We start from the raw sequence: 56,638 nt of genomic DNA on the forward strand, positions 1-56,638 counted from the left end.
CGACGATCTTCATGACGAGCCTTTCGGGCCGGGCGCCCGGCCGGTCCGGGCACCTCTGTCGCACACCAAGACCGGACAGCCCTCCCCGTTGTGACGGAGGTCGGCCGCCGCCGACGTGGAGGGGTACCTTCGGCAACGGCGGATCGGCACGAACAGGTGTGGAGGCGGCGGTTGACTGAGTCCGAACCGGGGGGCGCGGACGACCTGGCACAGGCCGCCGCGGTCTTCACGACCGTGCGGCCACGCCTGTTCGGGATCGCCTACCGCATGCTCAGCAGCGTCGCCGAGGCCGAGGACCTGGTGCAGGACGTCTGGGTGCGGTGGCAGACGTGCGACCGCGGCCAGGTGGTCAACCCGGAGGCGTTCCTGGCCACGACGACGACCAGGCTCGCCATCAACGTGCTGCAGTCGGCGCGGGTGCGGCGCGAGACGTACGTCGGACCGTGGCTGCCCGAGCCCGTCGACACGAGCGCCGACCCGTACCTGGGCGCCGAACGCGGTGAGGCTTTGGAGCTCGCGGCCCTGGTGCTGATGGAGAGGCTCACCCCCGGTGAACGCGCCGCGTACGTGCTGCGGGAGGCCTTCGACTACGCCTACGCCGAGATCGCCGACATCCTCCAGTCGACCGAATCCGCGGTGCGCCAGCTGGTCAGCCGAGCGCGCAAGCACGTGGCCGGTGAACGGCGCAGGGACGTGCCACCCGACGCGCGGCGGGACCTGCTGGCCGCCTTCATCGCCGCCGCCCGCGCCGGCGACATGGCCTCGTTGGAGCGGCTCTTCGCGCCGGACGTGACCAGCCTGTCCGACGGCAACGGCAGGCTTGGCGTCGCGCGCAAGCCGGTCATGGGCGTGCCCGCCATGCAGCGGTACCTGGGCTCGATCACCAGCTGGTTCTGGGACGACCTCGACGTGAGGTGGGCGAGCGCGAACGGGCAGCCGTGCGCCGTGCTGCTGCGCAACGGCGCCGAGTTCGGCGTGGTCGCGATCAGCGCCACGGACGAGGGCATCGACCACGTGCTGTGGCTGCTCAACCCCGAGAAGATCACGGCCGTGTCCGACGCGATCTCCTCGCCCCCGGCGAAGATCACCGCGGTGCCCGGTCACGGCAGGCGACTGCGGCAGGGCTGACCGTGCCGCGGTCCGGGATGCCCTGGCCGCGTCGACGAGCTCGAAGAAGCACGCCGAGCTGCTCGTGCGGGCATCGACAGCGTGCGGCGACCGGACAGCGGCGACCGGTCTCGCGCCGGTGTCGTGGACCACTTCGCCGACCGACCCGGAACAGGCACGCCGACTTGCCTGTTCGGACAGGTAACTGGCTGAGGTGCAGGTCTGCGGAGGAGCGGTTCGATGAGCATGGTGTACCTGGCACAACCCGGGCAACAGCAGCAACTGGAGTGGATCGGCGGCAGCACGTTCTCCGTCCTGCTCGACAGCGCGGCCACCGAGGGACAGCTCACAGTGGGTCGGTTCGCCGCCGAGAAGGGGGAAGCGCCACCGCTCCACCTGCACACCAGGGAAGACGAGGTCTTCATGCTGATCTCCGGCACCGCACTGGTGTGGTCGGGCGACGACGAAGCGGTGGAGCTGGAGGAGGGCGGCATCATCTACCTGCCCCGCAACGTGCCCCACGGCTACCGCATCACCTCCGACCACGCCGACCTGTTGATGATCGCCACCCCCGGTGGTCTCGAAGGCATGTTCCGCATGGCCGGTCGGGACCTGTCCACCCCGAGGCCGGAAGGCTTCCGACTGTCACCCGAACTGATGGCCGAGGCGGCCGACGAGTTCGGCCAGGTCGTCCTCGGCCCACCGCGCTGAGCGCACGAACGTCGTGGGGACGAACGCGGTGCCGCCATCTCCGTTGTGGACAGCTCCCCGCAGCGGGGTCTGCTCCGGCGAGGCCGCTTCAACGATCGCGAACCCGGCGACCGGACGGCATGGCGCTTCCTCCCCGGCTGATGCGGACCGCTCGACGGTACCGGCCTCACGTCGCCGGACGCGTGCTGCCACCTGGTCACCGGGTTTCGGTGCGCAGGTCGAGCACGCCGTCCCGCAGGTCGACCCGTGACCCGAACGGGTGGTTGACCCGATCGAGGATCGAACGCAGGTGTTCGGTGTCCGTGCGGTCGGTGTGGTGCAGGCGCATCCGGTGGACGCGCATCGGAGCCATCCGCAGCCCGACCAGGTGGCCCGTGCCCGGCTGGACCGCGGCGAAGTACAGCAGGCGCAGGTCGTCGCGGTACTCCTCGTGGCCGGTGATGCCTTCGTAGTCGTTGATGAGGTCGCCGCAGCCGTACAGGATCAGCTTGCCGTGGTGCACCTCGATCGGGCGCGGGTGGTGTGAGGAGTGACCGTGCACGACGTCCACCCCACCGTCGACGAGCGCGTGCGCGAAGGCGACGTGCGAGTCGGGAACGTCGTAGCCCCAGTTGGATCCCCAGTGCAGCGAGGCCACGACGACGTCACCGGGGCGCTTGGTCAGCCGCACGCGCGCGGTGACCTCGAACGCCACCTCGTCGGTCACGTCCGGCAGCAGGTCGACCCCGGGCCGGTTCGGGGTGGCAGCCCAACTGCCGGGGATCCCGCTGGATCGCGCCCCGAGCGAGAAGAAGACGACCCGGCTCCCGCGACCGGCGGGGAGGACTGTCGGCTGCTCCGCCTCGCTCGCGGTGCGTCCCGCGCCCGCCACCGCGATCCCCGCGCCGGTCAGCGCGTCGAGCGTGTCGACCAGTCCCCGCCGACCGAAGTCGAGCACGTGGTTGTTGGCGAGCGCGCAGGCGTCGGGCCGGGCCGCGGTCAGGCACGGCACGTTCCCCGGACTCATCCGGTAGTGCAGCCGCTTCGCGACGTCCCTCTCGCCGTCGCCGGTGACGCTGGTCTCCAGGTTGATCAACCGCACGTCCGGCGACTCCTGGTCCAGCACGTGCAAGGCGTCTCCCCACGGCCACGCGAAGTCGACCGGGTGAGGGATCGGACCGTTCTCCCGCTCCGCCAACGCCACGTAGGTCCGCGCGTCCCGGACGTACGGCTCGTGCAGCCGGGGGTCGCCCGCGTGCGGCAGGATCTGGTCGACCCCGCGACCGGTCATCACGTCACCGCACAGGAACACCGTCACCATCGGGTCGATGGTCCGCCTGGATCCGGAAGATCACCATTTCCGACGCCCCGGACAGGCACGGGGGACGCCCGCGCGGCACCCGTGTGCGGGGCGCCGGAAACGGGTAACCGACCGAGCGTGCCGGAGGAGGCCGGGTGGCAGCCGGCCGAACGGAGGTGATCCGGCCATGCGACGACATCATCGGTTCACCCTCGCGGCAACGGCCGCGGTCCTCACCGCGGCGGCATGTGGGGCGCCTCCTCCCGACGACGTCCGACCACCCGTGCCGCCTTCCGCGCCGACCACCGAACCGACCTCTACGCCGACCCGGACGCCGGCCCGTGGCGACGTGACCGTGAACGGCGTCGTCCGGACCGGTGTGGAGGCCGGATGTCTGGTGCTGGACACCGACACCGAGGACTACCTGCTCCTCGCCGGCGACCGCGCCCTGCTGCGGCCCGGCGTCACGGTCCAGGTGCGCGGAACGCCCAAGCCGGGCATGCCGACGACCTGCCAGCAGGGCGTTCCCCTCGAAGTGCACGAGGTCCGACCGACCTGAGGCGACGCGCGCCCGCTCACCAGTCGTCGGACGTGTCGACACCGAGCAGGTGGGGGCGCCGAAGGCTCAGCCGCGGCGACCCGTCAGACCACGATCGGCGCCCGTGCCGCCGCGACGGCCTCGCGCACGCCGGCCCGCAGGACGACGAGGTCGGCGATACCCGTTTCGGTCATCGGCTTGAGCACCGCGCGCTGGTCGGCGGCCACGGCGAACCGGACGCCACGCCGTTCGGCGCGGTGACGCGCCTCGATGAGCATCGACAGGCCGATCGTGCCGAAGAACGTCACGGCGGCGAGGTCGAGCACCAACACCCCGGAGGGCTCCTCGAGGCAGGCGATGATCTCGGTGCGCACGTCGTCGCAGGTCACCATGTCCACCACGCCGTCGACACGGCTCACCGTCGCGCCGTCCCGCCGGAAGGTCCCCACGACGACGTGTGGAGCGACCTCGACCTGCTCGCCCATCGGACTGCGCCTCCTGGGAACTCGTCGGACAACACCGCGTCCCGCCGCGGCAACCCGCCGACCGGCCGCCCCCATCGTTGCCCAAGCCCGCGCCTGCTGTCACCGCCGAACGTGGGTGTGCGGTGGCCCGCCGACGGCGGCAGATGGCCGCTACGGCAGGTGATGCCCGTTCGTGTCGAACATTCCCCCGGAGGCTCGACACGGTCCGTTCAGGGTTATCCCATGCTGGAGGTCGGCTGAGGAGGGATGTGCCATGCGGGCAAGCGTCGGTGACGAGCTGTTGGTGCACGGCAAGGTCGTCGGGCAGCACGACCGCACCGCCGAGATCCTCGAAGTGCTGGGCAAGGACGGCGCGCCGCCTTACCGGGTGCGGTTCGAGGACGGGCACGAAACGGTCATCTTGCCCAGTCCCGACGCCGTCGTGCGGCACGTGAAGGGCGGAGCGTGAGGCTGCCTGTGGCGTGCCGCACCGGCGAGCGACAGTCGACGCCAGCGTGACGCCGGTGAGGTGCATGTCGAGCAGGGGCAGCTCGCCGGGGCGGAAGTGGTTGCCGGCGCTCTCGCAGAACCCCTCCGGGGTCGGGCTCCTCAGCGCGAGGGCGAGTTGATCGACCCGGCTGGTGGCCTCGATGGCCACCCGGTGCCGGCCGCGTCGGTCGAGGAGCCGGCCGACGGCACGACCGCCCTGGTCGCGGCACCGCCCCCTGGACCGCGTGGCGGCGCGCTTGGAGGCGGTCGTCGCGGAAGCCGTGACCCGGGGGTTGACGGGCACCGAGCCGGCCGCGAATCACCTCGAATCCGGAGTGGACTGTCCACAACAGACTTCCCTCACTACGCGGATCGGCCGCTCCGCGCTGCTCCACAGGGGTGAACCCGATCACACCCGACGCTAATGAGACGCGCAGATCGTTCTGGGGCTTGCCGGTTCGAACTGTTTCGCTCAATACTGCGTAACGTTTCACCTCCCCCGACACTGGCGTCGGGAGGCGGGCAGCGTCCAGCGGACCCCGTCTCCTGCTTACCTGGCGAGGAAACGGTCCGATGAACCTGAAGAAGTTGGCGCCCGGCGCGATCCTGGCGGTCGCAGGGGCGATGGTCGCGGCGTTGTTGGCGTTAGCCGCACCGCAGGCGTCGGCGGCGACCCTGACCCAGGTGACGAACTTCGGCGCCAACCCGACCAACCTGCAGATGCACCTGTACGTGCCGGACCGGGTGGCGGCCAAACCCGGGATCCTGCTGGCGATCCACTACTGCGGCGGGTCCGGGCCCGGCTTCCACTCCCAGACCCAGTACGCGTCCCTGGCCGACCGGTACGGCTTCGTCGTGATCTACCCGACGGTGACCCGCAGCAGCAAGTGCTGGGACGTGTCCTCGGCGGCGGCGTTGCGTCGGGGCGGTGGCAGCGACCCGGTCGGGCTGATGGCGATGGTCGACTACGTCAAGCAGCGCCACAACGCCGACCCCGGCCGGATCTTCGCCACCGGCACCTCCTCCGGCGCGATGATGACCAACGTCCTGCTCGGCGTCTACCCCGACGTGTTCAACGCGGGCGCCTCGTTCGCGGGCGTGCCGTTCGCGTGCTTCGCCACCACCAACGGCTCGGAGTGGAACAGCCAGTGCTCCAGCGGCCAGTCGATCAAGACACCGCAGCAGTGGGGCGACCTGGTGCGCGCCGCCTACCCCGGCTACACCGGACCCAGGCCCAGGATGCAGATCTGGCACGGCACCAACGACGACACCCTGCGCTACCCCAACTTCGGCGAACAGATCAAGCAGTGGACCAACGTCCACGGCCTGAGCCAGACGCCGACGTACACGGACACACCGCAGTCCGGCTACACCCGCACCCGCTACGGCAGCACCGGGGGCATGGCGCCGGTCGAGGCCATCAGCATGCAGGGCGTCACCCACAACATCCCGGTCGACGCGGCCCAGGTCATCCGCTTCTTCGGCCTCGACGGCACCCCGCCCACCAGCACCAGCACCACGACCACGACCACGACCACGACCACAACGACCATGACCACAACGACGACGACCACGACGCCGCAGCCCGGTGACGAGTGCCGGGTCGCCTACACCGTGAGCGCCTGGAACACCGGCCTGACCGCGTCGATCACCATCACCAACACCGGCAGCACGGCGGTCAACGGCTGGAGCCTCGCCTTCACCCTCCCCGGCGGGCAGACCATCACCAGCGGATGGAGCGCCACCTACGCGCCGATTACCGGCGCGGTGACCGCCCGCAACGTCTCGTACAACGCCGCCATCGCACCCGGCACGTCGGCGACCCTCGGCTTCCAGGCCAACCACACCGGCAACACCGGCGAACCGTCCTCGTTCACCCTCAACGGGGCGGCCTGCGCCGTCGCCTGACCCTGCGGGATCCCCGTCCGCCGCCCCGGTACAGCGGGGAGCCTCGGGTGGACGGCTCCACCCCCTCCGCGCGACGGAGGTCGGCGTTGGTCGGTCTCGTGCTGACCCTGGCGGTGATCGCCTCCGGCGTCGTGGCCATCGGCCAGCCGGGCGCGGTCACCGCCAACGGCCGCTCGCGCCGAACGGCAGCACGACGTTCGGGGTCATCGGCAGCGGCAGCCCTTCGACACCGGCCTCCACGTGCACGAGCCCTCGACCCGCACCGGCAACCGGCCTCGGATCACATTCCGGGCGGGTCCGGTCGTGCGCGCCGGGCTCGCGGCCGGCGACGGGATCGTCGCGGGTGTGCTCGCCGGCGCCCAGACCCGGGCGGAGCGCGGAGCCGAGCACCCCGCCCACGAGTACGCCGTGCGCCGCGCCCGGCTCGACGCGCTGATGCGCCGTGCGGACGGCCGTGGAGCGGCGTAGGACCGGAGACGACGTGGCCGGGCCGCCGTACCCGATCGAGCGACACCGTCCACCTTTACCGGGTCTTTACTCGCTGACCGTGCTGTCTGATACTGGGCGTCGAGGGGAGTACTTCCCAAGCGCCTACCCGGTCAGTACGGACACCTCGATCGATGTCCCCGGGAGGCCGCCCCGCCGGGGTGAAGGAGACCTCGAACACCGACTGTTCGGGGAGGTCCGGTGCCCCTGTCAGCAGCGGTTCCGGCGAGCCCGGCGGACGTCGTCGGCTCACCGGGTCTGTGGTTGGTCAGCATCGCCGTCCTGGTCGCGCTGCTGATCGCCGACTTCGCGGTCACCCACCGCCCGCACGAGGTCTCGATGCGCGAAGCCGTCGGGTGGTCGGCGTTCTACCTGACCCTGCCGGTGGTGTTCGCGGCCTGGCTGTGGAGCGCCGCGGGCAGCGACCGCGCCCTGGAGTTCATGACCGGGTTCGTGGTCGAGAAGTCCCTGTCGGTCGACAACCTGTTCGTGTTCATGCTGCTGCTCGCCGTCTTCGCCGTCCCCTCCGACGTGCAGCAGCGCGTGCTGCTCTTCGGCATCGTCGGCGCGTTGGTGCTGCGCGGCGTGTTCATCGCGGCCGGCGCGGCCATGCTGGCTGCCGGGACCTGGGCGTTCGTGGTGTTCGGCCTCATCCTGTTCGCCTCGGCGGTGAAGATCCTCCACGAGGCGCTCACCGGCAGCGTCGTCGTGCACGACGTCTCCGGGATGCGGTCGGTCCGGCTGTTGCGGCGGCTGATGCCCGTCACCGACGACTACCGCGGCACCCGCCTGACCGTGCGCGAGCACGGCCGACGCGCGCTCACCCCGCTGGCCGTCGTGGTGGTCGCCGTCTTCGCCACCGACATGGTCTTCGCCGTCGACTCGGTGCCCGCGGTCTACGGCATCACCGACGACCCCTACCTGGTGTTCGCCACGAACGCGTTCGCCCTGCTCGGCCTGCGCGCCCTGTACTTCGTGCTGCACACCGCCCTGGCCAAGCTCGTCCACCTCAACCACGGGCTGGCCGTCATCCTCGCGTTCATCGGGACGAAGCTCGTGCTGCACTGGGCGCACGGCATCTGGCCGGGCGTGCCCGAGATCCCCACCCCGGTGTCCCTGGCGGTGATCATCGCCGTGCTGGCGACCGTCGTCCTGACCAGCCTGCGCTCCCGACGCCGTGCCGAGCCCTCCGCTCACCAGCCGAGCGCGAAGGCCACCACACCACAGGACTGACCATGCTCTTCGAGTGGCTCTTCGATGTGCTGATCACCATTCTGATCACGGTGCTCGTCCTCGCCTCACTGGTGATCACGTGCGCCGCCCTGAACCCACCACGCGGACCGCACCCGCCGCCCCGGCCCCGCTGACCGCGGTCCGCCCGCCGACGAGGCGCCGGGTCAGGTGCAGTCCTCGATCCGCCACTCGTCGTGCCAGTCGAGGACCGGCAGGTCGCCGTCGAACCGGACGGGCAGCCAGACGTAGTCGGCGACGGACGTGTCGAAGTCCGTCCCGCTGAAGGCGGCGTCGGACTCGACCGGTTCGCCTGCGAAGAGCCGCCGGAACACGTCGGGAGCCCGCTGGGCCACCTCGGCGGGGACGTCGGGCAACCACCGGTCGGCGAGGGCGATGTACAGGTCCTCCTTGGCCGGGTGCTTGAAGACCGAACTGATCTGCGACCGGAACGACGTCGCCGTGGGGTCGGCGGGGTGCGGGTCGCCGAGCACGGTCCACGGCCCGTGGTAGGTGTCCGCCACCGCGACTTCCGAGCGGTTCGGGTAGTAGCCGGTGGTCCCCGAGGTGAACAGGTAGTGCCTCCCGTCGCGCTCGAAGTGCGCCGGCGCTTCCCGGACCTCGGGCGGCCGGCGCCGCGGGAAGTGGGTCGAGTAGTACCCCGTCACGTCGGTGAGGTCCTCGGTGAGGTCCGCGCAGACGAGTTCGCTGTGCACCCGCTCGAAGTAGTAGTAGCCCTTGCCGTCGGGCGCGACGACGAGGTCGAAGTCGCCCGCGCTCATCCCCAGCGGTCGCAGGCCGGTGCGCACGATCTCGTAGGGGCCCAGGAGGTGGTCGGCGACGAGCACCGTCGACGTCTGGACGGCGCCCATGATCTTCAGCCAGCACACGAACTTGCCGGTGCGCTCGTCGCGGACGATGTGCGGCCGGTCCACCAACCGCGCCGGGTGCAGCGGCGACCCGGGGTCGTCCTCGACCGGCGGGATGACGAGGCCCTCGTCCGTCCAGTTGTAGAGGTCCGTCGACGAGTAGCACCGGACGCCCCAGTGCCAGACGCCGTTCCCGGGCTTGGTCCTCTCCTTGTTCTCGCCGTACCAGTAGAAGGTGCCGTCGAGGTGCAGGACCGAGCCGCCGTGGGCCTGGATCCGGTTGCTGTCGGTGTCCAGCCAGACCTGACCGGGTCTGATCGAGGTGTAGGCCATCTGCCGCCCTCCGTCGGGGGGTGACGGGTCCCGTGGCGCCGTCGTCCTCCGGTCTACGGAATCAAGGGGCTCGTCGTCAACGGCGGCCGACGAGTCCGAGCCGATGCGGGAGGATCTGCACCCATGACCATGCCGATGCCCGACGACCACCCACTCGGCCCGCCCCCGGACGAGCAGTCGTGGGTCCGGGTCGCCGCAGACCTGGCCACCGGTTTCGCCGCCACCACCGACGAGTTCGACCGGACCGCGCAACTGCCGGTCGCGAACCTGCGGGCACTGCACGCCGGCGGTCTCGACCAGGCGACCCTGCCGCGAGAGTGGGGCGGGCAGTCGCTGAGCTACCGCACGGTCGGCGCGATCCTGCGGGTCCTCAGCGCCGCGGACCCGTCCACCGCCTGCCTGTGGCTCATGCACATCGGCGCCGCCGAAGGCCTGGTGCGCCACTCCACCCCCGACGTGGCCCGGTACTACGCCGACGAGCTCATCGCGGGACGCCGCTTCGCCAACGCCCTGTCCGAACCCTCGGGCGGCAACCAGTTCCTCTCACCCCAGCAGGTCGCCGAACCCGTCGACGGCGGGTACCGGCTCACCGGCGCGAAGCGCTTCGTGTCCGGCTGCGAGATCGCCGACCACTTCCTCGTCAACGCGCTCGTGGACGGGCAACCCACCCTGTTCGGGCTCGAACCCGACCACACCGTGACCTTCGAACCGCAGGACACCCTGGGACTGCGCGCCACGCGCAGCCAGCTCGTGGGGCTGAACGGCACCGTGCTCCGCGCCGACCGGCGGTGCCCGCCGTCCCCCCAGCCCAAGCCCAACCACATCGCCGCAGGTCTGGCGTGGCTCTCACTCGGCATCGCCGACACCGCGCTGGACACGCTCATCCGCTACGCACGCACCCGGACCCTGCCTTCCACCGGCCAGCCCCTGGCGGCCGAGCAGCGCCTCCAGTTCGAGGTCGCCGACGCCGTGCTCCGACTCGAAGCCGCCGCGCTGGTCGCCCACCACACCGCCTGGCTCGCCGACCAGGACTCGCCCCTTTTCCTGTCCGCCGCGACGCGCGCGAAGCCCACGGCGAACCAGGTCGCCCGCGACGTCGCGCAACTGTGCCTGCAGGTCGGTGGCGGATCCGGCTTCGTCGCCACCTCGCCGATCCAACGGATCTTCCGCGACGCGCAGGCCGGCTGGCTGATGGCCCACTCCGTGGAGTTCTGCCTCAACCACATCGGAGCCGACGTCATGCTCACGCCGCGTGACCAGCCCGACTCCCCCGACTAGGCCCTCACCCGATCCCGCGCCGGCGACGTCGGCTCCCGGCCGGGGTCGGTGGGTTCACTCGTGGTTGAGCGCGCCCGACCGGAACACCGCCAGTTCGACGCCGTCGAACCCCGCCGCTCGCACGACCTCGGTGAGCGCGGGGCCGATGCCCGGCCGGTCGACCAGGTCCGGGTCGAGTTCGACCCTCCCGACGTCACCGAGGTCGCGCACGCGCAGGTCCCAGCTCGGTGTCCCCGCACTCGCCAGCCACGCCCGAACCGCCGCCTCGGCGCGTTCCACCCGCGCCAGGCGTGAGGGGGTGATCGCCACGCCGTAGCGCACCCGGCTCGCCAGGCAGGGCATGGCCGGCTTGTCCCAGGTGGACAGCGCCCAGTGGCGGCTCACCGCGCGGACGTCGGCCTTGGTCATCCCGAGGTCGCGCAACGGGGTGCGCACGCCGATCTCGTCGCCGGCGCGGATGCCCGGCCGGAACGGGTCGCGCGCGTCGTCGGCGTTCACCCCGGTCGCCACCGAGGACAGGCCGTGGTCGCGGGCGACGGCGGTGATGGTGTCCAGGACGGTGGACTTGCAGAAGTAGCAGCGGTCCCGGCCGTTGGCCGCGTAGGCGGGGTTGTCCAGTTCCGCGGTCCCCGGCGTGACGTGCCGGACACCGAGGCGGTCGGCGAACGCGACCGCGGCGTCCAGCTCGACGGCGGCCAGGCTCGCGGAGTCGGCGGTGACGGCGAGCACCGCGTCGGGTCCCAGGGCGCGCGCGGCGGCGGCGAGCACGAGCGCGGAGTCCACGCCGCCGGAGAAGGCGACGGCGACCGGGCCGATGCCGGTCAGGTGCGCCACGAGCCGTGCGGCGGTGCTGCCGGTGTCCATCAGTGCTCCTCGGGGCTGTCGGCGGCCAGGGCGAGCACGGTGCGCAGTGGCAGGCCCGTGTGCCGGGCGACGGCGACGGCGTCGTCGTACTCCGGCTTGCTGTGGTGTGGTCCGTGCTTGCGGCGCACCGGCATCCCGTGGACGTGCACGGTGTCGGTGGTCCGGGGCAGGGCGGTGCGCCGCACGCCGGTCCGCCGCACGCCGAGGCTGCCCGTCTCCACCAGCATCCGCCGTTCGATCCCGTCCGCGGCCTCCGGTGTCGCCAACGCGTGCAGCACGTGGCCCGGTCTGCCCTTCTTCATCGTGGCGGGGGTGATCCAGCTGTCCAGCGCGCCCGAGTCCAGCAGCAGGGCGACGACGTGCCCGAGGACCTCGCCGGTGACGTCGTCGAGGTTGGTCTCCAGCACCACCAGGTCACGCACCTCCGCGGTCTCCCGGTCACCGAGCCGGACCACGGCCACGTTGGGCCGGTCGGGCAGGGTCCTGGTGCCCACGCCGTACCCGGTGGCCGTCAGGCGCATCTGCGGCACGGGACCGTAGTCGGCGCCGATCGCGAGCAGCAGCGCCGCGGCGGTCGGCGTCACGGTCTCGCCGGACAGGGTGATGCCCACGACGTGCGCGCCCCGCAGCAGCGCCGAGGTCGCCGGTGCCGGGCAGGGCAGCACCCCGTGCGCGGTGCGGACCGACCCGGCGCCGATCGGCAACGCCTCGCAGTGCACGGCCCGCACGTCCAGGGCGCGCAGCGCGGCGGCCACGCCGACGACGTCCACGAGGGTGTCGTGACCGCCGAGCTCGTGCAGGTGCACCTGGTCGGGGTCCTCGCCGTGCAGGCGTCCCTCGACCTCGGCGATGGCCCGCAGCGCGGCGACCGCGGTGTCGGCCACCTCCCGGTCGCGCACCCTGGACGCCATGGCGATCAGCTCACCCGCCTTGCGGCTGGTCGCGTCGTCGGACACCGACACGACGGCCCGGCGGCCGGTGAGCCCGTGCGTGAGCACCGGGTCGACGGCGAGGTCCCACCCGGTCAGGCCGGTGTCGGCGACGGCCGCCCGGATCGCGCCCAGCGGTGCGCCGGCGTCCACCAGCGCGGCCAGCAGCATGTCACCGGCCAGCCCGGTGAACGGCGAGATCAAGCACACCCGGCTCACGTCGTCCTCCGACCCACCACGCGGGCGAGCCGGAACGCGGCCATCGCGGCGCCGAACCCCGAGTCGATGTTCACCACGGTGATGCCCGCCGCGCAGGACGCGTGCATCGCCAGCAACGCGGTGATGCCCTCCAGACCGGCCCCGTACCCGGTCGAGGTGGGCACCGCGACCACCGGGCACGCGACCAGACCGCCGATCGCGCTCGCCAACGCGCCTTCCATGCCCGCGACCACGATGACGGTGTCCGCGGCCCGCAGCCGGTGCTGCTCGGCCAGCAGCCGGTGCAGCCCGGCCACACCGACATCGGTGACCGTGGTGACGCCGAGACCCACGGCGGTCGCGACCGCGGCGGCCTCCCGCGCCACCGGCAGGTCCGCCGTGCCCGCCGCGGCGACGACCACGCCGAACCCGGTCGGTGCGGCCGGGCGCCAGGTCAGCAGGCGTGCCTCGCGGTCGTGGACGCCGTCGGGCACGGCGGCCAGCACGGACGCCGCCGCGTCGGGTTCCACGCGGGTGGCCAGCACCGGACCGTCGTTGTGCCGCAACAACGTCCGCACGATCCCGCTGATCTGCTCGGGCGTCTTCCCGCTGCCGTAGATCACCTCGGGCAGCCCTTGGCGCGCTTCGCGATCCACGTCGACCCTGGCGAACCCGAGGTCGACCGCACCCGGTCCGGTCATGGCAGCACTCCCTGCGTGACGGTGGAGGGCGCGTGCGCGAGCAGTTCGCTCCCGATCGCCCTGAGCAGCGCGGGCGCCTGTCGCATCGCCGTGTCCACGTCGCCCGCGCGCTCCAGCAGCGACCAGGCGGCGACCACGCCGACCTCCCGCAAACGCTCTCCGGTGAGCCGGACGTCGCCCGCGACCACCACGACCGGCACACCGTGCCGCCGTGCCGCCCCGGCCACGCCGATCGGCGCCTTGCCCCGCAGGCTCTGCTCGTCGAACCGGCCTTCGCCGACCACGACGAGCGAGGCCTCGCGCAACGCGTCCTCGACGCCGATCGCACGCAGCACGAAGTCCGCCCCGGACGTCCGCCGGGCGTCGAGGGCTGCCAACGCCGCGAACCCGGCGCCACCGGCCGCGCCCGCGCCGGGTTCCCCGCTCAGGTCCCGCCCGATCTCCTCCGCCACGACCGCGGCGAACCGGCGCAGCCCTCGCTCCAGCACCGCCACGTCCCGGGGTGTCGCGCCCTTCTGCGGCGCGAACACCGCGGCGGCGCCGTTCGGTCCGGTCAGCGGGTTGTCCACGTCCGACGCCAACGTCACCCGCGCGAGCGCCAGCCTCGGGTCCAACCCGGACAGGTCGACGCGCGCCGTGCCGGTCAACGCCGCGCCGCCGGGGCCGACCGGCTCGCCCGAGGCGCCGACGACGCGTGCGCCCAGCGCGCGCAGCAAGCCCGCGCCGCCGTCCGTCGTGGCACTGCCGCCCACGGCGAGCACGATGTCGCGGCAGCCGCGGTCGAGCGCGGCGCGGATCAGCTCGCCGGTGCCGCGGGTGTCCGCGGTGAGCGGCGCGAGCCAGCCGTCGGGGAGCACGTCCAACCCGCTGGCCTGGGCCAGCTCGACCACCGCGTGTTCACCCCGCACGGCGAACGCGGCTCGCACCGGTTCGCCCGTGGGACCGGTGACCTCGACGCGCACCTCGTCGTAGCCGGCGCGCACCAACGCCGCCACGGTGCCTTCGCCGCCGTCGGCGACGGGCATCGCCACCGCCCGGCCGCCCGCGTCCGCCACGCCGTCGACGACGTGCCCGCACGCCTGCTCGGCGGTGAGGGAACCCCGGAACTTGTCGAGGCAGACCAGGACCGTCCCGCTCACCGGTGCGACCCGTCCACGTAGGGGATCGTCTGCGGGCCTTCGGGCAGCACGCACAGCCGGGCGTCCGGCCCCGCCGCCGCGAGGGCCTGGGCGACGGTCGCGGAGATGTCCGAGGTCCGCTCCAGGTGCGCGGTGGCCAACTCGGCGTCGGTCAGGTGCGAGGTGTGCACGACGACCCGGCAGTCGGCCTGGATGCGGGCCTGGATCTGGACCTGCCACTGGTCGGGCACGGTGACCTGGCGGGCCGAGATCTCCGCGAACAGCGCCGCCGGCGAGGCGGCCGAGGCCAGCACCTCGCGGTAGGAGCCGTGGTCGGGGAAGCCGTCGCGGCACTCCGCCGCGCACACGATCACCCCGCCCGGCTTGACCACCTGGTAGGCGGCCGACATGCCCTTCACCGACTGGTAGAGGTTCTGGTCGAGCGGATAGCCGGAGTTCGTGGTCACCACGACGTCGAACGGCCGCGGCACGGGCCGCATGGCGACCTCGCGGGCGGTCCGCACCGCCTCGGCGTGCATCGCGAGCAGGTCTCCCCCGAACGCGGCGACCACCTCCTTGTCCTGGTTCAGCACCACGTCGAAGCCGAACGTCACACCGGTGGCGTCCGCGATCGCGCGCACGTCGTCGTGCACCGGGTTGCCCTCCACGACCCCCCACGTCGCCCGCGGGTCGCCGATCCGGCGCGCGTCGTGCAGCACGAGCACCGTCTCCAGCGCCGCCAGGCCCGGCGCGACGAGCTTCGGGCCACCCGAGAAGCCGGCGAAGAAGTGCGGCTCCACGAAACCGGTGGTGATGCGCACGTCCGCGTCCACCCACTCGCTGTTGAGCCACACGGGCACATCCGCGCCGAACTCCCCCATCCACGTCAGGCCGCTCCGGTCACGGGCGTCGTGGTTGACGATCCGCACCGAGTCGACCACCTCGTCACCGAACATCCGGCGCAACTCGGCCTCCGTGTTGCCCCGGTGGGTCCCGGTGGCGACCAGCACCACGACGTCGTCGAGGTCGACCAGGCCGTCCAGCTCCTCCAGGATGGCCGGGACCATCAGCTCCCGGGGCTGCGGACGCGTCCCGTCGCAGGCGGAGATCGCCACGGTCTGCCCCGGGCGCACGCGTTCCCGCAGCGGCGGACCGGCGACCGGCGTCCGCAGGGCGCGGCGGAGGATCTCCCGCGGCGCTTCGGTGGCCTGGCGGTGCCGGGGTGTCACCACGGTGGTCACCGCCGGGTCGACCCGCAGGTCGAGCCCGGTCTCGCCGTAGGCCAGTCGCACGGTGCGCATCAGTTGTCCCCCAACCGGTAGACGCGGGCGGCGGCGCCGCCGAAGAGCTGGTCCCGCTCCGCGGCGGAACACCCGTCCAGGAGTTCGGCGGCGGTGGCGAACACCCGGTCGTAGTCGGCGGCCAGCAGGCAGACCGGCCAGTCGGAACCGACCATGAGCCGGTCCGGGCCGAACGCCTCCAGCGCGACGTCGACGTAGGGCCGCAGGTCCGCCGCCGTCCACCGCGACCAGTCCGCCTCGGTGACCAGACCCGACACCTTGGCCACCACGTTCGGTTCGGCGGCCAGCGCCGACAGGCGGGTCGCCCAGGGCTGGAGCACCCGACCGGCGATGTCCGGCTTGGAGAGGTGGTCCAGCACGAACACCAGGTCCGGCACCGCCCGGACGGCGTCCAGCGCCGCCGTCAGCTGGTGCGGCCGGGTCAGCAGGTCGTAGACGAGCCCGGCGTCGCGCACCGCGCGCAACCCGGCCAGCACGTCGGGACGGGCCAGCCAGTCCGGATCGGGCTCGGACTGCACCAGGTGCCGGACGCCCACGAGCCGGTCCCCGCCCGGTCCGCGGCGCAGCCGGTCCAGCTGCTCGGCGACGTCGGGCGCGGTGAGGTCGACCCACCCCACGACGCCCGCCACGAGGTCGGACAGCTCGGCCAGGGCCAGGAACTCCGCCGTTTCGCCGACGTCGGGGAGCACCTGGACCAGAACGGTGGCGTCCACCCCGGCGCGTTCGGCGACCGCGCGCAGGTCCGCCGGCCCGAAGTCACGTCGGATCGGCTCCAGGGTCGGCTCGTCGAGCCAGCCCTGCGGCCGGGCGGAGAGGTCCCACAAGTGGTGGTGGGCATCGATCCGGATCACTGCGCTCGCTCCTGCTCCAGCGCGTCGAGTTCCGCCCACAGCGCCTCGGGGACCCCGGTGGCGGCGTGCGCGGCGTTCTCGGCGATTTCTCGTGGGTTCCGGGCGCCGACGACGACGCCGGTCACTGCCGGGTGCCGCAGCGGGAAGCGCAGTGCGGCGGCGGCCAAGGGTACGCCGTGCGCGGCGCAGCGCTCGGCCAAGGCGAGGACCCGCCGACGCACCTCGTCCGGGGCGGGTGCGTAGTCGTAGGAGGCGCCGGGGGCCGGGTCGGCGAGGATGCCGCTGTTGAAGACGCCGCCGACGATGACGCCCACCTTCCGCTCCTGGCACGACGGCAGCAGGTCGTCGGCCGCGCCGCGGTCCAGCAGGGTGTACCGGCCGGCCACGAGCACGCAGTCCACGTCGGTCTCGGCGACGAACCGGGCGAGCATCGCGGTCTGGTTCATCCCCGCCCCGATCGCCCGCACCGCGCCCTCGGCGCGCAGCCGCTCCAGCGCCGGGTAGGCGCCGGCGACCGCGTCCTCCCAGTGGTCGTCCGGGTCGTGGATCAGCACGATGTCGAAGGAGTCGAGGCCGGACCGCTCCAGGCTCTCCGAGAGCGACCGGTAGACCCCGTTGGCGCTGTAGTCGCGCACCCGGACCAGGCCCCGTTCGCCGTGGAAGCCCTCGTCGCCGGGCGCGGCCTCACCGGGCACCAGCAGCCGGCCGACCTTGGTCGACACCGTGAACTCCGCCCGGGGTCGGGTGGCCAGGAACGCCCCGAGCCGCCGTTCGGCCAGGCCGGCGCCGTAGTGGGGCGCGGTGTCGAAGTAGCGGATCCCGGTGGCCCACGCCGCCTCCAGCGCGGCAGCGGCCTCGTCCTCGGTCACCGCCGAGTACAACCCTGCCAGCGGCGCGGTGCCGAGGCCGAGCCGGCTCACCGTGACGTCGGAACGGCCCAGCGGCACCCGTTCGGTGAACCAGTCCGCGGTCGCGGAGGTCATCACGCCTGTCCCAGGACGTTGCGCGGCCGGCCGAGGCCGTCGGTGTCGGCGGCCAACGAGGTCAGGTGGCGGACGTCTGGCCGCTCGTGACCCGCCGGGCCCACGCGCAGGAACTTCATCGGTTCTCCTTGGTGTGCGGCGTCGGCGTCAGCCGGCGGGCGGGGCGTCGCCGTCCCGGTCCACGTGCGCGCGCAACCACCGCTCGGTGGTGGTGATGTGCACGAGGGCGGCGGCCTGGGCGAGGGCGGCGTCGCGGTCGACCAGCGCGTGGTAGATGGCCTCGTGCTCGGCGAGGGTTCGGCTCGCCGCGTTGTCGTCGACCAGTCCGCGCCACACCCTGGCCCGCACCGTGCGACCGGAGATGCCTTCCAGCAGGGTCGTCAACGTCGCGTTGCCGGTGGCGGCGACGACGGCCCGGTGGAAGGCGGCGTCGTGCTCGTTGAGCAGCTCCACGTCGTCGCGGGCGGCGCGCATCGCGTGCAGGTGCTCGTCGACCACGGCGAGCTCCGAGTCGCTGATGCGGGTGGCCGCGAGCCCGGTGGCGACCGGTTCGAACAACCGGCGCACCTCGGTGAGCTCCAACAACGTGTCGCCGTGGAGCAGCTCCACCGCGGACGCGATGCTCCCGAGCAGCACCTCCGGCTCCAGGCTGGTCACGTAGGTGCCGTCGCCCCGCCGGATCTCCAGCACGCGTGCGACCACGAGCGCCTTGACCGCTTCCCGCATCAGGTTCCGGGACAGGCCGAGCTCGACGGCCAACTGCTGCTCGGGAGGGAGTTTCGACCCCGGTGACAGGTCACCCGACTGGATCAGGTCCCTGATGCGGCCGATGGCCTTGTCGGTCAGTGACATCGGTGGCTCTCCCAGGGACGTGGCCTACGCGCTGGGCAGGCTAGCAATACATCCCATCTCTACGAAAGACATTGGATGTCTCCGAAAACTGCCCGAACTTCGGTCGTGGCCGCTGAACAGGCGAACTTCTCGATTTCTCGCAAAGTCGGCCGCCGGCCCTAGACACCAATACCTCGGACGACCTATAAATTCATCCCATGTCCCATGTTCAGCTGCTACGCCGAGGACATGCCACGGACACAGGACAAGAGGACGCACGCCGGCGGCGTCGGGCGTCTTCGCCACGGTCCGTCCTCCCAGCTGACGGTCCCTCAAGGTTTCCCACAGCATCGCCGCTAGGAGAACCCGTGAAGAGCACCAACCGCACGATCGCCTCTTTCGGGGCGGTCGCCGCCCTGACCGCCGCCCTCGCCGCCTGCGGCGACTCGAACGCGGGGTCCGCCGGGCCCGTGGTCGGCGTCGACTACCCCCGATCCGACACCGACTTCTGGAACTCCTACATCAAGTACAGCCCCGAGTTCGCCAAGGAGCTCGGGCTCGAGCTCAAGACCACCAACTCCCAGAACGACGTCGCCAAGCTGACCGCCAACGCCCAGACCTTCATCAGCCAGGGCGTCAAGGGCGTCGCGATGGCGCCGCAGGACACCGCGGCCATCGCGCCCACGCTGGAGCAGTTGGAGGCGAAGAAGATCCCGGTCGTCACCGTGGACACCCGCCCCGACACCGGCAACGTGTACATGGTGGTGCGGGCCGACAACCGCGCGTACGGCGAGAAGGCCTGCCGGTTCCTCGGCGCCAAGCTCGGCGGCACGGGCAAGGTCGTGATGCTGCAGGGCGACCTCGCCTCGATCAACGGCCGCGACCGCACCGAGGCGTTCAACGACTGCATGAAGTCCGAGTACCCCGGCATCACGGTCTTCGGCGAGGCCACGAACTGGGACGGCGCGGTCGCCGCGCAGAAGCTCCAGACCGACCTCACCGCCCACCCCGACATCAAGGGCGTCTACATGCAGTCCAGCTTCGCCCTCGCCGGCACCCTCCAGGTGCTCGCGCAGAAGGACCTGCTGGTGGGGCCCGAGGACCCCAAGCACGTGTTCGTCGTCTCCAACGACGGCATCCCCGAGGAGCTCCGCAACATCGCCGAGGGCAAGATCGACGCCACCGTCTCCCAGCCCGCGGACCTCTACGCCAAGTACGCCCTGCACTACCTCAAGGCCGCGATCGACGGCAAGACCTTCGCGCCCGGCAAGACCGACCACGACAGCACCATCATCCAGGTCCGCGACGGCCTCCTGGAGGACCAGCTCTCCGCTCCCCTGGTGACCGCCGACGGCGGCACTTACGACGGCGTTCCCAGCCTCAAGAGCGACGACCAGTCGCTGTGGGGCAACAAGCTCGGCTGAGCGGAAGGGCGAGACGCGAGATGGCTGTGACCGCACCCGTCGCCGAGGCTACGGGGATCACGAAGCGATTCGGGTCGACGGTGGCCCTGCACGAGGCCGCCATCAGGATCGAAGCCGGACAGACCCACGCCCTGGTCGGGCGCAACGGAGCGGGCAAGTCGACGCTGGTGTCCATCCTCACCGGGCTCCAGGCCCCGGACGAGGGCGAGGTGCGGTTCGGCGGCGGACCCGCACCGCGGCTCGCCGACCGCGACGCCTGGCGGCAGCGGGTGGCGTGCGTCTACCAGAAGTCCACGATCATCCCCGAGCTGACCGTCGCCGAGAACCTCTTCCTCAACCGGCACGACCACGGCCGCGGCGGGCTGATCAGCTGGAAGACCGTGCACGGCAGGGCACGGGAGCTGCTGGACACCTGGTCGGTCGACGTCGACGCGCGCACCCCCGCCCGGGAGCTCGACGTCGAACAGCGGCAGTTCGTGGAGATCGCCAGGGCGCTGTCGTTCGGAGCCCGCTTCATCATCCTCGACGAGCCCACCGCCCAACTCGACGGGGCCGCCATCAGCAGGCTGTTCACCCGGATCGCCGACCTCCAGCGACAGGGCGTGACCTTCCTGTTCATCAGCCACCACCTCCAGGAGGTCTACGAGATCTGCGACGTGGTTACGGTGTTCCGCGACGCCAGGCACATCCTCACCGCGGCGGTCGACGAACTGCCCCGCGCCGAGCTGGTCGCCGCGATGACCGGCGAGGTCGCGGGTGAAGCGCGCGGCGGGCGCCGCGGCCCGTCACCGGACGCCGCGGACGTGCTCGTGGTGGACGGCGCGTCACTGCCCGGCGCGTACGAGGACGTGTCGTTCCGCATCCGCGCCGGCGAGATCGTCGGTCTCGCCGGCGCGGCGAGCAGCGGCCGCATCGAGATCGCCGAAACGGTCGTCGGGTTGCGGGCCGCGGTGAGCGGCGCCGTGGAGATCGCGGGTTCCCGGCCGCGACCGGGCAGCGTGCCCGCCGCGCTGAGGGCCGGCGCCGGTTTCGTCCCGCAGGACCGGCACCACCAAGGTCTCGTGCCGCAGATGTCCGTCGCGGACAACGGGACCCTGACCATCCCGGACCGGCTCGGACGCGGCGGGTTCATCGACGGCCGCCGCCGTGACCGCTTCGCCACGACCATGATCGAGAAGCTGGCGATCAAGACACCCGGACCGGAGCTGCCGGTCTCCGGCCTGTCCGGCGGCAACCAGCAGAAGGTCGTCATGGCGCGAGCCCTGGCCAACGACCCGGAACTGCTGGTGCTGATCAACCCGACCGCCGGCGTCGACGTGCGGTCCAAGGAGTTCCTCCTCGGCAAGGTCGAGGAGATCGCCGAGTCCGGCACCGGCGTGCTCATCGCCTCCGACGAGCTCGACGACCTGCGCCTGTGCGACCGGGTCCTGGTGGTGTTCCAGGGCCGCGTGGTCGCCGAGACCGCCGGTGGCTGGCACGACCACCAGCTCGTGGCCGCGATGGAAGGAATGAACCTCGATGCCTGAGAGCAAGACCGCCGCGGTCACCGGGAAGGGCCCGACCGGCGGGGAGGACCCGTCCGCCCGGCCCGCGGGCAGGCGGCGGATCGCCTTCGCCCGCCTGCGCGACCTGGCGCTCATCCCCGCCATCATCGCGATCGCCGTCGTCGGCCAACTGGTCAGCCCGGTGTTCCTGCAACCCGACAACCTGATCAACATCCTGCAGACCATGTCGGAGATCGCCGTCCTGGTCCTGGCCCAGACCCTGGTCCTGATCGTCAAGAAGATGGACCTCTCCCTGGAGTCCACCGTCGGCCTCGCACCCGGCGTCGCCGCGTGGCTCACCGTGCCCGTCGGCGCCGGTCACGGCCTGGGCCTGCTGCCGGGCGGCTGGTCGGTGCCCATCACGCTGGCCGTCGGCGTCCTGGTCGGCGTGGTCAACGCGCTGTTCATCATCCGGTTCGGGCTCAACGGCTTCATCGTGACGCTCGGCATGCTCATCGTGCTCCGCGGCATCCTCACCGGCATCTCCGGCGGCCAGACCTTCTTCCGCCTCCCCGAGTCCATGCTCTACCTCGGCACCACGCAGTGGTTCGGCGTGCCCGTGTCGGTGTGGCTGTGCCTGGTCCTGTTCGCCGTCGGCATCGTGGTCCTCGGCTTCACCAGCTTCGGCCGATCCCTCTACGCGATCGGCGGCAACGTCGACGCGGCCAAGGCCGCCGGCATCCGCACCGACCGCGTGCTCTGGATCGTCATCGTCACCGCCAGCCTGCTCGCCGCCCTCGGCGGCCTGCTGCTCTCCGGCCGACTGGCCTCGGTCGCCTCGGCGCAGGGCAACGGCTACATCTTCACCGTCTTCGCCGCCGCCGTCATCGGCGGCATCAGCCTCAACGGCGGCAAGGGCACCGTGTTCGGCGCCTTCACCGGCATCCTCCTGCTGTTCATGATCCAGAACGTGCTCACCCTCGGCGGCGTCCCCGCGCAGTGGATCGGCGCCCTCAACGGCGCCATCATCCTCATCGCCCTGGCGCTCTCCCGCGTGACCGGGGGCAAGGCACAAGATTAGGCCCGACCTGAACGAGCCGACGCCTGGTACCGGCCCGGTGACGGCGACGTCGGGGGGAGTTGTGGCCAGGACAGGTGAGAGGACGCCCCGGTGGGGTGAAGGGCCGGGGGTCCGGTGGTGGGAGGGGCGGCGGCGCAGGTAGGCATGGAGCGCGGGCGGGGTCATGGCCGCCATGCGACAGCTTGTCTTCGTGAGGAGGGGCCGATGTCCGCGCCGACGCTGAACCACCGGGCCACCGGGTACGACGCCCGCCAGGCGTACTGCATGGCCAAGGCCGCCGAGCTGGCCTACCAGGACCGCGAACGGATCGAGGCCACGGCGGCGGAGTGGGGGTTCGACCGGGTCCACCACCACCACTCGACGTTCTCCCCGCCGTTCGCGATCAGCGACACCCAGGCGTACACGATGGCCAGTCCGACGATGCTCGTGACCGCGTTCCGCGGCACCGAGCCGGCGCAGCTGCGCGACTGGCTGTCGGACACGACCACGCCACCGTGGCCCGGCCAGGCGCGCACCGGACTGGCCACTACGGATTCGCCGAGGCGCTGCGGGCGGTGATGCCGTCCGTGCTCGCGGCGGTCGAGGAGCTGCGCGACGACGAGCAGACGGTGTGGTTCACCGGGCACAGCCTGGGCGGCGGCCTGGCGGTGCTGGCCGCGGCCTGGCTGCACTTCGAGGACCCGCGGCTCTCGGCCCAGGGCGTCTACACCTTCGGACAGCCCCGACCTGCGACCGGGCCCTGGCCGGCGCCCACGACCAGGCCCTGGCCGGACGCACGTTCCGGGTGGTCAACAACAACGACGTCGTCGCGCAGGTCCCGCCGGAGCCGGTGTTCCACCACGTCGCGGCCCTGCGCTACATCGACTCCTCCGGCCGGGTCCGCGAGTCCACTCCCGTGGTGTCCAACCTGCGCGACCGCGGCAAAGGCCTCGCCGCCGACCCGTTCGCGCCGGCCGGTGACGGGATGCGGGACCACCTCATGAAGGCGTACGTGGCCGCCTTGGAGAAGAACCTGCCCTGACCGGCCGCGGGTCACCCGGACAACGCTGCCGGCCGGTGGGTGAGCAGGCCGGCCACGGCGCGCACACCGTGGCCGATCGCCCGCTCGTCGGCGGCGGGGTCGGGGGCTCCTCGGCCGGCTGGAAGGCGAACACCAGCCGGCCGCGGCACCGTCGAGCACCGCGAGGGCCCCGTGCCCGCCGACGCCGGTCGTCACCTCCAGCCCGGCCGCGCGCAGCTGCTCGGCGACCAGCCCGGCCGATCGACCCGCGGCTCAATCCGGCACGACGACCGCCCGGCTGCGCCCGCTGTGGGCCCACGCCTCATCGACCCGGCTCAGCGGGTACGCGGTGTAGGGCACGTGCAGGGAACCGTCGGCGAACCGGGCCATGACCTCGGGCGCCTTGGCGAGCATCTCCTCGACCGACACCGAGCCGGCCCCGCTCCCGCTGATCCGGATCCGCCGACTGCGCAGCAGTTCCGCGGGCAGCGACGCCTCCAGGCCCGCGAGCGAGCCGATCTGCACGTAGGCCGTGCCCGCTCCGCTGTCCTCGCCGCCCCGACCCAGCACGGCGAACGCGGCCTCGGCGATCGGGCCCCACAGGTAGTCCAGCACGAGACCGGGCCGCGCCTCGGCGACGGCGCCGGCCAGGGCGTTCTCCAGGGCGTCGGGCCCGTCCTGGGCCAGCGACACGGTTGTCGCACCCAGACCGCGCAACCGCTCCAGCGCCTCCGGGTCGCGCCCGGCGGCGACGACCCGTTCCGCCCCGAGCGCCAACGCGCCCTGCACCGCCAGGCTGCCCGACATCCCCGTCGCGCCCAGCACCAGCACGGCGCCCAGCGCCCCCACTTCCGCGCGCCGCGCGGTGAGGACCATCCAGCCCGACAGGCCGGGGTTCATGCCCGCGGCGATCGCGAGCGGATCCGCCCCCGCCGGCACCTCCGCCTGGAACGGGGCGGTCAGCCGTTCGGCCATCGTCCCGAACGGCGGACGCGCGTAACCGGTGTAGACCAGGCGCCCGTCGCCGGTGCGGGCGACCGCGTCGATCCCCGGCACCAGCGGGTACGCCATCCGGCCGCCGTAGTGCCGCCCGGAGGCCAACCCGCGCACGACGTTGTGCAGGCCCGCTCCGACCAGGTGCAGCGGCTCGCGACCGGGCGGGACGGTCGGCTCGGGGACGTCACCGCAGACCGGTGGCGCATCGGGACCGGTGACGAGTGCAGCACGCATCGACATCTCCTTAACTAAGTTAAACCGTGCTCCCAGCGTCCCTGAACGTCGTTAAGGTGTCAACCATGACCAAGGGCATCACCCGGGAGCGGATCGTGACGGCGGCGCTCGAACTCCTCGACGACAAGGGCATGGACGGCCTCACCGTCCGCGCGCTCGCCACCCGGCTCGACGTCCGCGCACCCGCCCTGTACTGGCATGTGCGCAACAAGCAGGAACTGCTCGACGAGATGGCCACCGAGGTCATGCGCCGGGTCACCGGCGTCCTCGCGGCGCTACCGCCCGGCGACGGCTGGCGCGAGGACCTCGCCGCCTACGCCCACGTCCTGCGCTCGGAGTACCTGCTCCACCGCGACGGGGCCCGCACGTTCAGCGGCACGCGGCTCACCGACCCCGACGTGGTCCGCATGAAGGAGCCGTGGTTCGAGCGCTGGACCGCGTTCGGCTTGACGCCCGCCGACGCCGACGACGCCATCGACCTGGTCACCGCGTTCGTCGTCGGCTCCGTCATCGAGGAGCAGGAACGACGCCAGGCCGCCGAGACCGATCCGACGCGGTACTCGGTCGCCGAGCGCGAGGCCTGGCTGGGCGAAGGCGTGTCGCTGGTCAAGGAGGCCGGACACCTCCACGACGACGGCGACCAGCGGTTCGAGCGGCACCTCGGCATCGTGCTGGACGGCCTCGCCGCCCGACTGGGCGGTTGATCCGGGCCTGACCGGCGGACTCCGTGCGACGAATTGTCGGACCCCGTGCGTACAGTCCGTGGACATCGTTTCCGGTGGGTTTCGGGGGATCTCGTGGTGCGCAGGTGGGAGCTCGTCGGCGGCGGGTCGGCGAAGTTCTGGGAGGTCGACCAGGGCGGCGTCCGGGTGACCGTCCGATTCGGACGGCTGGGCACGGCGGGGCAGACCCAGACCAAGGAGCTGGCGTCGGAGGCGGCGGCGCTGGCCCACGTCGCGAAGCTGGTGGCCGAGAAGGAGAAGAAGGGCTACGTGGGCGTCGCCTCCCCCGGGACTCCCGAGGCCGCACCTGCACCGGTCGCCACCGCGGTGGTGGAGGGTCCTCCGCTCGACGAGGACGCCTGGGTGATGCCTCCGGAGTGGCTGCGCAAGGCGATGCGCCGCCGGGACGTCACTCCGCTGCCGGAGTTCGCGGTGGACTCCGCGCTGGCGCAGAAGGTGCACGACCGGATCACCGCGTGCGGCGAGGCGATCGCCGAGGTGCTGGCCCACCCGGCGTCGAACACCGACCTGGTGCGGGCGCTGCGCGACCACCTCGACGGCGAGCTCGATCCGATGGGCGCCGCGGTGCTCGCCAAGGTGGCCGGCACGGACGACTCCCCGGTGCACTGGTGGATCGAGGGGTTCGGTCTGCCGTTCGCCGCGGCGGCGGCCGTGCACCACTCGACGGTGCACGTCCACCAGCAGAAGGACGGCAGCGGCCGCTCCCTGTTCTGGTACCCGGTGCGCCACTACGGTGACGACACCGCCAAGGGGCGTGAGCTGATCGAGGTCCGGACCGCGTTGGCGGTCGCGGACCGGACGACGTACGACGCGGCGGTGGCGGAGCTGGAGAAGGTCGGCGGCAGCCCGTTCAGCCAGACGGCGCGGGCCTTCCTCGCGCCGACCCGGCACGACTGGTTCGACGAGGCGAACGCCGCCGAGTACGCGCCGTTCTGGATGGTGGTGTGCGCGGCGAGCACGCTGGAGCAGCTGGGCGACCTGCGGGTCGGTCCCTTCATCTGGTCACCGGTCGGGCTGTTCACGGCGCTGCACGTGCACGGGCCCGCGCTCGCACCGCTGCTGGACGCGAACCTGCGCGCCAAGGTCGAGTTGGACTCGGACTGCCGCAAGCGGGCGCTGGACGCGCTGGCGGCGCTGCCGTCCGACGAGGCGTTCCTCCTGCTGCTCAACCGGCTGCGGGAGCGGCACGCGCGGCCGGCGCTGCTGTCGGCGATGGCGGCGTTCCCGTCGCGGGCGGCCCGGCTGCTGGCGTCCCGCGCCGCCGGCGACGCGGACGCGCGCGACCTGCTGCGCCATCACCTGCTGACCCATCCGGACCTCCACCTGCCGGACGGGGTGACGCGGCCCGTGACGGTGCCGGACGCGCCCGCCGACGCACTGCCGCGGGTGCTGGCCCGGTCGCCGTGGGAGCACCGCCGCCCGCAGCCCGCACCCGTGGTGCTGGCGGACGTCCCGGTCCCCGCCGCCCACCTGGCGTGGCTGCCGGGCGAGCGCGAGGAGTGGCTCGAGCTGAAGGGCCGGTGGACCAGCGACCGCGACGACTGGGACAAGGCCGCGGCCGGACTCCGCGCCGGGAGGTACTTCGGCCACGACCTCTTCGAGATGGGCCCGGAGGAACTCGTGCGCCCGCTGCTCGCCGACTGGGAGCCCAACGGCACCTGGGAGAGCGAGCTCTGGGGCAGGCGCATCGCGGCCCGGTTCGAGCTGGACGCCCTGCCCGCGATGACGCGGCTGGTGGCGGGCAACCCGCAGGTGTGCGGTGACCTGCTGCTCCCGTACGCCACCACCGAGGTCGCGGAGTTGATGGCGGACTGGTTGGCACGCCTCAAGACCGCCCGCGCGCACGCCGTCTCGTGGTTGTCCCGGCACCGCGAGGCCGCCGCCCGCCTCCTGCTGCCGCCGGCGCTGGGCGTGGCGGGCCGCGCGCGCCGCAACGCCGAGTCCGCGCTGCGCCACCTCTACCTGGAGACCGGTGTGGACGTCATCGCCGTCGGCGCCTCCGTCTCCGCCGAGGTGGGCGCGGCGGTCGGCGCGCTGATCGAGGTCGACCCGCTCGACGTGCTGCCGACCAAGCTCCCGGTGATCGGCGACTGGGCCGATCCCCGCCTGCTCCCCCGGGTGCTGCTGGCCGACGGCTCCGGCGCGTTGTCCGACCGGGCCGCCGCGAACCTCCTGATGACCGCGGCGCTGTCCAAGCAGGACGCCGTGTACCCCGGTCTGCCGCTCGCCGTCGAAGCGTGTGACCGCGCGTCGCTCGCGGAGTTCGCCTGGGCCCTCTTCGGCAGCTGGCAGGACGTCGGGGCGCCGGCGAAGGGCGGCTGGGCCTTCACCGCCCTCGGCTGGTTCGGCGACGACGAGACGGTGCGCCGGCTGGCGCCGCTGATCCGCGCCTGGCCCGGCGAGAGCCAGCACGCCCGCGCCGTGGCGGGCCTCGACGTGCTCGCCGAGATCGGCAGCGAGGTGGCCCTCACCCACCTGAACGGCATCGCGGAGAGGGTCAAGTTCAAGGGCCTCAAGACCCGCGCCCAGGAGAAGGTGTCCGACATCGCCGCCGCCCTCGGCCTGAGCCGCGACCAGCTGTCCGACCGCCTCGTCCCCCGCCTCGGCCTCGACGACGAGGCGACGTCGGTGATCGACTACGGCCCGCGCCGGTTCACCGTCGGCTTCGACGAGCAGCTCAAGCCCTACGTCCTCGACGGGGACGGCAAGCGCCGCAAGGACCTGCCCAAGCCCGGCGCGAAGGACGACCCGCAACTCGCGCCGCTGGAGCACAAGCGGTTCGCGGCGTTGAAGAAGGACGTCCGCACGATCGCGTCGGACCAGATCCACCGCCTGGAACGAGCGATGGTCGACCAGCGCACCTGGACCGCCGAGGAGTTCCGGACGGTGCTCGCCGCGCACCCGCTGCTGTGGCACCTGGTCCGCCGCCTGGTGTGGATCACCGACGGTGGCGCCTCGTTCCGCCTGGCCGAGGACCGCACGCTCGCCGACCCGGCGGACGACGGGTTCACGCTGCCCGACGACGCCGTCGTCCGCGTCGCGCACGCGGTCGACCTCCGGGACACGGCGGCGGCGTGGGGCGAGGTGTTCGCCGACTACGAGATCCTCCAGCCGTTCCCGCAGCTGGGCCGCCCGATCCACCTGCTGGAGTCGACCGACGAGCTCCTCCCCCGGCTCAAGGAGTACTGCGCCACCCCGTACCCCATCGGCAAGGTCCTCGGTTTGACCAAGAAGGGCTGGGTCCGCGGCACGCCGCAGGACGCGGGCGTCGAGTGCTGGATCACCCGGCCGTTCCCGGGCGGCGGCGCCCTCGTCGCCTCGCTCGACCCCGGTATCGCGGTGGGCGCCGTGGACGTCTTCCCCGAGGTCGGTTTCAGCGACGTGTGGTTCTCGCCAAGCGGTCACGGCGACTGGTCCGCCCCTAGGAACGCGCCCGACACCCACGAGATCGACCCGATCACCCTCTCCGAACTGCTCTCGGAACTGGAGTCACTGCGGTCATGACCGGCACCAGGACGACGCAGCGCCCTCCGGCCGAGGTCCGCTTCGCCGACGAGCTCGCACGTCTTCGCGACGCCGACACCGCGCCCAGGCCGCCGGGCTGGGTGGTGAGCCTCGCCGCCGCGCGCCGGTTCGTGGTGGGCGACGAAGAGCAGGGCATCACCAAGAAGTTCGTGGGCGATCCGTCCCTGGTGGACAGAGCGCTCGTCACGCTGGCCACCAGCCGCGGCCTGATGCTCGTCGGCGAGCCGGGCACGGCGAAGTCGCTGCTGTCCGAGCTGATCGCGGCGGCGGTCTGCGGTGAGTCGACGCTGACGATCCAGGGCGGCGCGGCCACCACCGAGGACCAGATCAAGTACTCCTGGAACTACGCGCTGCTGGTGGCCGAGGGGCCGTCGCCGCGCTCGCTCGTGCCGGCGCCGGTGCTGCGGGGCATGGCCGAGGGCAAGGTCGTGCGGTTCGAGGAGATCACCCGCTGCCCGCTGGAGGTGCAGGACTGCCTGCTGTCGCTGCTGTCCGACCGCGTGATGGCGATCGGCGAGCTGGACGGCCCGGACGGCATGGTGTTCGCGCAGGACGGGTTCAACGTGATCGCCACGGCGAACACGCGGGACCGGGGTGTCAACGAGATGAGCACGGCGCTGAAGCGGCGGTTCAACTTCGAGACGGTGTTCCCGATCCCCGACTTCGACACCGAGCTCGCGCTGGTCGAGCGGGAGGCGGCGAAGCTGCTGGAGAAGTCGGGGGTGGAGCTCGCGCCGAAGCGGGACGTGCTGGAGGTCCTCGTGCGCACGTTCCGCGACCTGCGCGACGGCGGCGACCGGCTCACGTCCGTGATGAGCACGGCCGAGGCGGTGTCGGTGGCGCACGCGGTGGGGGTGCGGGGCTGGTTCCTGCGCGGTGAGGCGGGTTCGGCCGCGGACGTCGTCGAGTGCCTGGCGGGCACGGCGGCCAAGGACAACCCGGAGGACCTGGCGCGGCTGCGGCGGTACCTGGAGCAGCACGCTCCCCGGCACCAGGGCGAGCAGTGGCAGGAGCTGCACCGGGCACGTCACCTGCTCCCCGGCTGATGGGGGCCGCGTTCGTCGGCGTCCGGCACCACAGTCCCGCCTGTGCCCGCCTGGTCGCCGCCACCATCCAGGAGCAGCGGCCCGCGTACGTGCTGGTCGAAGGCCCTGCCGACGTCAACGACCGCATCGACGAGCTGCTGCTGGGGCACGAGCTGCCCGTCGCGCTGTTCAGCTATTCCGACGAGCACGCGTCGTGGACGCCGTTCTGCGACTACTCGCCGGAGTGGGTGGCGATCACCGAAGCGCGCCGCTGCGGTGCGCGGGTCAGGTTCATCGACCTGCCCGCGTGGCACGAGGCGTTCCACGACGTCGGCAACCGGTACGCCGACGCGGAGCTGCGGTACGCCGAGGCCGTCGAGCGGTTGTGCCGTGAGTTCGCGGTCGACAACGTGGACGTGCTGTGGGATCACCTGTTCGAGTGCGAGGCCGAGCCGAAGGGCATGGCCGAGTACTTCGACCTGCTCCGCGGCACGGCCGGCGCGGACGAGCGCGACTCGGCGCGCGAGGAGTACATGGCGCGCTGGGTACGGGCGGCGGTGGCGGACGCGGGGGACGAGCCCGTCGTCGTGGTCACCGGCGGCTTCCACACGGCCGCCCTCAGGGCCAAGCTCGCCGGCGACGCCGAGTGGCCGGAGGTGCCGGAGCGGGAGAGGGGCGCCAGCTACCTCGTCCCGTACTCGCACGCGCGCCTGGACGCGTTCACCGGCTACCAGTCGGGCATGCCGTCGCCCGGCTACTACCAGCAGGTGTGGGAGAACGGGGCGGGCCGCGCGGCGGACTGGCTCGTCGAGTCGGTGGCCACGCGGTTGCGCCGCAAGAAGCAGCCGGTGTCGACGGCGGACCTCATCGCGGCGCGCACCCAGGCCGGAGCGCTGGCCCGGTTGCGCGGGCACGAGAACCCGACGCGCACCGACGTGCTGGACGGGCTGACCAGCGCGTTGATCTCCGAGGACCTGACGCAGCCGCCTCCGTGGACGCGGCGCGGCACGCTGTGGCCCGGCGCGCACCCGGCGCTGGTCGAGGTGGTCGAGGCGCTGCGGGGGGACAAGGTCGGGCGGCTGCACCCGGACACGCCCGCACCGCCCCTGGTCAACGCGGTGCAGGAGCTGCTGCGGACTCACGGTCTCGACCACGAGGGTGAGGTCGTGCTCGACCTCACCGACACCGAAGCCCTGGGGCGGAGCAGGATCCTGCACCGCCTGCGGGTGCTGCGGATTCCCGGGTTCGAGCGCACCAGCGGGCCGTCGGCGGGCGCCGCGCCGCAGCTGGACGAGAGGTGGGCGCTCAGACCGGTCGAGGAGCGGCTGACGGCGTTGATCGAGGCCGCCGAGAACGGCGCCACGCTGGAGGAAGCGGCGGGGGTGGCGCTGGAACGCCGGTCGCGGCACGCCGGGCCGGCGCACCTGGCCGGGGTCCTCTTCGACGCGGTGCTGTGCGGGATCTCGGCGTTGTCGGACCGCGTCAAGCAAGCGCTCGACGCGGGCGTCCGGGAGACGGGCGATCTCGCGACGCTGGGTGACGTGCTGAGCGGAGTTATCGGGTTGTGGCGGCACGACCGGGTGTTCGGCGCCAAGGACGACCCGTTGCTGGGCGCGGTGATCGACACGGCCACGACCAGGGTGCTGTGGCTGATCGAGGGCCTGCACGGCGGACCGGCGCCGGCCGATCCGCACCGCCTCAGGGCGATGGCGGCGACCAGGGACGCGGTGCTGCACGCCAAGGCCGCGCTGTCACTGGACGCGGCGGACGTCACGGGTGTGGCGACGCGGGTGAGCGACGACGTGCAGGCGCCGCCGGACCTGCGTGGCGCGGCACTCGGTCTCGCCTGGGCGCTCGGCGCCAAGCCGGACGTGCGGGAGGTGCGCCGCATCGAGGCGCTCGGCGACTGGCTGGCCGGGTTGTTCGCGGTCGCCCGGGAAGAGGTGCTGGGGAGCCCGGACCTGGTCGGGGTGCTCGACGAGCTGGTCAGCGCGATGACGGAGGAGGAGTTCCTGGTGGCGCTGCCCGCGTTGCGGCTCGCCTTCGGCTACTTCCCGCCCCGGGAGCGGGAGGCCATCGCGGCCACCGTGCTCGCCCATCGCGGTGTCGTGGGCAGTGCCGGGGGCAGTGCCGGGGGCATCACGCGCCTGCGGGCCGACCCGATGGTCGTGGCCGAGGCGAGGGCGGTGGAGGAGCGCGTGGACGCGTTGCTGGCGAAGGGCGGCCTGGCATGACGGACCTGGAACGCTGGCGGTTGATCCTCGGCGAACCCGCGTCACGCCGCACCGGCGGGTTGCACGGCGAGGGCGCGCGCAGGGACAAGGCGCTGGAGTGGCTCTACGGGCGTGATCCCGACCTCGCCGAACGCGGGGTGCGCAAGGGCGGCGACGGCGACTCGGTGGTGCAGGCCGTCGACTGGCTCGAGGAGGTGCACCGCCTGTTCCCCAAGGAGACGATCGAACGCCTGGAGCGCGACGCGGTCGACCGGTACGAGATCACCGACATCGTGACCGATCCCGACGTGCTGCGCCGGGTCGAGCCGAACCCGGCGTTGCTGCGCGCGGTGCTGCGGACCAAGCACCTGATGGACCCGGCCGTGCTCGCGATGGCGCGCAAGATCGTCGAGGCGGTGGTCAGGCAGCTGATGGAGAAGCTGAAGACCGAGGTGCGCACGGCGTTCAGCGGCACGAGGTCGCGCCGGTCGAGCATCCACCGGAACTCCCGCAACTTCGACTTCCGCGCCACGATCAGGGCGAACCTGCGGCGCTACCGGCCCGACGAGCGCAAGCTCGCGATCGAGCACCCGAAGTTCGCCTCGCGCGCCAAGCGGCACCTGGAGCAGTGGCAGCTGATCCTGCTCGTGGACCAGTCGGCGTCGATGACCGGCTCGGTGATCCACTCGGCGGTCACCGCGTCCTGCCTGTGGGGGCTGCCGGGGATCAGGACGCACCTCGTCGCCTTCGACACCACCGTGGTCGACCTGACCTCGGACGTGACGGACCCGGTCGAGCTGCTGATGAAGGTGCAGCTGGGCGGCGGCACGCACATCGCCGAGGCCGTGGCGTACGGGGCGGAGCTGATCGACGCCCCGCGCCGGTCGATCGTGGTGGTCATCAGCGACTTCTACGAGGGCGGCAGCGAGTCGCACCTCGTCCGCGCGGTGGGGGACCTGTGCGAGCAGGGCACCCACGTGCTGTGCCTGGCCGCGCTGGACGACGAGGCGAACCCGGACTACGACCGCGGGCTGGCCCAACGCCTCGCGAACGTCGGCGCCCACGTCGGCGCGATGACCCCGGGCCGGCTGGCGGAGTTCGTCGCGGAGAAGATCGGATGACCAGACCCGACCTGATGGCGCTGACCCCGGACGCGCTCGCGGCGCTGGCCAACCGCGGTCTGGTGAAACGTGCCGCCAAGGAACTGGACGCGGGCGTCGTCCCGGCGCTCGACACCGACCCGGCCGGCGCCGTGCGGGGCGAGTTCCCGGACGGCACCACGACCACGCTGCCGCCCGGCGCCGCGCTCGACGCGACCCGGTGCACCTGCAGCGCGACGGGCGTCTGCCGGCACCGCATCGCGGTCGTCCTGGCGTACCGACGCACTCAGGAGAGCAGCGCGCCCGCCGAGCTGTGGTCACCGGGCGCGGTGACCGACGACGACCTGGCGGCGTTGACGGGCGAACGCGCGCTGCGCCGCGCCCGCCGGGTCCTCCGGGCGGGCTACCGCGCCAAGCTGCGCCACCCCACCGCGGCCGACCGGACGGCGCAAGCGGAACTGCCCACCTGCACGGTGACGTTCCTCGTGCCCGGTGACCTGTCCTACGTCCACACGGACGCGGTCGACCGCGACGAGGCGACGGCGCTGGCGGTGTGGGCGTTCCGCGAGGCCGACGCGCGGGGCGCCGACACCGTCGACGTGGGTGGATCCCCCACCACCGCGGCGGACCTGACCTCGGTGGCGGACCTGCTCGACCAACTGCTGCTCGACGGCGCCGCGAACGCGAGCGAGGTGCTCGACGTGGCGTGGCGACGCCTGCACCGCGACCTGACGGCGCAGCGCCTGCACTGGCCGGCCGCGGTGATCGCCGACCTGCTCGCCCAGCTCGACGCGTACCGCCGGCGCAGCGCCGACTACGAGGCGGAACGGTTCGCCGCGCTGCTCACCGAACTGCACGCGCGGACGACCGCGAACGGTCCACGTGCCGAGGTCCTCGGTCCCGACGAACCCGCCGAGACGCCGCTGCGCAGGGTCCGGCTGACGGCGCTGGGCGCGCGACTGCGCTCCGAGTCCGCCGCCGACGTCTACTTCGCCTCGGGCGACGTGGTGCTGGTGCAGCACGGCACTCCCCTGCGCGCCGGGCAGCGCCTGGCCACGTCGAACGTGGTCTCGGAGTCGGCGACGCGCAGCGCGAGCCGCGCGGTGACGGTGAGGACCAACCGGGTCGCCAAGACCTCGCTCACCCCGGTCGGCACGGCCTGGGACGACCTGCCGAGGGCTCTGGTGGTCGACGACTACGCCGCTGCCGCGGGACGGCTGGCCGAGCTGCCGCCGCGGCAGGTCCGCGCGAGGGTCGAGGCGGAACTGGTCCGCGCGGTCCGCGTCGCCGAGGTGTCCGACCTGGCCTACGACCCGGCCGCACAACGCCTCACCGCCACGCTGCGCGACTCCGCCGGCGCCTCGTGCGTCCTGGAGGCCGCGCACCGCGCCGTGGCGCCGCGGTCGCTCGACGCCCTGGCGGCGGCGTTGCGCGCCGTCCCGACGACGATCACCGGCTCCGTCCGCCGCCACCGCGGCACGCTGGTCGTCGACCCGCTGGCCGTCCGCACCCGGGCCGGCGTGGTCGTCCCGGACCTGGCGACGGACACGACACCGCAGCCATTGCCGCCGGGCGTCACGACGGCGGATCCGTTGAGCGCGAGCGTGGACGACGCGCTGACCGCATTGGCCGACGCCTCGCACCGAGGCCTGGACCACCTGACCGACAGCCTGCTCGCCCGCGTGCGCGAGGCCGGCGCCCACCTGCACGGCACGGGCCTGCGCGCGGCGGCGGACCTCGTCACGGCGTTCGCCGACACCCCGTCCGCGACCACCTGGCTCAGCGCCCACCTCAGGCTGCTGGTCACGGCCGATGCTCGCTGACGCGCGGCGGTGAACCCGTGCCGAACCTCGACTTCTACGCGGCCGACGACGACTGGTCCGCGGTCCTCGACACCGTCTTCGCCCTCGGCTCGTTCCGCGTCTTCGAGTCCGATTCGAGGCCGGACCGCGAGCTGCGCGAGTTCCACGCCCCCGCGGAGGTCCCGGACGACCGGTGGGGACGCCACCTGGCGTTGTTCGTCATCGGGTCGGGACCGGAGCCCGTCGCGAGGCGGATCGACTTCCTGCCAGGAGCGCTCGCGGACGCCACCTTCCGGCACAGCTGCGAAGGCTGGGGACTCGTCCAGCTCGACCGCGGCGGCGCGACCGGGACGCGGGAGCTGCGTTGGAGCCACACGAACCACAACACGGAGAAGCGGGCCACAGCGTGGTCGGCGACCGCGTCGCGGCTCGGAGACCCCGCCGAGTGGAACTGGGCCGCGGTCACCAGCTCCTCCGGGAAGCTCAACCGCGCCATTCGCCGGATGGCCGTGGGCAAGATCGGCTCGCACCCCGTGCTGCCGCACGCGGCTCGGTTCATCGCGCAGGCCGGCTTGCGGCACGAGTACGGCGTGGGCATCCACGCGACGCCGTCCTTCGGCACGAGCCGTCGGTAACGCCCCTCCAAGTCGAGCACGACCGCGCGGGGGCACGTCACCGCGCAACTCCGGCGAGTGGGGCGGCGCTTCGCAGGTGTCACGCCGCCCGGGGTAGTGCGGCCGGGTGGCGGCCTCGGGGGCGTCACCAGGCCGCTTCAGTCGCGCGGAGGGCGTTTGCGGCACCACCAGGCCGGTGGTGGGCGGGCGGCAGGCTAGGTTGCCCCGGTGAGCCTCCTCGATGACGTGGCCGAGCGCGACGGCTGGCGGTGCTGGGTGTGCGACGAGCCGGTCGACCCCGACATGTCGGTGAACGACTCGCGCGGGCCGAGCGTCGACAGCCGGACCGCCGACCGGAAGGCCAAGGTCGCCGAACGGCTCGCGCACCGCGGGTGCAACACCCGCAAGGGCGCGGTCACGGCGGTCATCCCCTGGCCGGACCGCCTGCACGTGGCCGAACCCGCGCCGCTGATCACCGTGGCCGGGAGGCTGGAGCGCAAGGGGGGCCGCGAGGTGGTGGCCCGTTGCCCGACCGGGCAGGACGCCCGGGAGGCGGCGGAGTGGCTGGTGGACCGGTTCTCCCGACTGGCGCCGGGGCTGCCGGTGGCCGCCACCGTCGAGGCGGGCGGCGGTCAGTTCCTCGTCGTCCTGGCCACCGGCCGCCGCTGACCGGGCGCCCCGCGTCGAGCCGGCCCATCGGCGACCGGGGTCCTTCGCCAATGGTTCAACCAGTGTGCGCGGGGTGTTCCCGCGCACGTCGGCGCCGTGGAACGCGACCCGACGAGGCTTCTCGCCACCCCATCGGCAGAGAGGCACCTTCATGGCGGAGAACCGAGTCGGACGGCGCGCACTGCTCCAGGCCGCGGCCGTGGCGCCTGCCGCCGCGATGGCGCCCGCGGTGCTCGCCCCGGTCGCGCACGGCGACGAGCGCAAGGCGGCCCGACCGGACACCGCCGACCCCCGCTTCACCATCGCGGTGCTGCCCGACACCCAGTACCTGCTCGACGAGGGTGGCTCGGACCCCGAGCCGGTGCGCGTGGCGTTGCGCGAGGTGGCGCGCCGCCGTGACGCGAACGTGGTGTTCCTGGCCCAGCTGGGCGACGTGACCGAACACGGCACGGAGACCGAGGTGCGGCTGGCCGACTCGGTGTTCACCGACGGCGTCCCCTACAGCGTGCTGGCGGGCAACCACGACGTGCCGGGCAACACCGACGACCGGCGTGGGCCGACGCCGTTCTCCAGGGTGTTCGGGCCGGAGCGGTTCCGCCGCATGCCGACCTTCGGCGGGTTCGCCCCGGACGGCTACAACAGCTACCACGTCCTCAGCGCCGGCGGGCGGCAGTGGCTGGTGCTCGCGCTGGACTGGCGGGTGTCGGACCAGGGGGTCCGGTGGGCGCAGGGAGTGCTGGACCGGCACCGGTCGCTGCCCGCCATCCTCACCACGCACGACCTCGTCGCGGGCAGCCCGGACGCGCAGCTCTCCGCGCACGGCAGGCACCTGTGGGACAACCTGATCCGCCGCAACGACCAGATCTTCCTCACCCTCAACGGGCACTACTGGCCGTCCGGCCGCACCACCCTGGTCAACGACCACGGCCACGACGTGCACCTGCACCTGACCAACTACCAGGACCGCTACTACGGCGGCGCGGGCATGGTCCGGTTCTACACGTTCGACCTCTCGCGCGACGTCATCGACGTGGAGACGTTCTCGCCGTGGCTGCTGGACCGCGACGGCGACACGCGGCCGGAGTCCGAGACCGCGCGGCTGACCGGCGACGCCGACCGGTTCACCGTGGAGATCGACTTCCGGGAGCGGTTCGCGGGCTTCGCGCCGCCCGCCGTGCCGCCGGCGCGTCCGGCGAGCGCCGTCGTCACGCGTGACACGGTGGCGTACTGGCGGTTCGACGCGGCCGGGTTCCCGGTGGGCGAAGGTCCCGTGCCGGCGGGCGCGGTGGCACGGGACCTCACCGGCCGGGGCAACGACCTCACCGTCACGCGGCTGCACGGGAGCGGCCCGGACGTGCTGACCTGGTCGGCCGAGCACCACGACGGCCAGCCCGCGCGCGCGAGCCTGCGCTTCGACGGCGGCAAGAACCCCGATCGCGGCGCGGTGCTGCGCACCTCCGACACCGCACCGCTCAACGCCATGCGGTTCGAGGCGGGCTACACCATCGAGACGTTCTTCAAGCTGCCCGACCCGCTCGTCGGCGACCACGCGTGGATGGGCCTGCTCAGCTGGGAAGGCCGCGCCGGCGACGCCGGCAAGACCAGCGGCTGGTCCGACGACGAGCCGACGTGCAGCCTCAACCTGTCCGGCGAGCGGTTCCTCCAGTTCGTGGTCTACCCGGTGCCCGGCGACGCCGACCCCACGTCGTGGAGCCACGCCGTGCCGGTCGGGCGGTGGACGCACGTCGCCGTGGTCAACGACGGCCGCCGCACCGGGATGTACGTCGACGGCGCGAAGATCGCCCGCAACGCCGCCGAGGAGTCGCGCGGCATCTCGGCCCTGGGCAGGCCGTTCGCGCTCGGCGGCACCCAGTTCGCGCTGCGCTACGGCCAAGGCTTCCACGGCTGGATCGGCGACACCCGGATCACCGCGAGGGGACTGCGCCCGGACCAGTTCCTGACCGCCCAACGGTGATCGTCACCGAGCGGTTCCGCGGAGCACGCGCGCGCTCGGAGAAGTCCAGCCCTTGGCCCCTGAGCCACGCCTCGAGCCGTTCCGCGAAGTAGGCGTGGCCCGCCTCGAGGGGATGGCCGCGGGGACCGAACTCGAACCCACCCGCGGTCATCGCCCCGAACGAGTTGTCGGTGCTGTCGAGCGCGCCTCCGTACACCGACGTGCGGTCGAGGTGACGGCACAGCTCGACGGCTTCCTCCGGCGGCTTCGACGGCAGGAACCGCCCCGCGTAGGCATACCTGGCAACCGCACCGCGGAGGCGCAGGTACGAGTCCAGCAGGACCCAGTCGGTCAGCAGGTTGATCGCGCCGCCCTGATCGACGAGGGCACCCCGTCCGTCCGCTCCGATCCCGACGACCTGTCCTGCGCCCAGCAGAAGGCGGCGACAGAGCGGCTTCTCCTCGATCGAGCGGGTGACCGGTTGGACCTGGTGTGCCTGCAGCCGAGCGTCGTCTACGGCCCGTGGAGTCCCACGTGGACGCTTCGTCCTCTGCGCAACCTGACCGAGGACAACAAGTGCCTCCCCAGTGGCGGCGGAGGGGATCTGCAACACCGTGCACGTGCACGAGACCCCGGTGGTCCACTCCTCCGGAGCCCGCCCGCCGACGTGACCGGGTCCACCTCGACGGTGGTGCGCAGGTCCAGGGCGACGCACACGGATCGGCCACCGACCCAGTCGAGGTCCTCGCCGGACAGGCACGCCCGCACGGGGTACGACGCGGTGATCGTTCGCAGGTCTTCCACCCGGTCCTCCTCCGTCGAGACGACCACCGCCCGGACCGCTACGGGCACCACACCCGCTGCTCGGCGCTGCCGAGCAACCGGCCGAGCCGCCACGCGAACCGACCCACCCAGCGCCTCCGGTCCGACGTGGCGAGGGCCGGTGCGCGCCGGACGAGCTTGAGCCAGTCCGCCAGCGCCCTCGCCGTCGGGCCCGCGCGCATCCCGTGCTCGCGGAAGTCCTTCAGCAGCTTCGCGTCGGCCCGCCCGTAGCCGACCTGCTGCCTGGCGAGCGACCACAGCCGTTCCCGCATCCGGTAGCGCATCACCGCGTCCGGCGCGAAGGCGATGGAGCACCCCATCAGCTGAGCCCGGACGCTGAACTCGACGTCGTCCCCGCCCCCGCCGGTGTAGCTCTCGTCGAACCCGCCCAGGGCCCGGAACACCTCGGTCCGCACGCCCATGTTCGCGCCCACCGCGTAGGGCAGGAAGCTCATGATGACCGGCAGCCGGTCGGCGGGATGGGGTGACCTGGACGTGCGGACGCGTTCGCTGTTCAGCGCCGTGGTGTCGAGGTGCCCGCCGACCACGTCGGCCCTCGACGCGGCCCGCGCCATGGCGGTGAGCCACCCGGTGGTCGCCGCGTCGTCGGCGTCGCAGTACAGCAGCAGCTCGCCGTTCGCGGCCCGGGCGCCCGCGTTGCGCGCGCCGTTGACGCCGGGCGGCCCGTGGCGCACCACCCGCAGGTCCGGCAGCCGGTGCGCCCACCGGGCGGCGACGTCGGCGGTTCCGTCCGTGGACCCGTTGTCCACGACCACCACTTCCCACGGCCCGTCGTGGTCCTGCTCCGACAGGGCGGCCAGCTGGCCCTCCACCACGGCGGCGGCGTTGCGCGCGGGCACGATCACGCTGATCGACCGGGCAGGAGCGGGTTCCGACGTCACGACGCACCACCGCTTCCCGGAGTGGGTGGACAGGGAATTGCCGACGGCACGGAAAAGTACTGCCGCACCGGTCGACGCGACAAGGCAATGCCCCGGAAATGGCCCGGAAGTGACCTCGAACGGCTCGACGGTCGCACTGTCGGTGATCACCGTTGATCGGTGCACAGCACGTCCACGCGCGAACGACACGATGGTGGCCTTGTTTACCTCCTGATGGGTAATTGAGCGGCACGGACGGCCGAACGCATACTGACATCACCCCCGGCTATGTCGCCCATTCCATTTCGGCGCGACCGCAGGGCTCGACTGGAGGACGGGAAATGACCGAGGTCGTGGAGCGGACAGCGGACTACGAGTTCGAACTGCCGCCGGCGCTGGTCGCGCAGGAACCACCCGAAGCCCGGGGCGGCGAGCGCACCGACGCCCGACTGGCCGTGCTGCACCGCGAGAGCGGGCAGGTGGACCACCGCCACTTCTCGGACCTGGGCGACTACCTGCGGGCCGGGGACGTCCTGGTGCTCAACAACGCGCGGGTGGTCCCGTCGTTGCTCGAAGGTGTCGACGCCGACGGCGAACCGGTGGCCGTGAGCATGCACTCCCCGGTCGAGGACGGAACCTGGCACTGCCTGGTCGCGCCCACGGCGGCGTGCGCGCCGGGAGCGGAGTTCCGCTTGGGCGGCGACGGCGACATCACGGTCCGACTCCTGCACGAAGCCGACGCCGGTGTGTGGCGGGCGGCGGTCGACCCGCCCGACACCGAGTCGCTGCAGCGGGCGGCCGAGATGATCTGCCCCGGCTACCTCGACCGCGCGCCCCTCGACCCGGAGCAGTACCAGACGGTCTACGCCTCCCGGCCCGGCGCGGTGCTGCTCCCCTCGGCGGGCCGCCACTTCACGCCGGAGATGCTCGACGGGCTGCGCGCCGACGGGGTGGCCGTGGCGGAGGTGACCCTCTACCTGGCGGCCCGGAGCCGGTACTTCGTGCGGATGGTGTTGCGCCGCAAGGCGGTGCGTGACGGCCTGCCGGTGCGCGAGGACCTGGACGACGCCCCCACCGGGTTCGACCTGCCGCGGGCGGAGCGCTACGAGGTGTCGGCGGACACCGCCGACCTGATCAACCGGTGCCGACGCGACGGTGGGCGGGTGGTGGTCTGCGGCACGTCGGCGATGCGCACCCTGGAGACGGTCGCCGACAGCCGGGGGCGGCTGTGGCCCCAGACCGGTTTCACCCAGCTCACGATCATGCCCGGGCACGTGTTCCGGGCCTGCGACGCGTTCATGACCAACCTGCACCGGCCGAGGAGCTCCGAACTGCTGCTGACCGCGGCGTTCGCCGGGCGGGAGACCCTGCTGAAGGCCTACCGGGACGACATCGTCGCCAACGGCTACCTGTTCCACGAGTTCGGCGACTCCATGCTGATCGTCTGACGGTCCGAGGGGGACGCGACGGTGATCATCGATGAACCCGCCCTCGACCGGGCGCCGGACGGTTGGCGGTTGTCGGCGGCGGTGGACTCGGCCCTCGCGCCGGGCGGCGAGCGCCTGCACTTCACGGTGCACGGCGGCGAACCGGAGTGGATGCCGCCGGTGGGAGACGCGTTCCTCGCCGCGCTGATGATGCCGGCGATGGCGCTGGAGGAGGACGTGCACGTCCACGCCCCGGTCTCGCGCCGCCTGTTCAGGTCGGCGTCCACCATCGCCGACATCTACACCGCCTGGTGGCCGCACCTGCGCCCGGTCGACCTGCGCGCCCCTGTCACCACCCGTGCGGGCGGCGACGCGGTCGGGCTGTTCTTCACCGCCGGGGTGGACTCGTTCTACAGCCTCCTCAAGGACATCGGCAGGTCTGCGACACCGGACTGGGAACCGGTGACCCACCTGCTGTTCGCCAACTTCGAGCGGAAGACGGGCCCCCGGTACGAGCACCTGCTGGAGAGGTTGCGGCACGTGGCGGCGCGCACGGGCAAGCAACTGCTCGTGGTCGACACCAACGTCCGGTCGCTGTGCGAGCCCACCACGTACTGGCCGGAGTACCACGGTGCGGCCCTGGCCGCGATCGCGTTGAGCCTGCAGGGCTTGCTGGGTCGCTGCCTGATCGCGGCCAGCGACCAGTACCGGCACCTGCCGCCGCTGGGCTCGCACCCCCTGCTGGACCCCCTGTTCTCCACCGAGGGACTGGACATCGTCCACGACGGCGCCGAGGCGACCCGCGCCGAGAAGGTCATCCGGTTGGCGGATGACGGTGACCTGGCCCTGGACAACCTCTGCGTCTGCTGGATGAGCGAGCCCGGGCGCAACTGCGGGCACTGCCAGAAGTGCGTGGGCACCATGGTCGCGCTCGAACTCGCGGGCGCGTCCGGACGGCACCCGACCCTGCCGTTGGCGCTCGACCTGGAGGCGGTCCGCGCGGTGGCGATGCCCGACGAGCCCGGCCGGGTCACGACGCGCTCCCTGGTGCGGGACGCGGAGATCCGGGGACGCCACGACATCGCCGACGCCCTGCGGGAAGGGCTGCGGCGCGCGGGCGACACCGAGCAGGTGGGCGGGTGACCGCGGAGATCGTCCGGCGACCTCCGGCCGAGCGTCGAGCGCGGCTGCGGAGCCACATCACGCGAGTCCTCTCGACGCTGCTCGCCCCCGGCACGCGGTGCGCGCTGGTGGACTTCCCCCTCTACGCCAACGTCGGCGACAGCGCCATCTGGTTGGGGGAACGCGCGGTGTTGCGCGAACTGGACGTGTCGGTGGCCTACACCTGCGACGAGCGATCGTTCCGCCGGGAGGACCTGCTGACCGTCCTGCCCGAAGGCGTCATCCTGGTGAGCGGCGGCGGCAACCTCGGCGACCTGTGGCCCGAGCGCCAGCACTTCCGGGAGCACCTCGTCCGGTCCTTCCCCCGGCACCGGATCGTGCAGCTGCCCCAGTCGATCTGCTTCCGGAGCGAGGAGAACCTCCGCCGGGCGCGGGAGGTCTTCGACGCCCACCCCGACCTCACCCTCCTGGTCCGCGACCGGCACAGCCTCGACCTGGCCCGAACCCACTTCGCCGCGGCCAGCCTGCTGTGTCCCGACATGGCGTTCACGCTGCCCGCGTTCACCGCGACGGGCCACCGGGCGCACGACGAGGTGTGGCTGACCCGGTCCGATCACGAGGGCGCCGGACACACCCTGCCCGCGCCACGCGGCAGGGTGCTGCGCACCGACTGGACGGACGAACGCGACGCGACCCCGGCATGGCGGCTGCGGCGGGAGGCCGCCGGACGGCGGCTGCGAGCCGCGGTGCAGGCGTCGCACGCGCGTCCCGGGCCGGATCCGGCCTCGGCGGTGGCGGACGCCCACGACGAACTCGCGGCGCTCCAGCTCGCCCGCGGGTTCGCCCTGCTGGCCGGCGGCGACGTCGTCATCACCGACCGCCTGCACGGGCACCTGCTGAGCCTGTTGCTCGACCAACCCCACGTGCTGCTGGCCGACCGCTACGGCAAGGTCGAGAACACTTGGCGCACCTGGACGAGCGGCTGGCCGGGAGTGCGCCGGGCCGGCAGCCCGGACGAAGCCGTCGAGCAGGCACGTGTCCTCGCCACGAGCGCGCCCCACCGGAAAATCCGCGGTCGACCGATTCCGACCGAGTGATACTCGGTGACCATGACACGCTCCGACCTCGCCGGTGGCGTCCCGGTCAACCCCGCGTTGCGGCGGGTCCTGGAGCGGGTCGGCGGCCGGGAACTGCTGGACCTGCCGCCCGACGAGCTGTCCGGCGCGGACCTGACGACGCTGCTGCTGGAGGTGTTCCGGCGGCGTGCGGACCGGCTCACCCCGGCCGAGGTGATGCGGCGTTGCCGCAGCGACCGGTTCGTGGCGCCCGCGCCGACCGACTTCACCGCGCCGCGCCGAGGACGCCTTGCTGTCCGCGCTGCCCGACGACTTCCAGGTCCTGGTGCTCGCCCCCGTCGTGCCGCTGGCGGCGCATGCGGCGGTCGCCACCGTCGACCCGCGCAAGGTGATCGCCACGGTCCGGGGCAGCGAAGTCGCCGCCGACCCCACGAACGCGGTGGCCCTGGAGGCGTCCTCGCGCCGCTCCCGGGCGTTGGCCGCCGATCCTCGTTCGACCCTGCCCATCAGGCTCGCGGCCACTCAGCGGGTGGCCCGTGCCCAGCACTGCGACGGGCCCGGGATGCCGGCGCACTTCCAGCTCTTCGGCCTGGTGACCGCCGGCCGTGACACCGGCAATCACTCCTTCGAACGCCGGCACCTGGCCGAGCACCTGCGGTTCGCCGCCCGCGCGACGGCCACCGCGGGCGGACGGCACACCGAGATCCGGCTCACCCGCCTGGACGACGCGACCGGCCCGGTGGTCGACCGGGTGCGCGTGGACCTCGCCGACCTGGCGGACGTCGCCGTGCTCGACGATCCCGACCGGGCGGCCGGGCGCGGCTACTACACCGGCCTGTGCTTCAAGGTCGGCACCACCATCGGCGGCCAACGGCTGGAAGTCGCCGACGGGGGCTTCGTCGACTGGACCCGGCTCCTCACCGGCAACCTCGAGGAACGCCCGCTGATCAGCGGGCTCGGTGTCGACCGACTCGCCGCAGCCGTCGACCAGGACCGGTAGTCCACCGCCGCAAGCGCGACCGCGGGCCACCGCCGACGACCGATGGCCTGCTCTTTCTCTGGACGACTCCCCGAGTCAGGGGCGGTGTCAGCGCGGTGACTGCCCGGTGTCAGGACGGTCGGCGAACGTCGTCCCCGTCAGCAGTTCACCGATCACGGGGCCGCGAGAGCCGCTCCGTGACAGCACCGGGGGTCCCAGAGCGATGACGAGGGGTAGCGAGAGCACGCCGCGACTGGTCCGGCGAGCGGGGATGGCGGCGATGGCGGTCGCAGCGTCAACCGCTACGCCGCGCTGATGGACAGCACGCCCGACGGCAGCAGGACCCTGACCGCCTCGGTGACCACCGGGGACGCCGCGAACAACCCGGCCGCGGAGTTCCCGCAGCTGTTGACCGCGCTGCTCGACGTGGTGTTCTGCCACGAACCGGCCGCTGGCTGACAAGCCTGTGCGAGCCGTCACGTCCGCACGGGCGACTTGCACCGCCGGCACTACTCGGCTTTACTAGGTACCGGTAGTCAGCACCACCGAGTAGCGGTCGGCTTCTCCGACATCGCTGAACCACTGGACGAGCTCCACCGAGGAGGTAGACGACCATGGGCATTTCCGACCTCGCCACGAAGGTGATCGGCGACAAGCGGCGCTGGCGTGCGTACAAGGCGCGCACGCGGCAGCTGCCCGCGCACTACCGCACCGCGGTAGACGCGCTGGAGCGGTACCTGATGCATTTCGGGCCGTCGGACGGCGACACCGCGACCTCGATGTACGAGGACCTGGCGGACCTGTTCGAACGTGCCGCCGCGGACGGCACGCCCATCCGCGACGTCGTCGGCCAGGACCCCGCGGACTTCGCCGAGGCGTTCCTCCAGAACTACGCGAAGGGCGGCTGGGTCACCAAGGAACGGGAACGCCTCGCCACCACCATCGCGCTCGCCGAAGCAGAGTCCCGGGAGACCCGCTCATGACGACCAACCCCGCCATCCACGTGCGAGGCCTGGAGAAGTCCTACAGGTCGCTGCACGTGTTGCGCGGCGTGGACTTCGACGTGGCGCGCGGCAGCATCTTCGCCCTGCTCGGCTCGAACGGAGCGGGCAAGACCACCGCCGTGAAGATCCTGTCGACGCTGCTCAAGGCCGACGCGGGCACGGCGACCGTGCACGGCTTCGACGTCGCCACCCGGGCCGCGGACGTGCGGGAGTCCATCAGCCTCACCGGGCAGTTCGCCGCCGTCGACGAGATCCTCACCGGCCGGGAGAACCTCGTCCTGATCGCCCGGCTGCGGCACCTCAAGGACCCGGGCAGGATCGCGGACGACCTCCTGGACCGCTTCTCCCTGACCGACGCCGCCGCGCGGAAGGTGTCGACGTACTCCGGTGGCATGCGCCGCCGGCTCGACATCGCGATGAGCCTCGTCGGGAACCCGCCGGTCATCTTCCTCGACGAACCGACCACCGGTCTCGACCCACAGGGGCGCATCGAGGTGTGGCAGGCCGTCAAGCACCTCGCCGCCCGGGGCACGACGGTGCTGCTCACCACGCAGTACCTCGACGAGGCCGAACAACTCGCCGACCGGATCGCGATCCTCCACGAAGGACGGATCATCGTGGACGGCACGCTCGCCGAGCTCAAGCGACTGCTCCCGCCCGCCAAGGTGGAGTACGTCGAGAAGCAGCCGACACTGGAGGACGTCTTCCTCTCGCTCGTCGGCACGAACGAGTGAGGACCTGGTAATGACCAAGAACTTCTTCGGCGACACCACCGTCCTGCTCGGACGGTCCCTGCGCCACATCGCCCGCAGCCCCGACACCATCATCACCACCGCGATCATGCCGATCGCCATGATGCTGATGTTCGTCTACGTGTTCGGCGGGGCGATCGACACCGGCTCCGACTCCTACGTGCAGTACCTGCTGCCCGGCATCCTGCTCATCACCGTCGCCTCGGGCATCTCCTACACCGCGTTCCGGCTCTTCCTGGACATGAAGGGCGGCATCTTCGAACGGTTCCAGTCCATGCCGATCGCACGCTCGTCCGTGCTGTGGGCGCACGTGCTGACCTCGTTGGTCGCCAACCTGATCTCACTCGTGGTCGTCGTGCTCGTCGCCCTGCTCATGGGCTTCCGCACCGGCGCCGGGCTGACGGCGTGGCTCACCGTCGCGGGCATCCTGTTCCTGTTCACCCTGGCGCTGACCTGGCTCGCCGTCATCCCCGGCCTCACCGCCAAGTCCGTCGACGGCGCGAGCGCGTTCTCCTACCCGCTCATCTTCCTGCCCTTCCTCAGCTCCGCCTTCGTGCCCACCGACACCATGCCCGGCCCCGTGCGCGCCTTCGCCGAGCACCAGCCGGTCACCTCCCTCGTCAACGCCATCCGCGACCTGTTCACCCAGCAGCCGATCGGCACGGACATCTGGATCGCCCTCGGCTGGTGCCTCGGCATCCTCGTCGTCGCCTACGCCTTCGCCACGGCCACCTACCGCCGCAAGATCTCCTAGGTCGGCCGAGGCACCCAGCGGCCCTTGGCGCGCACTAACGTTCGTCGACCCAGCCACGCTCGACCGCCCACTCGTCCGTGATGGCCTCCGCCGCGGGCAGCGTGAGGAGCGAGACGGCGGACAGGACGACGACGAGCCCGATCGAAACGGCCCAAGCGCGGGGACCGGTCACCGGCCGACGGTCCTCCGACCTCAGCGCCCACGACGTGACGGCGAACGCCAGGAACACCAGCGGCGGCTCCCACTACACCGGGCCGTCACCCAGTGCCAGGCGCGACACCGCGGCGCCGGCCCACAGGAAGGAGATACCCGCGTACGCCCATTCCTCGACCAGCCGCAACCCGGGCACGGCGATCGCCACCGCCGCACCGAACTGGCAGACGCCGAGCACGTGGGCGAAGTAGTCCGGGTACCCGAGGTGGGCCGACTGGGCTTCGACCCAGTCGATCGCCGGCAGGTTCCACGCCGATCCGGAGATCAGCTCGAAGAGGATGACGTGAGGTGGCGAGCCAGAAGGCGATCGGACGGATCCGGGGCCGGCCGGTTCGCGCGGCGGTCGCCGGCTGCGTGCGCGGTCGGCTGTCGGTCGGGTGAGCCCGCATCAGGGTCTCCTGTCGAATCGATCGTGGGTCCGGGGTCGGCTACCGGCTGATCCGGCGGGGCACCGTCAGCGCGAGGAGCTTGTCCGGGTTGCGGATGACGTAGATGTCGGTGATCGCGTCGTCGGCGATCTCGATCAGGAACACGCCCTCCAGGCGGTCGCCGCGGTGGACGACCAGCGCGGGCGCGTTGTTGCAGTTGGCCCGCTCGATGCGCAGGCCCGGTGTCGCCCGCCCCTTGCGGAACAGGGTCACGACGTGTGCGGCCACCGGCTCCGCGCCGACCACCGGCCGGCGTGCCGCGCGGGTCTTGCCGCCGCCGTCGGCGGTGAAGGTGGCGTCCTCCGCGAGCACCGCGAGCAGCCCTCGCACGTGCCGGCCGCGGCCAGGAACTGCTCGGTGATCCGCGCCGTGGTCGCGGTGTCGGCGGGTTCGAAGCGCCTGCGCCCCGCCTGCACGTGCTTGCGGGCCCGGTGCGCCGCCTGCCGCACCGTCGCCACGGGTTTGCCCACCGCGGCGGCGATGTCGCCGTGGGCGAAGCCGAACACCTCGCGCAGCACGAACACGACGCGCTCGTCGGGCGCGAGTGTTTCGAGCACCACGAGCATCGCCATGGACACGGACTCGGCGAGCACCACGTCGGCCGACGCGTCGTTCTCGTCGAGCAGCACGGGCTCGGGCAGCCACGGGCCGACGTACTCCTCGCGCCGGCGCGCGCTCGCCCGCAACGCGTCGAGCGCCTGGCGGGTCACCAACCGCCCCAGGTACGACCTGGTGTCCCGCACCGTCACCAGGTCCACCTCGGCCCACCGCAGGTAGCTGTCCTGCAGCACGTCGTCGGACTCGGTCGCGAGCCGAGCACCTCGTACGCGATCGTGAACAGCAGTGGCCGCAACAGGGTGAACCGCTCGGCGTGCTCGTCGGCGGTCACGGCGACCTCGTCGTTCGACGTGCTGTGCTCGGACATGCCCCCAAGACACCGCGGACCCGCCCGAACGTGACACCACTCGACGTGACGCGCCGCACAGCGGGTCCGCGGTCACCCCGGACAGGGGCCCGTTCGGCAACCGGCGGCGCGAGCGGATGTTCTCCGGTGTCGAGCCGGGCGAAGTGGTGATCGTGTCACAATCGGCCTGATTTTCGGCGCGCGTGAGCAGGGGGTTTGGACGTGACGAACCGGGTGGGGATCGCGGAGGCCATCGACGGGCTGCGGGAGGAGTTGGGCCTGGCCCAGGACGCCGGCGCCGACCACCAGTTCCGCTTCGAGGTGACCGAGGTCGAGGTCGAGCTCCTGGTCGAGGTGCGCAAGGAGGCCAAGGCCGGCGCGAAGGTGCAGTTCGGAGTGGTCTCGGCGAACGCGGACGGCAAAGCGGCCAGCGCCCGCACGCACCGGATCAAGCTCCGGCTCAGCGCCACCGACGCCGCCACCGGCCGCAACCTCGAGGTCTCCCGGGATGTCGAGCGTCCGTGGACTAGCTGATGGACCACCGCAGGCTCGCCGACGTCCGCGCGGGCACGGAGGCCGCGGCACGCAGCACCGGCTCGGGTTACCTGATCGGCAGGCAGCTGGTGCTGACCGCCAGGCACGTCGTCAGCACGGGTGACGGCGCCTGGCCACGCGTCGTGGTCCGGCTCGGTCACCCGAACCGGGAACGACGACCGCACGACGCCCGGCTGGTGTGGAGCCACCCCGTGCTGGACGTGGCGCTGCTGGAGCTGGAGCCGCCGGAGGACGGGGAGGTCGGCGACGCCGTGCGGTGGGGCGTCGTCGACGGCATCGAGCAGGTTCGCTACTCGGGTATCGGGTTTCCGGGGTTCGCCGACTACGGCGAGGCAGGGGCCGGTGTCGAGCAGCTGGCCGGTGTGCTGAACCCCCTGTCGACAGGGCCGCACGGCAGCTACGTCCTCGACCAGGACGCGGCGCCGCAGCCGGGGTGGCGGGCGTGGGCCGGTGTGTCCGGGGCCGCCGTCTTCTGCGCCGGTCTGCTGGTGGGCGTGGTCGTGCTGGACGACGGCGACTTCGGCAACCGGCGACTGCACGCGGCGCGCCTGGACGCCGTGGTGCGCGATCCCGGGTTCCGCCGCCTCGTCGAAGCGCACGACGGCTCAAGACCGGTCGCCGAGTCGGTCGCGGCGCCGCCACCGCCCTCCGGTGGACGCCGGGGCGCACGGGCGGCGTTCCGGTACGAGCTGAGCGCGGCGATCGTCGAGCACACGTCCACGGTCGTGGGACGGGACAGCCAGGTGCGCCGGCTGATGTCGTTCAGCGGGGCGCGGGAAGGCGGTTACGCCCTCGTCGAAGCGCCGGCCGGTTTCGGCAAGACGACGCTGGTCGCGGATCTGTGGCGGCGGCACGCCACCGACGCGTGGGAAGGCCCCGCGCCCGATCTCGTCGGGTTCTCGCTGCGCCGCGACCTCGGTGATCACACGCCGGCCGCGTTCGTCGCCGGGCTCACCGGTCAGCTCGCGGCGCTGCTGGACCGGTCGGACGACGGCGCCCGCCGGTTCGACGAGCTGTGGCAGGAGGCCGCGGCGAACGCGGGCCCGGACCGGCCGCTGCTGCTCGTCGTCGACGGCCTGGACGAAGCCTCGCCGGACCGCCCTGGCGTCGCGGAGCTCCTGCCGGCGCACGTGCCGGACTTCACGCACGTGGTCGTGACCTCCCGGCCGAGTCCGCGGGCCCGGTCGCTGGTGCCGCCGCACCACCCGCTGCACCGCGCGCCCCTCGTGGTGCTGCCGCCGCTGTCCGTGGCCGAGGTCGCCGAGCTGCTGCACGTCTCCGGTTCCGCCGAACCCGCGTCGTTCGCGGCGGCCGTGCACGAGGTGACCCGGGGCGAACCGCTGCTCGCCCGGTTCACCGCCCAGGACGTGGCGCGGGACGGCGAGGCGGCCCTGGCCGCCTACCGGCGGGAACGGCCCTCGGACGTGGCCGGGTACTTCCGCTGGCAGCTCGACCTGCTGGAGGTCGACGCCGAGGACGACACGACCTGGGACGCGCTCGCCCTGCTGCTCGCGGCGGCCCGCGGCCTGACCGAGGTCGAGATCGCCGAGGCCCTCGGCGCGCCGGCCCACCGGATCCGGCGGGCGCTCGCGCCGGTGCGCCGGTTCCTGATCGGTTCGCCGCGGCACGAGCTGATGCACGAGGAGTTCGCCGTGGTGCTGGCCACCCGGCTGACGGCGGCGCAGCGGCGCGCGGCCGACCGGCGCCTGCTCGACTGGTGCCGCGGCTATGCCGAGGCGGGGTGGCCCGACGACACGCCCGACTACGCGCTGACCACCGTGATCGCCCACGTCGACCGGGCGAACGACTTCGAGCTGGCCGGGCGGCTGGTCGGCAGGCGGCGGCTGGAGCTGTTGGTGGCCAGGACGCTGTCGCCGCGGGGCGTGCGGGCGGACGTCAGCGCCGTCCTCGACATCCTGATGCGGAGGTCGCCGCCGGACGTCGTGGCCGGGATCCGCACCGCCCTGACCGTCGTGAACATCAAGGGCATGGCCGACGACATCCCCGGATCGCTGCTGGCGGCCCTCGTCGCCGCGGGCGAGACGGCGAGGGCCGAGGCACATGCCGCGTTGGCCGAGGCGCCGATCGACCGGTGCCGGGCGTTCCAGTCGATCGCCGTCGCGCTGTGGCAGGCGGGCGAGCCCGAGCGGTGCCGCCAAGCGGTCGGCGCCGCGGTCGGGGCGGCACGCGCGTCGGGCGAGCAGCACCAGTCGTCGTGCCTGGAGGAGTTGGCGCTGGAGCTGTTCACGGCGGGCGCGGTGGCGGACGGTTGCGAGGTGATCAGGGCCTGGGCGCGAGGACGTCCGGTCGCCCTGGCGTTCAAGCGGATCGCGCCCGCCCTGGTCCGCAACGGCGCCGCGCAGTTGGGCCTCACGATCGCGCGGGGCTTCACCGACCGCGCGGACGTCGCGACGGCCCACGCGCTGCTGGCCCTGGCGCTGGCCGAGGCCGGGCAGGTCGACCGGGCGTTGGCGGTCGCCGACCGGATCGATGACCGGGTCACCGGCTGGCGCTCCGACAACCTGCCGCTCTCCGTGGCGAAACTGGCTGTCGCCGTCGCCGACCGGGGTCGGGTGGACGCCGCGCGCGGGCTCGTCGACAAGGCAACCCTCCTGCTGGCCGGACGTGTGCACCCGTGGGACGTGGACCGGGTCGGCGTCGCGGCGGCACAGGTCCGGGTGGGCGAGCCGGAGCACGGCCCGCGCGTCCTCGCCGGGCTCAGCCGCATCACCGAGAGCCGCTGGCACCGCAATCCCGAGTGGCCGGAGGTCGCGTGGTGGTTCACCATCGACTGGGACGAGTTCTCCGGTTGGGCCGTCGCGACACCGCGACGCGACGCCGCCGTCGTCCTCGCCCACCAGGCCGTCCTCGCCGGGGTCGACGGCGAGCTGCTCGACCTGTGCGCGGACGGCGAGTCGGCCGAGGTGGTCCGGGCCGCGATCGCGATCTCGCACGTGCACGCGGGCGCGGTCGACCGCGCGCGGGACCTGCTCGCCGGACTCACCTCCGACCAGGCGAAGGTCCAGGTGCTGCTGACGATCGCGAGCGCGCTGGCCGCCGAGTCCCCAGCGGACGCCCGGGAGGCCGCGCTGGGTGCGCTCGGCCACGTGGAGGCCGCGCGCGGCGACGTCGCGGTCATCCTGGCCAGGGCCGGCTTCGGGGCGGAGGCGATCGAGGTCGCCGAGGCGATACCGGCGCGCTCGATCACGCGCGGTTCGACGTTCGCCCGGCTCGCGGACGTCCTCGGGCTGGTCGACGGCCCGCCGACCGCCGAGATGGCCGCGGACCTGCTCGACCGGCCGACGTTCGACTCGGACGTGGTCCTCGCGTCCGACGCGGACGAGGTGCTGGAAGTGTTGCGCCGGCGCGTGGAGTCGTCGCCGTACCCGCTCGTCCGGCGTGCGATCGACGCCCGTGACGATCACGAGCTGCGCCGGATCCTGCCGGAGTTCGACAAGCTGCCGCAGCGGCGCGGCACGGCGCTGGCCTACGTGGTGCGGGGCCAGCTGGCCGAAGGGCGCGCGGAACTCGCGCGAACGGTCGCGCTGCAGTCGCTGTCCGTCCTGCCGGCGCAGGGCGTGGAACGCGATCGCCACGTCTTCTTCGACGCCGCCGTGCGCGACCTGGCCAGGTCCGGGCGACTCGACGCCGCGCTGGCCGTCGCCGACCGGCTCGCCTACCGGGACGGCCGAGCCCCGGCCGTCGTCGGGTTGCTCGAAGGCGGCGACGTGGGCACCGCGCTCGACCTGCTCGGCGAAGGTGCGGAAACCCTCGGCGAGAGGGTGGCCGACCTGCTCGCCCACGGCGGTTTGACCGAACTGGCCGTGAACCTGCCGACCGCGCTGCGCCGCCGCGCGGAGCGCAACGACCACAGGTACTCAGCGGCTCTCGAAGCGCTCGTCGAGGCCCCGGACGGCACGGACCCCCATGCGATCCCGGGGTACGAGGACCTTCGCCGGCTTGCGTTCCTCGACGTGGTCGTCGCGCGACTGGCGCGCGCGGGTCGCTTCGAGACCGCCCTGGCCGTCATCCGCGATCCGCAGCCCTACCGGATGGAGTACCTGCAGTACGCCGCCGGGTATGACAGCCTGCCGAGCGAGGAGACGCTGGCGGTCGTGCTGACGACTCTGGCCACTCACGCACACGGCGTGCCGGCGAGGAAGCAGTGGGCTCGGGAACTCGCGGAGACGGCGCACCGCACGGCGTCGGCGATCGGCACGCCGTCCACGACAGACCGCCGCCTGGCCTCGATCGGCCAGTCGAACGCGGACAAGGCCAGGGCTCTCGCCGCCGTCACCGCCTACCCGGGCATGGCGGACGAGGCGGCGCTCGCCGTGTTGCGCGACGCGCTGCGCCTGTCCCTCGACTGGAACAGGTACGTGTTCTTCTCGGTGCTGACGGCGGCGATCCCGTTCCTCGGCAGGCTCGGCGACGGGGTGCTCGAACGGACCGCGCACAGCGTGCTGGACGTCGACTCGTGGTGGACGGCCTGAGCGGGTGTTCCGGTGCGGCTCCGGCCGGAGCGCGGCGCTCCGGCCGGAGTGTCCACTCAGGACGTTCGGCGCGCGACGAGCAGGAGCCGCCCGCTGCCGATCACGTAGGGTTCACCCCCCGGGCCGCCGAACAGCTCGATGTCGGTGAACCCGTTGCCGGACAGCAGGTCGACGATCTGCGCCACCGTGTACACGTGGTGGATCGCGGTCACGTCGAGCTGCTCTTCGCCGCGGGTGAACCGGTAGCGGCTGAACATCCGGCTCCCGACGACGTCGTACTCGCTGGTCGCGAGGACGGTGATGTCGCCGGTCCGCATGGTCCGCGGTTCGGCCCGGTAGCCGGGCAGGACCGACTCGGCGGCCGAGGCGAAGTCGACGACCAGGCCGCCGCCGGGCCGGACGGCGCCGCCCAGCGCGGCGGCGAACTCCCGCAGTCCGTCGATCTCGAGGTAGCCGAAGCTGTTGCCGAGGCAGATCACGGCGTCGAACCCGTGGTCCCGCGGGACCTCGCGCATGTCGGCGCGGACGAGTTCGACGTCGAGACCGGCGGCGGCGCGCCGGGCGTGCCCGATCGCTTCGGCGGACAGGTCGACACCGGTCACGCGGTGCCCGCGCCGGGCGAGCTCCACGCTGTGCCGCCCGCTGCCGCACGGCACGTCCAGGATCAGCGAGCGGGGCGCGAGGCCGAGGCGCTCCTCGACGAAGTCGATCTCTTCGACGGTGACCTCCGGCGGCACGGCGCGCCGCCAGAACTCGTTGGGCAGTTCGGTGAAGAAGTCCACGTACCAGGTGGACGAAGGTGGTGCGGACATGGAGGAGCTCCTTGCGGTGCATCGGGGTTCACAGGCGATGTCACCGGGCGGCCCGGGCCGTCACACGGCCTCGGTGCGGTGGCCCGGCGTGAGGCTCCGGGCAGCCATGGCTTCCTCCACGGTCAGCGATTCCCCCCGACGCTAGCAGCCGCCCGGCCGGACCGTGAACGGATTTTCCGACGGCCGCCACCCCCGCCGGAGAACCCGGTCGACCTCGGTGCCGGGACTGGTCGCCGACCGGGGCGACGACGGAGTGGGCGACCAGGCCGAAGGGCGGATCGCCGCCTGGGCCGGGCGTGAATACCATGCCCGCCATGGTCCGCACCACTCCGCCGCGCCCGGTCGACGTCGCGGCGCACCTGCCCCGCCTGGCGCCGCTGGCGCGCACCGCCGTGCGGCTGCACCCCCGGCCCGGCGAACCGACCTCGGCGGACAGCTCGATCGGCGGTCCACTGCTGTGGCCGGCGCGGGAACCGTGGCCGACATGCGCCGAGCACGCCGGTCCCACGCTCCACGGCGCCGGTGTGCCCGACGTGATGGCGCGGCGGCGGATCCTGGCGCAGGCGTGGGCGCGCCCGCGTCCCGACGGCGCGGACCTGCTGACCGAAGAGGAAGAGGTCGTGGTGGAGCGCGTGGACTCCGGCACGGAGATCGCCCAGGACGGCCCGGCGCCGATGGTGCCGGTGGCCCAGCTGTACGCGCGGGACGTCCCCGGTCTCCCCCGACCGGACGGCGCCGACCTGCTGCAGGTGCTCTGGTGCCCGTTCGACCACGAGGACGACGGCTACCTGCCGAGCACGGTGCTGCGCTGGCGGGTCGCCGCCGAGGTGACCGATCCGCTGGTCGACCCGCCGAGACCGGCCGCGGTCGAGGAGCACTACCTGCCGGAGCCGTGCGTGCTGCACCCGGAGGAGATCACGGAGTACCCGGCCCCGCTCTCCCTGCCCGGGGAACTGGCCGAGCAGGTCAGGGCGTGGGAGGGGCAAGAGGGCGCGGCGTACCGGTACGACCTGTCCGTCGCCCCCGGCTGCAAGGTCGGCGGACACGCGCCGTGGAGCTTCTCCGACCCCTTCCCCATGTCCTGCCCGGACTGCGGTGCGCACGTCGAACCGCTGCTCACCATCGACTCCTCCGAGTGGGGCGGTGTGACGAGCTGGCGGCCGGTCGAAGACGCCGCGGCCGACCACGAGCCGTTCCCGGACCCCAACGAGCCGACGATGCTGATGATCGGTCGTGGCTCCAGCCTGCAGTTCTACTCGTGCGCGGCCTTCCCCGCGCACCAGCACACCACGAACATGCAGTAGCGACGACGGCGAGCGCGGCCTGTCCGACTCCCGCGTGCCGGGCGATGGGCACGTGGGCATGGCTGAGCGCTTGACGTTGCTCGGAGGAACCCTGGAGGCGGGCCCTGGCCCGGGCCACTCGTCACCCCGCGGATCGACCGGGTCCGGATCACCGGCGGGTCGCCCGAACCAGCCGCAGCGGCGCCCAGATCGCCAGGGCGAGCACGGCCACGAGCAGGTATTCGACGGCCGGGATGCGCACGACCTCGTCGATCCGGTCGTACCCGCGCCACGCGTAGACACCGAGAGCCGCCACGCCGATCGCACCGGCCACCCACCACCGCGACGTCCGGCTCAGCCCGACGCCGTGCAGCTGGGTGATCACGAAGACGCCGACGAACCCGAACAGGAACATGGGCCAGCTCCCGTCAGGGCCCGAGTTCATCACCGCGACCAGCGTGCCGTGCAGCGCCACCATCAGCTCCAGCCCGAGCGTCCACCACCGGTTCGCGTGCGCGGTGGTGAACATCAGGCTGCTCTGGAACAGGAGGAGGAACATGTAGAAGAACCCGATGAGGTGACCGCTGGTGGACTCCATGGGGTGGTACCAGAACGTGTAGATCGCGGCCCAGCTGAAGAGGTAGCCGTGGTACCGCCGCACGAACCCCACCACGTCGGCCGCGATCGGCGCCTGCCTGCCGAAGAACAGGCCGCGTCGCTTGTTCTCCATCAGCAGCACGGCCACGAGCAGCAGCACGACCGAGCACTGCGAGCTGAAGATCGACACGTCCTGGGCGATGC

Annotated in this window: 54 protein-coding genes and 1 pseudogene (1 of these 55 cut by a window edge); 35 read left to right on the forward strand and 20 right to left on the reverse strand. The window is 72.7% G+C overall.

Annotated elements, in window-relative coordinates; genetic code table 11:
- Positions 1-171 precede the first annotated feature (171 nt).
- The gene (gene sigJ / locus AB0H12_RS17360) at positions 172-1,128 is read left to right on the forward strand and encodes an RNA polymerase sigma factor SigJ (RefSeq protein ID WP_499623823.1); all 957 of its coding nucleotides are present in this window, start codon (positions 172-174) and stop codon (positions 1,126-1,128) included.
- Between the two features lie 219 nt (positions 1,129-1,347).
- Positions 1,348-1,818 (forward strand): cupin domain-containing protein, encoded by a 471-nt coding sequence (locus AB0H12_RS17365; RefSeq protein ID WP_499623824.1) that lies wholly within the window; start codon positions 1,348-1,350, stop codon positions 1,816-1,818.
- 196 nt (positions 1,819-2,014) lie between these two features.
- Here the strand turns inward: AB0H12_RS17365 and AB0H12_RS17370 are convergent, their stop codons facing one another.
- Complete coding sequence (locus tag AB0H12_RS17370) at positions 2,015-3,118, reverse strand: CapA family protein (RefSeq protein WP_499623825.1); 1,104 nt, start codon at positions 3,116-3,118, stop codon at positions 2,015-2,017.
- A 328-nt stretch (positions 3,119-3,446) separates the two neighbouring features.
- Between AB0H12_RS17370 and AB0H12_RS17375 the strand changes: the two genes are divergently transcribed.
- On the forward strand, positions 3,447-3,656 hold the full coding sequence (locus AB0H12_RS17375; protein WP_499623826.1) for a hypothetical protein: 210 nt from the start codon (positions 3,447-3,449) through the stop codon (positions 3,654-3,656).
- An 83-nt stretch (positions 3,657-3,739) separates the two neighbouring features.
- Here the strand turns inward: AB0H12_RS17375 and AB0H12_RS17380 are convergent, their stop codons facing one another.
- Positions 3,740-4,120 carry an STAS domain-containing protein gene (locus tag AB0H12_RS17380; RefSeq protein WP_499623827.1) on the reverse strand — a complete coding sequence of 127 codons (381 nt, stop codon included), beginning with the start codon at positions 4,118-4,120 and terminating at the stop codon, positions 3,740-3,742.
- 253 nt (positions 4,121-4,373) lie between these two features.
- Here AB0H12_RS17380 and AB0H12_RS17385 point away from each other — a divergent pair, with 253 nt between their 5' ends.
- The 5 genes from AB0H12_RS17385 to AB0H12_RS17405 all read left to right on the forward strand — a co-directional run bounded on the left by AB0H12_RS17385 (position 4,374) and on the right by AB0H12_RS17405 (position 8,349).
- Positions 4,374-4,568, forward strand: a complete 195-nt coding sequence (locus AB0H12_RS17385) for a DUF1918 domain-containing protein (RefSeq protein ID WP_499623828.1) — start codon at positions 4,374-4,376, stop codon at positions 4,566-4,568.
- 593 nt (positions 4,569-5,161) lie between these two features.
- Entirely contained in the window at positions 5,162-6,496 is a 1,335-nt protein-coding gene (locus tag AB0H12_RS17390; protein WP_499623829.1) for an extracellular catalytic domain type 1 short-chain-length polyhydroxyalkanoate depolymerase, read from the forward strand.
- 303 nt (positions 6,497-6,799) lie between these two features.
- A complete protein-coding gene (locus AB0H12_RS17395; protein ID WP_499623831.1) occupies positions 6,800-6,964 on the forward strand; it encodes a hypothetical protein in 165 nt (54 codons plus the stop codon).
- A gap of 225 nt (positions 6,965-7,189) precedes the next feature.
- Positions 7,190-8,215 (forward strand): TerC/Alx family metal homeostasis membrane protein, encoded by a 1,026-nt coding sequence (locus tag AB0H12_RS17400; protein WP_499624112.1) that lies wholly within the window; start codon positions 7,190-7,192, stop codon positions 8,213-8,215.
- A 2-nt stretch (positions 8,216-8,217) separates the two neighbouring features.
- Positions 8,218-8,349 carry a hypothetical protein gene (locus tag AB0H12_RS17405; RefSeq protein ID WP_499623832.1) on the forward strand — a complete coding sequence of 44 codons (132 nt, stop codon included), beginning with the start codon at positions 8,218-8,220 and terminating at the stop codon, positions 8,347-8,349.
- A gap of 30 nt (positions 8,350-8,379) precedes the next feature.
- On the opposite strand, the gene AB0H12_RS17410 is transcribed toward AB0H12_RS17405, so the two are convergent.
- Complete coding sequence (locus AB0H12_RS17410) at positions 8,380-9,414, reverse strand: family 43 glycosylhydrolase (RefSeq protein WP_499623833.1); 1,035 nt, start codon at positions 9,412-9,414, stop codon at positions 8,380-8,382.
- Between the two features lie 123 nt (positions 9,415-9,537).
- Between AB0H12_RS17410 and AB0H12_RS17415 the strand changes: the two genes are divergently transcribed.
- The gene (locus AB0H12_RS17415) at positions 9,538-10,692 is read left to right on the forward strand and encodes an acyl-CoA dehydrogenase family protein (RefSeq protein WP_499623834.1); all 1,155 of its coding nucleotides are present in this window, start codon (positions 9,538-9,540) and stop codon (positions 10,690-10,692) included.
- A 54-nt stretch (positions 10,693-10,746) separates the two neighbouring features.
- Here AB0H12_RS17415 and larE read toward each other — a convergent pair whose 3' ends face one another.
- The 8 genes from larE to AB0H12_RS17455 all read right to left on the reverse strand — a co-directional run bounded on the left by larE (position 10,747) and on the right by AB0H12_RS17455 (position 18,489).
- The gene (gene larE / locus AB0H12_RS17420; protein WP_499623835.1) at positions 10,747-11,556 is read right to left on the reverse strand and encodes an ATP-dependent sacrificial sulfur transferase LarE; all 810 of its coding nucleotides are present in this window, start codon (positions 11,554-11,556) and stop codon (positions 10,747-10,749) included.
- Positions 11,556-12,704 (reverse strand): nickel pincer cofactor biosynthesis protein LarC, encoded by a 1,149-nt coding sequence (gene larC / locus AB0H12_RS17425; RefSeq protein WP_499623836.1) that lies wholly within the window; start codon positions 12,702-12,704, stop codon positions 11,556-11,558. Before larC ends, larE begins: the two co-directional genes overlap by 1 nt.
- Positions 12,701-13,384 (reverse strand): nickel pincer cofactor biosynthesis protein LarB, encoded by a 684-nt coding sequence (larB, locus tag AB0H12_RS17430; RefSeq protein WP_499623837.1) that lies wholly within the window; start codon positions 13,382-13,384, stop codon positions 12,701-12,703. The genes larC and larB overlap by 4 nt, the downstream gene beginning before the upstream one ends.
- Positions 13,381-14,523 (reverse strand): glycerate kinase, encoded by a 1,143-nt coding sequence (locus AB0H12_RS17435; RefSeq protein WP_499623838.1) that lies wholly within the window; start codon positions 14,521-14,523, stop codon positions 13,381-13,383. The genes larB and AB0H12_RS17435 overlap by 4 nt, the downstream gene beginning before the upstream one ends.
- Positions 14,520-15,803 carry a nickel-dependent lactate racemase gene (larA, locus tag AB0H12_RS17440; RefSeq protein WP_499623839.1) on the reverse strand — a complete coding sequence of 428 codons (1,284 nt, stop codon included), beginning with the start codon at positions 15,801-15,803 and terminating at the stop codon, positions 14,520-14,522. The genes AB0H12_RS17435 and larA overlap by 4 nt, the downstream gene beginning before the upstream one ends.
- A complete protein-coding gene (locus tag AB0H12_RS17445) occupies positions 15,803-16,651 on the reverse strand; it encodes an amidohydrolase family protein (RefSeq protein WP_499624113.1) in 849 nt (282 codons plus the stop codon). Before AB0H12_RS17445 ends, larA begins: the two co-directional genes overlap by 1 nt.
- Positions 16,651-17,637, reverse strand: a complete 987-nt coding sequence (locus AB0H12_RS17450) for an aldo/keto reductase (RefSeq protein ID WP_499623840.1) — start codon at positions 17,635-17,637, stop codon at positions 16,651-16,653. The genes AB0H12_RS17445 and AB0H12_RS17450 overlap by 1 nt, the downstream gene beginning before the upstream one ends.
- A gap of 147 nt (positions 17,638-17,784) precedes the next feature.
- On the reverse strand, positions 17,785-18,489 hold the full coding sequence (locus tag AB0H12_RS17455) for a FadR/GntR family transcriptional regulator (RefSeq protein ID WP_499623841.1): 705 nt from the start codon (positions 18,487-18,489) through the stop codon (positions 17,785-17,787).
- A 347-nt stretch (positions 18,490-18,836) separates the two neighbouring features.
- Here AB0H12_RS17455 and AB0H12_RS17460 point away from each other — a divergent pair, with 347 nt between their 5' ends.
- From AB0H12_RS17460 to AB0H12_RS17485, 6 genes and pseudogenes are all read left to right on the forward strand, one after another.
- Positions 18,837-19,892 (forward strand): sugar ABC transporter substrate-binding protein, encoded by a 1,056-nt coding sequence (locus AB0H12_RS17460; protein ID WP_499623842.1) that lies wholly within the window; start codon positions 18,837-18,839, stop codon positions 19,890-19,892.
- A 20-nt stretch (positions 19,893-19,912) separates the two neighbouring features.
- Entirely contained in the window at positions 19,913-21,418 is a 1,506-nt protein-coding gene (locus tag AB0H12_RS17465; RefSeq protein ID WP_499623843.1) for a sugar ABC transporter ATP-binding protein, read from the forward strand.
- Complete coding sequence (locus tag AB0H12_RS17470; RefSeq protein ID WP_499623844.1) at positions 21,411-22,457, forward strand: ABC transporter permease; 1,047 nt, start codon at positions 21,411-21,413, stop codon at positions 22,455-22,457. Before AB0H12_RS17465 ends, AB0H12_RS17470 begins: the two co-directional genes overlap by 8 nt.
- A 204-nt stretch (positions 22,458-22,661) precedes the next feature.
- A complete protein-coding gene (locus AB0H12_RS17475; RefSeq protein ID WP_499623845.1) occupies positions 22,662-23,015 on the forward strand; it encodes a hypothetical protein in 354 nt (117 codons plus the stop codon).
- Positions 23,015-23,122, forward strand: a pseudogene (locus AB0H12_RS17480) (lipase family protein); the annotation flags it as partial. The gene AB0H12_RS17475 and the pseudogene AB0H12_RS17480, both read left to right, overlap by 1 nt.
- A gap of 119 nt (positions 23,123-23,241) precedes the next feature.
- A complete protein-coding gene (locus tag AB0H12_RS17485) occupies positions 23,242-23,478 on the forward strand; it encodes a hypothetical protein (protein ID WP_499624125.1) in 237 nt (78 codons plus the stop codon).
- Between the two features lie 252 nt (positions 23,479-23,730).
- On the opposite strand, the gene AB0H12_RS17490 is transcribed toward AB0H12_RS17485, so the two are convergent.
- The gene (locus AB0H12_RS17490) at positions 23,731-24,687 is read right to left on the reverse strand and encodes a zinc-binding dehydrogenase (protein ID WP_499623846.1); all 957 of its coding nucleotides are present in this window, start codon (positions 24,685-24,687) and stop codon (positions 23,731-23,733) included.
- 65 nt (positions 24,688-24,752) lie between these two features.
- Here AB0H12_RS17490 and AB0H12_RS17495 point away from each other — a divergent pair, with 65 nt between their 5' ends.
- The 9 genes from AB0H12_RS17495 (at position 24,753) to AB0H12_RS17535 (ending at position 38,353) form a co-directional block, all read left to right on the forward strand.
- Positions 24,753-25,391, forward strand: coding sequence for a TetR/AcrR family transcriptional regulator C-terminal domain-containing protein (locus AB0H12_RS17495; RefSeq protein ID WP_499623847.1), 639 nt, complete (start codon positions 24,753-24,755; stop codon positions 25,389-25,391).
- 96 nt (positions 25,392-25,487) lie between these two features.
- Positions 25,488-28,934 (forward strand): DUF4132 domain-containing protein, encoded by a 3,447-nt coding sequence (locus AB0H12_RS17500; protein ID WP_499623848.1) that lies wholly within the window; start codon positions 25,488-25,490, stop codon positions 28,932-28,934.
- Positions 28,931-30,001: an ATP-binding protein gene (locus AB0H12_RS17505; protein ID WP_499623849.1), complete on the forward strand. Its 1,071-nt coding sequence runs from the start codon at positions 28,931-28,933 to the stop codon at positions 29,999-30,001. Before AB0H12_RS17500 ends, AB0H12_RS17505 begins: the two co-directional genes overlap by 4 nt.
- Positions 30,001-32,214: a DUF5682 family protein gene (locus tag AB0H12_RS17510; RefSeq protein WP_499623850.1), complete on the forward strand. Its 2,214-nt coding sequence runs from the start codon at positions 30,001-30,003 to the stop codon at positions 32,212-32,214. Before AB0H12_RS17505 ends, AB0H12_RS17510 begins: the two co-directional genes overlap by 1 nt.
- Positions 32,211-33,314, forward strand: coding sequence for a VWA domain-containing protein (locus tag AB0H12_RS17515; protein ID WP_499623851.1), 1,104 nt, complete (start codon positions 32,211-32,213; stop codon positions 33,312-33,314). Before AB0H12_RS17510 ends, AB0H12_RS17515 begins: the two co-directional genes overlap by 4 nt.
- The gene (locus tag AB0H12_RS17520; protein ID WP_499623852.1) at positions 33,311-35,116 is read left to right on the forward strand and encodes a YehQ family protein; all 1,806 of its coding nucleotides are present in this window, start codon (positions 33,311-33,313) and stop codon (positions 35,114-35,116) included. The genes AB0H12_RS17515 and AB0H12_RS17520 overlap by 4 nt, the downstream gene beginning before the upstream one ends.
- A gap of 17 nt (positions 35,117-35,133) precedes the next feature.
- On the forward strand, positions 35,134-35,730 hold the full coding sequence (locus AB0H12_RS17525) for a hypothetical protein (RefSeq protein WP_499623853.1): 597 nt from the start codon (positions 35,134-35,136) through the stop codon (positions 35,728-35,730).
- A gap of 207 nt (positions 35,731-35,937) precedes the next feature.
- Complete coding sequence (locus AB0H12_RS17530) at positions 35,938-36,378, forward strand: hypothetical protein (RefSeq protein WP_499623854.1); 441 nt, start codon at positions 35,938-35,940, stop codon at positions 36,376-36,378.
- A 151-nt stretch (positions 36,379-36,529) separates the two neighbouring features.
- Positions 36,530-38,353 carry a LamG-like jellyroll fold domain-containing protein gene (locus tag AB0H12_RS17535; protein ID WP_499623855.1) on the forward strand — a complete coding sequence of 608 codons (1,824 nt, stop codon included), beginning with the start codon at positions 36,530-36,532 and terminating at the stop codon, positions 38,351-38,353.
- On the opposite strand, the gene AB0H12_RS17540 is transcribed toward AB0H12_RS17535, so the two are convergent.
- Both AB0H12_RS17540 and AB0H12_RS17545 read right to left on the reverse strand, forming a co-directional pair.
- Positions 38,304-38,945, reverse strand: a complete 642-nt coding sequence (locus AB0H12_RS17540; protein ID WP_499623856.1) for a hypothetical protein — start codon at positions 38,943-38,945, stop codon at positions 38,304-38,306. The genes AB0H12_RS17535 and AB0H12_RS17540 overlap by 50 nt on opposite strands.
- A gap of 229 nt (positions 38,946-39,174) precedes the next feature.
- On the reverse strand, positions 39,175-40,056 hold the full coding sequence (locus AB0H12_RS17545) for a glycosyltransferase family 2 protein (protein ID WP_499623857.1): 882 nt from the start codon (positions 40,054-40,056) through the stop codon (positions 39,175-39,177).
- 320 nt (positions 40,057-40,376) lie between these two features.
- Between AB0H12_RS17545 and AB0H12_RS17550 the strand changes: the two genes are divergently transcribed.
- The 8 genes from AB0H12_RS17550 to AB0H12_RS17585 all read left to right on the forward strand — a co-directional run bounded on the left by AB0H12_RS17550 (position 40,377) and on the right by AB0H12_RS17585 (position 47,149).
- Complete coding sequence (locus AB0H12_RS17550) at positions 40,377-41,483, forward strand: S-adenosylmethionine:tRNA ribosyltransferase-isomerase (RefSeq protein ID WP_499623858.1); 1,107 nt, start codon at positions 40,377-40,379, stop codon at positions 41,481-41,483.
- A 21-nt stretch (positions 41,484-41,504) separates the two neighbouring features.
- Positions 41,505-42,605 carry a hypothetical protein gene (locus AB0H12_RS17555; RefSeq protein WP_499623859.1) on the forward strand — a complete coding sequence of 367 codons (1,101 nt, stop codon included), beginning with the start codon at positions 41,505-41,507 and terminating at the stop codon, positions 42,603-42,605.
- Entirely contained in the window at positions 42,602-43,681 is a 1,080-nt protein-coding gene (locus tag AB0H12_RS17560) for a polysaccharide pyruvyl transferase family protein (RefSeq protein ID WP_499623860.1), read from the forward strand. Before AB0H12_RS17555 ends, AB0H12_RS17560 begins: the two co-directional genes overlap by 4 nt.
- A gap of 268 nt (positions 43,682-43,949) precedes the next feature.
- Positions 43,950-44,660: a hypothetical protein gene (locus AB0H12_RS17565; protein WP_499623861.1), complete on the forward strand. Its 711-nt coding sequence runs from the start codon at positions 43,950-43,952 to the stop codon at positions 44,658-44,660.
- A 294-nt stretch (positions 44,661-44,954) separates the two neighbouring features.
- The gene (locus AB0H12_RS17570; RefSeq protein ID WP_499623862.1) at positions 44,955-45,098 is read left to right on the forward strand and encodes a hypothetical protein; all 144 of its coding nucleotides are present in this window, start codon (positions 44,955-44,957) and stop codon (positions 45,096-45,098) included.
- A gap of 155 nt (positions 45,099-45,253) precedes the next feature.
- On the forward strand, positions 45,254-45,622 hold the full coding sequence (locus AB0H12_RS17575) for a DUF1048 domain-containing protein (RefSeq protein WP_499623863.1): 369 nt from the start codon (positions 45,254-45,256) through the stop codon (positions 45,620-45,622).
- Positions 45,619-46,377, forward strand: a complete 759-nt coding sequence (locus AB0H12_RS17580) for an ABC transporter ATP-binding protein (protein WP_499623864.1) — start codon at positions 45,619-45,621, stop codon at positions 46,375-46,377. Before AB0H12_RS17575 ends, AB0H12_RS17580 begins: the two co-directional genes overlap by 4 nt.
- Before the next feature lie 10 nt (positions 46,378-46,387).
- Positions 46,388-47,149: an ABC transporter permease gene (locus AB0H12_RS17585; RefSeq protein ID WP_499623865.1), complete on the forward strand. Its 762-nt coding sequence runs from the start codon at positions 46,388-46,390 to the stop codon at positions 47,147-47,149.
- 34 nt (positions 47,150-47,183) lie between these two features.
- On the opposite strand, the gene AB0H12_RS17590 is transcribed toward AB0H12_RS17585, so the two are convergent.
- The 4 genes from AB0H12_RS17590 to AB0H12_RS17605 form a co-directional block, all read right to left on the reverse strand.
- A complete protein-coding gene (locus tag AB0H12_RS17590; protein ID WP_499623866.1) occupies positions 47,184-47,378 on the reverse strand; it encodes a hypothetical protein in 195 nt (64 codons plus the stop codon).
- 15 nt (positions 47,379-47,393) lie between these two features.
- Positions 47,394-47,642, reverse strand: a complete 249-nt coding sequence (locus AB0H12_RS17595; RefSeq protein ID WP_499624114.1) for a DoxX family protein — start codon at positions 47,640-47,642, stop codon at positions 47,394-47,396.
- 148 nt (positions 47,643-47,790) lie between these two features.
- Positions 47,791-48,018: a hypothetical protein gene (locus AB0H12_RS17600; RefSeq protein ID WP_499623867.1), complete on the reverse strand. Its 228-nt coding sequence runs from the start codon at positions 48,016-48,018 to the stop codon at positions 47,791-47,793.
- Positions 48,000-48,791 carry a sigma-70 family RNA polymerase sigma factor gene (locus AB0H12_RS17605; protein WP_499623868.1) on the reverse strand — a complete coding sequence of 264 codons (792 nt, stop codon included), beginning with the start codon at positions 48,789-48,791 and terminating at the stop codon, positions 48,000-48,002. Before AB0H12_RS17605 ends, AB0H12_RS17600 begins: the two co-directional genes overlap by 19 nt.
- A 125-nt stretch (positions 48,792-48,916) precedes the next feature.
- On the opposite strand from AB0H12_RS17605, the gene AB0H12_RS17610 reads away from it, so the two are divergent.
- Both AB0H12_RS17610 and AB0H12_RS17615 read left to right on the forward strand, forming a co-directional pair.
- Entirely contained in the window at positions 48,917-49,228 is a 312-nt protein-coding gene (locus AB0H12_RS17610) for a trypco2 family protein (protein WP_499623869.1), read from the forward strand.
- A complete protein-coding gene (locus tag AB0H12_RS17615; RefSeq protein ID WP_499623870.1) occupies positions 49,228-53,742 on the forward strand; it encodes an AAA family ATPase in 4,515 nt (1,504 codons plus the stop codon). Before AB0H12_RS17610 ends, AB0H12_RS17615 begins: the two co-directional genes overlap by 1 nt.
- Before the next feature lie 56 nt (positions 53,743-53,798).
- Here the strand turns inward: AB0H12_RS17615 and AB0H12_RS17620 are convergent, their stop codons facing one another.
- On the reverse strand, positions 53,799-54,554 hold the full coding sequence (locus tag AB0H12_RS17620; RefSeq protein ID WP_499623871.1) for a class I SAM-dependent methyltransferase: 756 nt from the start codon (positions 54,552-54,554) through the stop codon (positions 53,799-53,801).
- Positions 54,555-54,868: 314 nt separating this feature from the next.
- On the opposite strand from AB0H12_RS17620, the gene AB0H12_RS17625 reads away from it, so the two are divergent.
- On the forward strand, positions 54,869-55,858 hold the full coding sequence (locus AB0H12_RS17625; protein WP_499623872.1) for a hypothetical protein: 990 nt from the start codon (positions 54,869-54,871) through the stop codon (positions 55,856-55,858).
- A 148-nt stretch (positions 55,859-56,006) separates the two neighbouring features.
- Here the strand turns inward: AB0H12_RS17625 and AB0H12_RS17630 are convergent, their stop codons facing one another.
- On the reverse strand, positions 56,007-56,638 hold the 3' portion of the coding sequence (locus AB0H12_RS17630) for a hypothetical protein (RefSeq protein WP_499623873.1). Its footprint extends 355 nt past the window's final position; only the last 632 of its 987 coding nucleotides appear in the window; its start codon lies off the right edge, out of view; its stop codon occupies positions 56,007-56,009.

Source organism: Actinosynnema sp. NPDC023794 (assembly GCF_040639675.1).
Classification (GTDB): domain Bacteria; phylum Actinomycetota; class Actinomycetes; order Mycobacteriales; family Pseudonocardiaceae; genus Actinosynnema; species Actinosynnema luteola.

What these genes read in the sequence shown, in the direction of transcription:
- AB0H12_RS17615 (WP_499623870.1), top strand. Translation starts at nt 49,228, where the DNA reads ATGGACCACCGCAGGCTCGCCGACGTCCGCGCGGGCACGGAGGCCGCG.
- AB0H12_RS17390 (WP_499623829.1), top strand. Translation starts at nt 5,162, where the DNA reads ATGAACCTGAAGAAGTTGGCGCCCGGCGCGATCCTGGCGGTCGCAGGG.
- larE (WP_499623835.1), bottom strand. Translation starts at nt 11,556, where the DNA reads ATGGACACCGGCAGCACCGCCGCACGGCTCGTGGCGCACCTGACCGGC.
- AB0H12_RS17410 (WP_499623833.1), bottom strand. Translation starts at nt 9,414, where the DNA reads ATGGCCTACACCTCGATCAGACCCGGTCAGGTCTGGCTGGACACCGAC.
- AB0H12_RS17380 (WP_499623827.1), bottom strand. Translation starts at nt 4,120, where the DNA reads ATGGGCGAGCAGGTCGAGGTCGCTCCACACGTCGTCGTGGGGACCTTC.
- AB0H12_RS17515 (WP_499623851.1), top strand. Translation starts at nt 32,211, where the DNA reads ATGACGGACCTGGAACGCTGGCGGTTGATCCTCGGCGAACCCGCGTCA.
- AB0H12_RS17365 (WP_499623824.1), top strand. Translation starts at nt 1,348, where the DNA reads ATGAGCATGGTGTACCTGGCACAACCCGGGCAACAGCAGCAACTGGAG.
- AB0H12_RS17470 (WP_499623844.1), top strand. Translation starts at nt 21,411, where the DNA reads ATGCCTGAGAGCAAGACCGCCGCGGTCACCGGGAAGGGCCCGACCGGC.
- AB0H12_RS17535 (WP_499623855.1), top strand. Translation starts at nt 36,530, where the DNA reads ATGGCGGAGAACCGAGTCGGACGGCGCGCACTGCTCCAGGCCGCGGCC.
- AB0H12_RS17520 (WP_499623852.1), top strand. Translation starts at nt 33,311, where the DNA reads ATGACCAGACCCGACCTGATGGCGCTGACCCCGGACGCGCTCGCGGCG.
- AB0H12_RS17585 (WP_499623865.1), top strand. Translation starts at nt 46,388, where the DNA reads ATGACCAAGAACTTCTTCGGCGACACCACCGTCCTGCTCGGACGGTCC.
- AB0H12_RS17620 (WP_499623871.1), bottom strand. Translation starts at nt 54,554, where the DNA reads ATGTCCGCACCACCTTCGTCCACCTGGTACGTGGACTTCTTCACCGAA.
- AB0H12_RS17495 (WP_499623847.1), top strand. Translation starts at nt 24,753, where the DNA reads ATGACCAAGGGCATCACCCGGGAGCGGATCGTGACGGCGGCGCTCGAA.
- AB0H12_RS17550 (WP_499623858.1), top strand. Translation starts at nt 40,377, where the DNA reads ATGACCGAGGTCGTGGAGCGGACAGCGGACTACGAGTTCGAACTGCCG.
- AB0H12_RS17510 (WP_499623850.1), top strand. Translation starts at nt 30,001, where the DNA reads ATGGGGGCCGCGTTCGTCGGCGTCCGGCACCACAGTCCCGCCTGTGCC.
- AB0H12_RS17385 (WP_499623828.1), top strand. Translation starts at nt 4,374, where the DNA reads ATGCGGGCAAGCGTCGGTGACGAGCTGTTGGTGCACGGCAAGGTCGTC.
- AB0H12_RS17455 (WP_499623841.1), bottom strand. Translation starts at nt 18,489, where the DNA reads ATGTCACTGACCGACAAGGCCATCGGCCGCATCAGGGACCTGATCCAG.
- AB0H12_RS17580 (WP_499623864.1), top strand. Translation starts at nt 45,619, where the DNA reads ATGACGACCAACCCCGCCATCCACGTGCGAGGCCTGGAGAAGTCCTAC.
- AB0H12_RS17475 (WP_499623845.1), top strand. Translation starts at nt 22,662, where the DNA reads ATGTCCGCGCCGACGCTGAACCACCGGGCCACCGGGTACGACGCCCGC.
- AB0H12_RS17575 (WP_499623863.1), top strand. Translation starts at nt 45,254, where the DNA reads ATGGGCATTTCCGACCTCGCCACGAAGGTGATCGGCGACAAGCGGCGC.
- AB0H12_RS17370 (WP_499623825.1), bottom strand. Translation starts at nt 3,118, where the DNA reads ATGGTGACGGTGTTCCTGTGCGGTGACGTGATGACCGGTCGCGGGGTC.
- AB0H12_RS17570 (WP_499623862.1), top strand. Translation starts at nt 44,955, where the DNA reads ATGGACAGCACGCCCGACGGCAGCAGGACCCTGACCGCCTCGGTGACC.
- AB0H12_RS17490 (WP_499623846.1), bottom strand. Translation starts at nt 24,687, where the DNA reads ATGCGTGCTGCACTCGTCACCGGTCCCGATGCGCCACCGGTCTGCGGT.
- AB0H12_RS17415 (WP_499623834.1), top strand. Translation starts at nt 9,538, where the DNA reads ATGACCATGCCGATGCCCGACGACCACCCACTCGGCCCGCCCCCGGAC.
- AB0H12_RS17505 (WP_499623849.1), top strand. Translation starts at nt 28,931, where the DNA reads ATGACCGGCACCAGGACGACGCAGCGCCCTCCGGCCGAGGTCCGCTTC.
- AB0H12_RS17625 (WP_499623872.1), top strand. Translation starts at nt 54,869, where the DNA reads ATGGTCCGCACCACTCCGCCGCGCCCGGTCGACGTCGCGGCGCACCTG.
- AB0H12_RS17405 (WP_499623832.1), top strand. Translation starts at nt 8,218, where the DNA reads ATGCTCTTCGAGTGGCTCTTCGATGTGCTGATCACCATTCTGATCACG.
- AB0H12_RS17465 (WP_499623843.1), top strand. Translation starts at nt 19,913, where the DNA reads ATGGCTGTGACCGCACCCGTCGCCGAGGCTACGGGGATCACGAAGCGA.
- AB0H12_RS17450 (WP_499623840.1), bottom strand. Translation starts at nt 17,637, where the DNA reads ATGACCTCCGCGACCGCGGACTGGTTCACCGAACGGGTGCCGCTGGGC.
- larB (WP_499623837.1), bottom strand. Translation starts at nt 13,384, where the DNA reads ATGACCGGACCGGGTGCGGTCGACCTCGGGTTCGCCAGGGTCGACGTG.
- larA (WP_499623839.1), bottom strand. Translation starts at nt 15,803, where the DNA reads ATGCGCACCGTGCGACTGGCCTACGGCGAGACCGGGCTCGACCTGCGG.